This window comes from Paraburkholderia sejongensis (genome assembly GCF_020880815.1).
Lineage (GTDB): Bacteria > Pseudomonadota > Gammaproteobacteria > Burkholderiales > Burkholderiaceae > Paraburkholderia > Paraburkholderia sejongensis.
Genome location: NZ_JAJITD010000005.1, coordinates 285,085 through 342,306 on the forward strand (window position 1 = coordinate 285,085; position 57,222 = coordinate 342,306).

Annotated in this window: 48 protein-coding genes, 1 tRNA gene and 2 pseudogenes (2 of these 51 cut by a window edge); 26 read left to right on the plus strand and 25 right to left on the minus strand. The window is 63.9% G+C overall.

All coding sequences use genetic code 11. The features are described from left to right. On the minus strand, positions 1-335 hold the 5' portion of the coding sequence (locus tag LJ656_RS12130) for a LysR family transcriptional regulator (RefSeq protein ID WP_230509658.1). Its footprint begins 643 nt before the window's first position; 335 of the gene's 978 nt are visible here — the first part of the coding sequence; its start codon is at positions 333-335; the stop codon falls past the left edge of the window. Between the two features lie 205 nt (positions 336-540). On the opposite strand from LJ656_RS12130, the gene LJ656_RS12135 reads away from it, so the two are divergent. The 4 genes from LJ656_RS12135 to araH all read left to right on the plus strand — a co-directional run bounded on the left by LJ656_RS12135 (position 541) and on the right by araH (position 5,944). Continuing rightward, on the plus strand, positions 541-1,989 hold the full coding sequence (locus tag LJ656_RS12135) for an aldehyde dehydrogenase family protein (protein WP_230509659.1): 1,449 nt from the start codon (positions 541-543) through the stop codon (positions 1,987-1,989). A 204-nt stretch (positions 1,990-2,193) separates the two neighbouring features. Next, positions 2,194-3,198 carry an arabinose ABC transporter substrate-binding protein gene (locus LJ656_RS12140; protein WP_230509660.1) on the plus strand — a complete coding sequence of 335 codons (1,005 nt, stop codon included), beginning with the start codon at positions 2,194-2,196 and terminating at the stop codon, positions 3,196-3,198. A 129-nt stretch (positions 3,199-3,327) separates the two neighbouring features. After that, positions 3,328-4,875 (plus strand): L-arabinose ABC transporter ATP-binding protein AraG, encoded by a 1,548-nt coding sequence (araG, locus tag LJ656_RS12145; protein WP_230509661.1) that lies wholly within the window; start codon positions 3,328-3,330, stop codon positions 4,873-4,875. A gap of 64 nt (positions 4,876-4,939) precedes the next feature. Then, positions 4,940-5,944, plus strand: a complete 1,005-nt coding sequence (gene araH / locus LJ656_RS12150) for an L-arabinose ABC transporter permease AraH (RefSeq protein ID WP_230509662.1) — start codon at positions 4,940-4,942, stop codon at positions 5,942-5,944. Positions 5,945-6,195: 251 nt separating this feature from the next. Here araH and sap1 read toward each other — a convergent pair whose 3' ends face one another. Next, a complete protein-coding gene (gene sap1, locus LJ656_RS12155) occupies positions 6,196-6,534 on the minus strand; it encodes a surface attachment protein Sap1 (protein WP_230509663.1) in 339 nt (112 codons plus the stop codon). A gap of 503 nt (positions 6,535-7,037) precedes the next feature. Between sap1 and LJ656_RS12160 the strand changes: the two genes are divergently transcribed. Beyond that, positions 7,038-7,217 (plus strand): hypothetical protein, encoded by a 180-nt coding sequence (locus LJ656_RS12160; protein WP_075294691.1) that lies wholly within the window; start codon positions 7,038-7,040, stop codon positions 7,215-7,217. A gap of 234 nt (positions 7,218-7,451) precedes the next feature. Here LJ656_RS12160 and LJ656_RS12165 read toward each other — a convergent pair whose 3' ends face one another. Both LJ656_RS12165 and LJ656_RS12170 read right to left on the minus strand, forming a co-directional pair. Next, complete coding sequence (locus LJ656_RS12165) at positions 7,452-7,877, minus strand: HIT family protein (protein ID WP_230509664.1); 426 nt, start codon at positions 7,875-7,877, stop codon at positions 7,452-7,454. Between the two features lie 88 nt (positions 7,878-7,965). Beyond that, a complete protein-coding gene (locus LJ656_RS12170) occupies positions 7,966-8,901 on the minus strand; it encodes a GlxA family transcriptional regulator (RefSeq protein ID WP_230509665.1) in 936 nt (311 codons plus the stop codon). A 195-nt stretch (positions 8,902-9,096) separates the two neighbouring features. Here LJ656_RS12170 and LJ656_RS12175 point away from each other — a divergent pair, with 195 nt between their 5' ends. Beyond that, positions 9,097-9,951, plus strand: a complete 855-nt coding sequence (locus LJ656_RS12175; RefSeq protein ID WP_230509666.1) for an SDR family NAD(P)-dependent oxidoreductase — start codon at positions 9,097-9,099, stop codon at positions 9,949-9,951. A gap of 40 nt (positions 9,952-9,991) precedes the next feature. On the opposite strand, the gene LJ656_RS12180 is transcribed toward LJ656_RS12175, so the two are convergent. The 7 genes from LJ656_RS12180 to LJ656_RS12210 form a co-directional block, all read right to left on the minus strand. Continuing rightward, positions 9,992-11,107, minus strand: coding sequence for a diguanylate cyclase (locus tag LJ656_RS12180; RefSeq protein WP_329958871.1), 1,116 nt, complete (start codon positions 11,105-11,107; stop codon positions 9,992-9,994). A 39-nt stretch (positions 11,108-11,146) separates the two neighbouring features. Beyond that, positions 11,147-12,181: a chemotaxis response regulator protein-glutamate methylesterase gene (gene cheB, locus LJ656_RS12185; RefSeq protein WP_230509667.1), complete on the minus strand. Its 1,035-nt coding sequence runs from the start codon at positions 12,179-12,181 to the stop codon at positions 11,147-11,149. Positions 12,182-12,186: 5 nt separating this feature from the next. Then, positions 12,187-14,712, minus strand: a complete 2,526-nt coding sequence (locus tag LJ656_RS12190; RefSeq protein WP_230509668.1) for a hybrid sensor histidine kinase/response regulator — start codon at positions 14,710-14,712, stop codon at positions 12,187-12,189. Then, positions 14,709-15,413: a chemotaxis protein CheW gene (locus LJ656_RS12195; protein WP_230509669.1), complete on the minus strand. Its 705-nt coding sequence runs from the start codon at positions 15,411-15,413 to the stop codon at positions 14,709-14,711. Before LJ656_RS12195 ends, LJ656_RS12190 begins: the two co-directional genes overlap by 4 nt. Further along, positions 15,406-16,947 (minus strand): CheR family methyltransferase, encoded by a 1,542-nt coding sequence (locus tag LJ656_RS12200; protein WP_230509670.1) that lies wholly within the window; start codon positions 16,945-16,947, stop codon positions 15,406-15,408. The genes LJ656_RS12195 and LJ656_RS12200 overlap by 8 nt, the downstream gene beginning before the upstream one ends. After that, positions 16,944-17,408 carry a chemotaxis protein CheW gene (locus LJ656_RS12205; RefSeq protein WP_230509671.1) on the minus strand — a complete coding sequence of 155 codons (465 nt, stop codon included), beginning with the start codon at positions 17,406-17,408 and terminating at the stop codon, positions 16,944-16,946. The genes LJ656_RS12200 and LJ656_RS12205 overlap by 4 nt, the downstream gene beginning before the upstream one ends. 75 nt (positions 17,409-17,483) lie before the next feature. Next, entirely contained in the window at positions 17,484-19,190 is a 1,707-nt protein-coding gene (locus LJ656_RS12210; protein WP_268998598.1) for a methyl-accepting chemotaxis protein, read from the minus strand. Positions 19,191-19,417: 227 nt separating this feature from the next. On the opposite strand from LJ656_RS12210, the gene LJ656_RS12215 reads away from it, so the two are divergent. Further along, positions 19,418-19,753: an ecotin precursor gene (locus tag LJ656_RS12215; protein WP_230509673.1), complete on the plus strand. Its 336-nt coding sequence runs from the start codon at positions 19,418-19,420 to the stop codon at positions 19,751-19,753. A gap of 84 nt (positions 19,754-19,837) precedes the next feature. On the opposite strand, the gene LJ656_RS12220 is transcribed toward LJ656_RS12215, so the two are convergent. The 3 genes from LJ656_RS12220 to mnmE all read right to left on the minus strand — a co-directional run bounded on the left by LJ656_RS12220 (position 19,838) and on the right by mnmE (position 23,040). Beyond that, a complete protein-coding gene (locus LJ656_RS12220) occupies positions 19,838-19,999 on the minus strand; it encodes a hypothetical protein (protein ID WP_178392095.1) in 162 nt (53 codons plus the stop codon). Between the two features lie 245 nt (positions 20,000-20,244). Beyond that, a complete protein-coding gene (locus LJ656_RS12225) occupies positions 20,245-21,468 on the minus strand; it encodes a tyrosine-type recombinase/integrase (RefSeq protein ID WP_230509674.1) in 1,224 nt (407 codons plus the stop codon). A gap of 177 nt (positions 21,469-21,645) precedes the next feature. Further along, positions 21,646-23,040 carry a tRNA uridine-5-carboxymethylaminomethyl(34) synthesis GTPase MnmE gene (gene mnmE, locus LJ656_RS12230; RefSeq protein WP_230509675.1) on the minus strand — a complete coding sequence of 465 codons (1,395 nt, stop codon included), beginning with the start codon at positions 23,038-23,040 and terminating at the stop codon, positions 21,646-21,648. A 391-nt stretch (positions 23,041-23,431) separates the two neighbouring features. On the opposite strand from mnmE, the gene LJ656_RS12235 reads away from it, so the two are divergent. Continuing rightward, a complete protein-coding gene (locus LJ656_RS12235; RefSeq protein ID WP_230509676.1) occupies positions 23,432-23,839 on the plus strand; it encodes an XRE family transcriptional regulator in 408 nt (135 codons plus the stop codon). Between the two features lie 152 nt (positions 23,840-23,991). Here LJ656_RS12235 and yidC read toward each other — a convergent pair whose 3' ends face one another. The 4 genes from yidC to rpmH all read right to left on the minus strand — a co-directional run bounded on the left by yidC (position 23,992) and on the right by rpmH (position 26,659). Further along, positions 23,992-25,650, minus strand: coding sequence for a membrane protein insertase YidC (yidC, locus tag LJ656_RS12240; protein ID WP_230509677.1), 1,659 nt, complete (start codon positions 25,648-25,650; stop codon positions 23,992-23,994). 30 nt (positions 25,651-25,680) lie between these two features. Further along, complete coding sequence (gene yidD / locus LJ656_RS12245) at positions 25,681-25,911, minus strand: membrane protein insertion efficiency factor YidD (protein ID WP_075294709.1); 231 nt, start codon at positions 25,909-25,911, stop codon at positions 25,681-25,683. Between the two features lie 114 nt (positions 25,912-26,025). Continuing rightward, the gene (locus LJ656_RS12250) at positions 26,026-26,505 is read right to left on the minus strand and encodes a ribonuclease P protein component (RefSeq protein ID WP_425605924.1); all 480 of its coding nucleotides are present in this window, start codon (positions 26,503-26,505) and stop codon (positions 26,026-26,028) included. 19 nt (positions 26,506-26,524) lie between these two features. After that, positions 26,525-26,659 (minus strand): 50S ribosomal protein L34, encoded by a 135-nt coding sequence (gene rpmH / locus LJ656_RS12255; protein ID WP_004198824.1) that lies wholly within the window; start codon positions 26,657-26,659, stop codon positions 26,525-26,527. A 383-nt stretch (positions 26,660-27,042) separates the two neighbouring features. On the opposite strand from rpmH, the gene dnaA reads away from it, so the two are divergent. The 5 genes and pseudogenes from dnaA to LJ656_RS12280 all read left to right on the plus strand — a co-directional run. Further along, positions 27,043-28,638: a chromosomal replication initiator protein DnaA gene (dnaA, locus tag LJ656_RS12260; protein ID WP_230509679.1), complete on the plus strand. Its 1,596-nt coding sequence runs from the start codon at positions 27,043-27,045 to the stop codon at positions 28,636-28,638. Positions 28,639-29,085: 447 nt separating this feature from the next. Continuing rightward, on the plus strand, positions 29,086-30,189 hold the full coding sequence (gene dnaN / locus LJ656_RS12265; protein WP_230509680.1) for a DNA polymerase III subunit beta: 1,104 nt from the start codon (positions 29,086-29,088) through the stop codon (positions 30,187-30,189). 113 nt (positions 30,190-30,302) lie between these two features. Further along, the gene (gene gyrB, locus LJ656_RS12270; protein WP_230509681.1) at positions 30,303-32,774 is read left to right on the plus strand and encodes a DNA topoisomerase (ATP-hydrolyzing) subunit B; all 2,472 of its coding nucleotides are present in this window, start codon (positions 30,303-30,305) and stop codon (positions 32,772-32,774) included. Between the two features lie 258 nt (positions 32,775-33,032). Next, on the plus strand, positions 33,033-34,217 hold the full coding sequence (locus tag LJ656_RS12275) for a hypothetical protein (RefSeq protein ID WP_230509682.1): 1,185 nt from the start codon (positions 33,033-33,035) through the stop codon (positions 34,215-34,217). A gap of 47 nt (positions 34,218-34,264) precedes the next feature. Beyond that, positions 34,265-34,471 (plus strand): annotated as a pseudogene (locus LJ656_RS12280) (transposase); the annotation flags it as partial. On the opposite strand, the pseudogene LJ656_RS12285 reads toward LJ656_RS12280, so the two are convergent. From LJ656_RS12285 to LJ656_RS12295, 3 genes and pseudogenes are all read right to left on the minus strand, one after another. Beyond that, positions 34,471-34,914, minus strand: a pseudogene (locus LJ656_RS12285) (recombinase family protein); the annotation flags it as partial. The pseudogenes LJ656_RS12280 and LJ656_RS12285 overlap by 1 nt on opposite strands. Positions 34,915-35,082: 168 nt before the next feature. Next, on the minus strand, positions 35,083-35,526 hold the full coding sequence (locus tag LJ656_RS12290) for a hypothetical protein (protein WP_230509683.1): 444 nt from the start codon (positions 35,524-35,526) through the stop codon (positions 35,083-35,085). Between the two features lie 1,123 nt (positions 35,527-36,649). After that, entirely contained in the window at positions 36,650-37,306 is a 657-nt protein-coding gene (locus tag LJ656_RS12295) for an AraC family transcriptional regulator (protein ID WP_230509684.1), read from the minus strand. A gap of 467 nt (positions 37,307-37,773) precedes the next feature. Here LJ656_RS12295 and LJ656_RS12300 point away from each other — a divergent pair, with 467 nt between their 5' ends. After that, entirely contained in the window at positions 37,774-39,168 is a 1,395-nt protein-coding gene (locus LJ656_RS12300) for an ethanolamine ammonia-lyase subunit EutB (RefSeq protein WP_230509685.1), read from the plus strand. Further along, positions 39,165-39,983 carry an ethanolamine ammonia-lyase subunit EutC gene (eutC, locus tag LJ656_RS12305; RefSeq protein WP_230509686.1) on the plus strand — a complete coding sequence of 273 codons (819 nt, stop codon included), beginning with the start codon at positions 39,165-39,167 and terminating at the stop codon, positions 39,981-39,983. The genes LJ656_RS12300 and eutC overlap by 4 nt, the downstream gene beginning before the upstream one ends. Positions 39,984-39,996: 13 nt before the next feature. Here the strand turns inward: eutC and LJ656_RS12310 are convergent, their stop codons facing one another. Continuing rightward, the gene (locus tag LJ656_RS12310; RefSeq protein ID WP_230509687.1) at positions 39,997-42,390 is read right to left on the minus strand and encodes a heavy metal translocating P-type ATPase; all 2,394 of its coding nucleotides are present in this window, start codon (positions 42,388-42,390) and stop codon (positions 39,997-39,999) included. Between the two features lie 80 nt (positions 42,391-42,470). On the opposite strand from LJ656_RS12310, the gene cadR reads away from it, so the two are divergent. From cadR to LJ656_RS12340, 6 genes are all read left to right on the plus strand, one after another. Beyond that, positions 42,471-42,902, plus strand: coding sequence for a Cd(II)/Pb(II)-responsive transcriptional regulator (gene cadR / locus LJ656_RS12315; RefSeq protein WP_230509688.1), 432 nt, complete (start codon positions 42,471-42,473; stop codon positions 42,900-42,902). 180 nt (positions 42,903-43,082) lie between these two features. Then, entirely contained in the window at positions 43,083-43,283 is a 201-nt protein-coding gene (locus tag LJ656_RS12320; protein ID WP_075294746.1) for a hypothetical protein, read from the plus strand. 22 nt (positions 43,284-43,305) lie between these two features. Next, positions 43,306-44,721, plus strand: a complete 1,416-nt coding sequence (dbpA, locus tag LJ656_RS12325) for an ATP-dependent RNA helicase DbpA (protein ID WP_230509689.1) — start codon at positions 43,306-43,308, stop codon at positions 44,719-44,721. 347 nt (positions 44,722-45,068) lie between these two features. After that, complete coding sequence (locus LJ656_RS12330) at positions 45,069-46,223, plus strand: pyridoxal phosphate-dependent aminotransferase (RefSeq protein ID WP_230509690.1); 1,155 nt, start codon at positions 45,069-45,071, stop codon at positions 46,221-46,223. 160 nt (positions 46,224-46,383) lie between these two features. After that, the gene (locus tag LJ656_RS12335) at positions 46,384-47,178 is read left to right on the plus strand and encodes an ABC transporter substrate-binding protein (RefSeq protein WP_230509691.1); all 795 of its coding nucleotides are present in this window, start codon (positions 46,384-46,386) and stop codon (positions 47,176-47,178) included. 150 nt (positions 47,179-47,328) lie between these two features. Then, a complete protein-coding gene (locus tag LJ656_RS12340; protein ID WP_230509692.1) occupies positions 47,329-48,240 on the plus strand; it encodes an AraC family transcriptional regulator in 912 nt (303 codons plus the stop codon). On the opposite strand, the gene LJ656_RS12345 is transcribed toward LJ656_RS12340, so the two are convergent. After that, positions 48,237-48,824, minus strand: a complete 588-nt coding sequence (locus LJ656_RS12345; protein WP_230509693.1) for a LysE family translocator — start codon at positions 48,822-48,824, stop codon at positions 48,237-48,239. The two genes, LJ656_RS12340 and LJ656_RS12345, sit on opposite strands and share 4 nt — an antisense overlap. A 411-nt stretch (positions 48,825-49,235) precedes the next feature. On the opposite strand from LJ656_RS12345, the gene LJ656_RS12350 reads away from it, so the two are divergent. Beyond that, complete coding sequence (locus tag LJ656_RS12350; protein WP_230509803.1) at positions 49,236-50,687, plus strand: sensor domain-containing diguanylate cyclase; 1,452 nt, start codon at positions 49,236-49,238, stop codon at positions 50,685-50,687. Positions 50,688-50,951: 264 nt separating this feature from the next. On the opposite strand, the gene LJ656_RS12355 is transcribed toward LJ656_RS12350, so the two are convergent. Continuing rightward, a tRNA-Lys gene (locus tag LJ656_RS12355) sits at positions 50,952-51,027 on the minus strand. A gap of 204 nt (positions 51,028-51,231) precedes the next feature. Here LJ656_RS12355 and LJ656_RS12360 point away from each other — a divergent pair. Further along, the gene (locus LJ656_RS12360; RefSeq protein ID WP_075294753.1) at positions 51,232-51,636 is read left to right on the plus strand and encodes a PaaI family thioesterase; all 405 of its coding nucleotides are present in this window, start codon (positions 51,232-51,234) and stop codon (positions 51,634-51,636) included. A gap of 136 nt (positions 51,637-51,772) precedes the next feature. Beyond that, a complete protein-coding gene (locus tag LJ656_RS12365; protein WP_230509694.1) occupies positions 51,773-52,648 on the plus strand; it encodes a patatin-like phospholipase family protein in 876 nt (291 codons plus the stop codon). Between the two features lie 127 nt (positions 52,649-52,775). Here the strand turns inward: LJ656_RS12365 and LJ656_RS12370 are convergent, their stop codons facing one another. Further along, positions 52,776-53,789 carry a D-2-hydroxyacid dehydrogenase family protein gene (locus LJ656_RS12370; protein WP_230509695.1) on the minus strand — a complete coding sequence of 338 codons (1,014 nt, stop codon included), beginning with the start codon at positions 53,787-53,789 and terminating at the stop codon, positions 52,776-52,778. A gap of 395 nt (positions 53,790-54,184) precedes the next feature. Here LJ656_RS12370 and LJ656_RS12375 point away from each other — a divergent pair, with 395 nt between their 5' ends. Together LJ656_RS12375 and LJ656_RS12380 are read left to right on the plus strand one after the other, a co-directional pair. Beyond that, a complete protein-coding gene (locus LJ656_RS12375; protein WP_230509696.1) occupies positions 54,185-56,041 on the plus strand; it encodes a phosphoenolpyruvate carboxykinase (GTP) in 1,857 nt (618 codons plus the stop codon). A gap of 342 nt (positions 56,042-56,383) precedes the next feature. Next, positions 56,384-57,222 carry the 5' portion of a LysR family transcriptional regulator gene (locus tag LJ656_RS12380; protein ID WP_230509697.1) on the plus strand. 262 nt of this gene lie beyond the right edge of the window, so 839 of the gene's 1,101 nt are visible here — the first part of the coding sequence; the start codon lies at positions 56,384-56,386; its stop codon lies off the right edge, out of view.

Sequence of the window (57,222 nt, forward strand, 5' to 3'; positions counted from 1 at the left end):
GCGATCACGCCGATCCGCACCTGGCCGGCAAGCCCCGAGCGCAATGCGGAGATTTCGTCGTGCGCCTGGCTCAGGTTCGACAGCACCATCCGCGCGTGGCGGATCATCACCTCGCCGTACAGCGTCGCGTGCATGCCGTGCGGCGTGCGGTCGAACAGGCTCACCCCGAGCATGTCCTCCAGTTCCTTCAGCAGCCGCGACGCGGCCGGCTGCGTCATGCCGAGCACGTCGGCGGCGCGGCGCACGTTGCCCTCCTCCTCCATCGCTGCGAGCAGCAGCAACTGGCGCGTTTTCAGCCGGGCGCGCACGAACCAGTTCGAATAACTTCGCGTCATCGCGGGGTCTCCATGTTTTTTGGCGAGCGCTTTTCATGCGCTGCTTGGTGGCCCCCATGATGCCATACCGAAACTGATATCGGGGAGGCCGAAAAAGGGATTGGAAAGTTATTAGGACCGCCAATACCATTCGTTGACTTTGTGAGTTTCGATGAGATTTCTGCCGCGGCGCCGGTAAGGCGCTGTCCGTGCGCCCTTTCCGCCGATGAACCGCGATCCGCTCGTCCCTCTCGTTACCAGCCCGTTTCGCCATTACATCAATGGCGGATGGGAGACCGGCGCGACCGCGGGCGTGTCGCTCAATCCATCGGATCTCGACGAGCCGGTCGGCGAATACGTGCGTGCCGATGTGCGCCAGACCGATAGCGCGATCGAGGCCGCGCACGCGGCGTTTCGCGACTGGTCGCTGGCGTCGGCGCAGCGCCGCGCCGACGCGCTCGATGCGATCGGCAGCGAAATGCTCGCGCGCCGCGACGAGCTGGCTCGGCTGCTCGCACGCGAAGTCGGCAAGGTATTGCCCGAGGCGCTCGCGGAAGCGACCCGCGCGGGACAACTGTTCAAGCTGTTCGCGGCCGAAGCATTGCGCGCTTTCGCGGAGCCGCTCGCGTCGGCGCGGGCCGGCGTCGAAATCGACGTGACCCGCGATCCACTCGGCGTGGTCGGCATCATCGCGCCGTGGAGCGCGCCGCTCGCGAGCGCCGCCGCGAAGATCGGCGCCGCGCTCGCGCACGGCAACTGCGTGGTCTACAAGCCGGCGGAATCGGCGCCGGCCTGCGCGGCCGCGCTGGCGTCGATCATCAGCCGCGCGGGACTGCCGGCCGGCGTGTTCAACCTTGTGATGGGCAGCGGCCGCAAGGTCGGCGCGCGCATCGTCGCGCATCCGCTGGTGGCCGCGGTCAGCTTCAGCGGCTCGAGCGAGATCGGCACGCGTGTGCTGCAAACCGCCGCCGCGCGCCAGGCGCGCGTGCAGCTGGAGATGGGCGGCAAGAACCCGTTCGTCGTGCTGGCCGATGCCGATCTCGACCGCGCGGTCGATGCCGCGCTCACCGGCGCGTACAGCGCGGCCGGCCAGCGCTGCACGGCGGCCGCGCGATTGATCGTCGAGCGCGCGGTGTTCGCGCCGTTCGTCGACGCGTTGCGCTCGAAGCTCGCGAAACTCACCGTCGATCACGCGCTGAAGCACGGCGCCGATCTCGGTCCGGTCGCAAACGCCGCGCAGCTCGAACGCAATCTCGACTACGTGCGCATCGGCGAGCAGGAAGGCGCGCAATTGCTGTGCGGCGGGCGGCAGCTCGAGCGCGCGACGCGCGGCTACTTTTTCGAGCCGGCGCTGTTCGTCGGCGAGCCCGATCAGCGGATCGCGCGTGAAGAAACCTTCGGGCCGCTCGCGGTCGTGCTGCGCGCGCACGACTACGAGCACGCGCTGCATCTGGCGAACGACAGCACCTACGGACTGTGCGCCGGGATCTGCACGCGCTCGCTCGAACGCGCGCGGCATTTCCGCCGGCATGTGCAAAGCGGCCTCGTGACGATCAACCTGCCGACCACGGCCGTCGAGCACCACGGTCCCGGCGGCGGGCGCAAGGCGTCGGCCTACGGCGCCAGCGATGCCGCGTTCTGGACCGCCGTGAAAACGGCCTACGTGGCGGGCTGAGCGCAATGAGTCTGGCGGCCGTGCGCGGGCGCGGCCGCACGGTTTTACCCGGCTTTCACCGCATGTTGCGTGCGTGGCGTGGCGCGCGTTCGACATGGATGTGCGCAATTTCGCGCAAGCGGTCACATGCAGATGACCGCGCGCGCGGACCCCTGCTGCAACTACACGACACCAATGCAGCTTTTCAACCTTAGGAGACACCCGATGACCAGCAAGCTTCGCCGTTTGACCCTGACCGCGATCGCGGCCGCCGCCCTCGCCGCGCCGTTCGCCGCGCAACTGTCCGCGCACGCGGACGAGCCGCTGAAAATCGGCTTCCTCGTGAAGATGCCGGAGCAGGCATGGTTCATCAACGAACAGAAAGCCGCGACCGCGCTCGGCCAGAAGGGCGGCTTCTCGGTGGTGAACATCGGCACGCCGGACGGCGAAAAAGTGCTGGCCGCGATCGACAACCTCGGCGCGCAAGGCGCGCAGGGCTTCGTGATCTGCGCACCCGACGTGCGTCTCGGACCGGCGATTCAGGCGCGCGCGAAGCGCTACAACATGAAGTTCGTGACCGTCGACGATCAACTGGTCGATTCGAGCGGCAAGCCGCTCGCGAACGTGCCGCACCTGGGGATGTCCGCGTTCAAGATCGGCAATCAGGTTGGCACCGCGATCAGCGACGAAATGAAACGCCGCGGCTGGAAGCCTGAAGAAGTCGGCGCGCTCCGCATCACCGACTACGAACTGCCGACCGCCAAGCTGCGCACCGACGGCGCGACGCAATCGCTGCTGGCCGGCGGCTTCAAGAAAGAAAACATCTTCGACGCGCCGCAGAAGACCACCGACGACGAAGGCGGCTTCAACGCGGTATCGCCGGTGCTCGCGCAGCATCCGAACATCAAGAAGTGGGTGATCTTCGCGCTGAACGAGGAAAGCGTGCTGGGCGGCGTGCGCGCGACCGAGCAACTGCACATCCCGTCGGCCGACGTGATCGGCGTCGGCATCAACGGCGCGGGCGAAGCGTTCGCCGAGTTCCAGAAGAAGGAGCCGACCGGCTTCTACGGCACGATCGCGGTGAGCTCGACGAACCACGGCAAGGAAAGCACCGAGAACCTGGTCCAGTGGATCAAGGGCGGCAAGCAGCCGCCGGCCGACACGCAAACCACCGGCAAGCTGATGGTGCGCAGCAACTGGCAGGACGTGCGCAAGGAACTGGGCATTTAAGCGCGGTTCGCGCGGCGGCGCCCGATTGGCCGCCGCGCATGCAGCAAGCGGTAAAGCAGCAAGCGGCGGCCCGCCGCGCGCCTTCACGCGCGCGGGTCCGCCCACGTTCCACCCGTTCGAGGTTTTTCGATGACGTCCATATTCACCGGCGGCGACACGGCGCTTGCGCCCTCGCCCGCCATGCCCGCGTCCGACGCCCCCTATCTCCAGCTCGACGGCATCACCGTGCGCTTTCCGGGCGTGCTCGCGCTCGACCAGGTCTCGCTCGAAGTGCGGCGCGGCGAAGTGCACGGCCTGATGGGCGAAAACGGCGCCGGCAAATCGACGCTGCTCAAGGTGCTGTCCGGCGTCAATCATCCGGTCGCCGGCACGCTGTCGCTCGACGGCGTCGACCAGCAGTTCGCGACCACCAAGGCGGCGATCGCCGCCGGCATCGCGATCATCTATCAGGAACTGCATCTGGTGCCGGAATTGACGGTCGCAGAAAACCTGATGCTCGGCGCGCTGCCGAATCGTTTCGGGGTACTGGACGAAAAAGCGCTGGTCGCGCACGCGCTGCGCGAACTCGAACGGCTCGGCGAAAAAATCGATCCGTCGCAGCAGGTCAAGCACCTGTCGATCGGTCAGCGCCAGATGATCGAAATCGGCAAGGCGCTGATGCGCGACGCGCGCGTGATCGCGTTCGACGAGCCGACCAGCTCGCTATCGTCGCGCGAGACGACGCAACTGTTCCGGATCATCCGCGCACTGCGGGCCGAGGGCCGCGCGATCATCTACGTCACGCACCGGATGGAAGAAGTGTACGAACTGTGCGATCGCGTGACCGTGTTCCGCGACGGCCGCCGTATCGATACGTTCGAAGCCGGCGCGGAGCTCGACCGCGATCGGCTGATCAGCTGCATGGTCGGCCGCTCGATCAGCGACGTGTACGGCTATCGCACTCGCGAACTGGGCGACGTGCAGTTGCAGGTGAACGGTCTGCTCGGCCCGGGGCTGCGTGAACCGGCCTCGTTTGCCGCGCGCAAGGGCGAGATCGTCGGCTTCTTCGGGCTGGTCGGCGCGGGCCGCTCGGAACTGATGAAGCTGATCTACGGTGCGGTCAAGCCGGCCGCCGGCGAAGTCGTGCTCAAGGGCAAGCGCGTGCGCTTCGCGACTCCGCGCGACGCGGTGCGCGCCGGCGTCGCGCTGTGCCCGGAGGATCGCAAGCAGGAAGGCATCGTGTCGATCGCGTCGGTGTCGGACAACCTGAACATCAGCTGCCGGCGCCACTTCAGCCGCTTTCACGTGCTCGACGGCCGCAAGGAAGCGCAGACCACGCGCGAGTTCATCGCCAAGCTCGCGATCAAAACCCGCAACGGCGATACGCCGATCGGCACCCTGTCCGGCGGCAACCAGCAGAAGGTGATCCTGTCGCGCTGGCTCGCCGAAAACATCGACGTCTTTCTGATGGACGAGCCCACGCGCGGCATCGACGTCGGTGCGCGCAGTGAGATTTACGGCCTGCTGTACGGGCTCGCCGAAGCGGGCCGCACGGTCATCGTCGTGTCGAGCGATCTGGCCGAGGTGATCGGCGTTGCCGATCGCGTGATCGTGATGAAGGAAGGCGTGATCGTCGGCGATCTGCCGAAGGCGCAGGCCACCCCCGACGCACTGATCAAACTCGCCTTGCCGCGCTGAGCGTACTGAGCGCCACCGTTATAGCAACATCGCACTGCCAACGGCATTGAATGGAACCGACACCATGAATACACCTTCAACCGATTCGTCATCGCCCGCCGTCGTCTCGGCCGGCATTACCGCGCGCGCCGCGCGCACCTGGGAGCTGATCAACAAATCAGGCATCGTGATGGTGTTCCTGATCCTGTTCGCCGTGCTGTCCTTCACGGTCCCCGGCTTCCTTAGCTCACGCAACATCCAGGGCCTGTTGCTGTCGGTCACGCTGATCGGTTCGATCTCGGTGACGATGATGTTCGTACTCGCGCTCGGCGAAGTCGACCTGTCGGTCGCGTCGATCGTCGCGTTCTCCGGGGTGGTCGCCTCCGTGCTGATTACCGCGACCCATAGCGTGACGATTGGCGTCGTCGCCGGCGTGCTCGCCGGCGGCGCGGTCGGACTCGTGAACGGCACGCTGGTCGCGCGCTACAAGATCAACTCGCTGATCGTCACGCTCGCGATGATGGAAGTCGTGCGCGGCCTCGCGTTCATCACGTCGAACGGCGACGCGGTGATGATCTCCGAAGAGCGCTTTTTCGAGCTCGGCGGCGGCTCCTTCCTTGGCATCTCGTATCCGATCTGGAGCAACATCATCGGCTTCGTGCTGTTCGGCTTCCTGCTGAAGAAAACCGTGTTCGGCAAGAACGTGCTGGCGGTCGGCGGCAATAGCGAGGCGGCCGTGCTCGCGGGTCTGCCCGTGACGCGCATCAAGATCACCGTATTCGTACTGCAAGGTCTCGTGACCGGTTTCGCGGGCGTGATGCTCGCGTCGCGGATGAGCCTGGGCGACCCGAAAACTTCGGTCGGTCTCGAACTCGGTGTGATTTCGGCTTGCGTGCTCGGCGGCGTGTCGTTGACCGGCGGTGTCGCGACGATCTCCGGCGTGCTGGTCGGCGTGCTGATCATGGGTTCGGTGCAGGACGCGATGAGCCTCTTGAACGTGCCGACTTTCTACCAGTACCTGATTCGCGGCGGCATCCTGCTGCTCGCGGTGCTGTTCGACCAGTTCCGCCGCAGCAAACGCGTGCACTGACGCGCGCTTGTTTCGGCTTGTTCCGGGTAGTTTTTCCTGCGCTTTGCGAGAAGGCGACTGCCGATGCGGATCGGGCGATCCGTATCGGCTTTTTTACGGGCAAAGCGAATAAAAAAACGGCCGGGGCTTCATATGCCCAAGCCGCTTTTCAGCTCACGCGTTCACGCTTGCCGCTTTAAAGCCGCAAGTGACACGCATGCAACCGTATTCCGGCTTTTGCCGGAATAACGGCGTTGTTGCTTATCGGTTGCCTATTGCTTGATAAACCGGTCGTTCGCCCATAATCCTTCGGTGTCGCTATTACCGGCATTCACGAATTCGACGTCATGGCCGACTACCCGGACCACGCGGAAACTCGCATCGGACGGCGTCGACACGCACTGATATCCGGAGAAGAATTCCTGCATCTTTTGCTGTTCACCGGCCTGCGCATGCTGGTCGACGGCGTCGAGTTTGTCTTTCGACACGCAGCCATACGCGTTGGCCTTGAACTGAATGGTTTGCTGCGGCTTGATCACGACGTCCTGCGCCTGAACGCTAGCGGCAGCCAAACCCGCAATGGCGAAAACAACGGCAATTCGAGTTTTCATTTTTTCCTCCGGTGCAGGCCGGGATGTCCGGGTTAGCTATGCATTTAACTTTAACGGCGGACCTGCATCTTGCACTCTAGAAGAAGCGGGAAGAACGACAAGCACATCTTGTGTGCGGTCGCAACAGTGGCGAATTGTCGCACCGGCTCGCGCGGCGAATTAAAGCGCCGCCAGATGCCTGCTGGTACGCGAATGAAACAGATAACTAAAAATTAGCTGGAGCGCCCGGCTTTATCTAATAAGGCTGCGCGCTTCGGTTCGCGTAAACGAGTGGGAGCAATTAAGCGATTTAAGAAAATTAAACCAGCTGTTTGGTGCGGCGCACACAAAGTCATTCAATAGACTAATTGCGCCGCGGGAAATAACGGTGCGGATATAGAAAATAAACGATGCCAGCTGAATGAATGGGCGCCGCGGCCGGTTTCACAATGCGCGGCACCGTCCGATGCGGCACCAGGCGCTGCTCTACAATGAATGCAAATCTCCGGCACCTGGAGGCTATCGTGAACGAGCACGTGATACTCGGGATTTTTCTGGTCGTTCCGCTGCTGATCGTCCTGTTTCTTTTCTCGGACGAACTGTGGCAGGAACATCGCCATCTGCACGATGAACGCGGTCTGCATCCACGGCCGCGGCGGCACGACTGGCGTCATCCGCTGCGGCGCTCGCGCGATCGTCTGTGAACGGGTCTGGATCGGGAGCACCAAGAAAAACGCCTGCCGCAATGGGCAGGCGAAAAAAGAGATCCACACTCAATGCCTTGAGCACAAGGCAGTTCGCAGTCTAGCGACGTCGCGCCCGCTAGTGGTTTCAAGCCCTTTTACAGATGTTACGGCGCGTGACCGCTATGCGCGGCGCGTAGTGATGTCTCACGACATCACGTGCTCGACGCGCGGCCAGCGTCGCGCGTTGCTCGCTCAATCGGCGCGCCAGTGCGCGCGAATCCGCTTAGCCAGCGCTTCCAGCGTATCGGCGTCGGCGGTCTCGCGCGCGTGCATTTTCAGCGGCTGACCGTCCCAGCGCGGGATCACGTGGAAGTGCACGTGCGGCACCGTCTGTCCGGCCGCGGCGCCGTTGAACTGACCGATGAACACGCCGTCCGGGCGCAACGCCGCGCGCACCGCGATCGCGAGTTTCTGCGCCATCCGCATCGACGCGATCAGCGACGCGTCCGACAGATCAAAAATTTCCGCGACCGCCTCCTTCGGCACGACCAGCAGATGGCCGTCGGCCTGCGGCATCAGGTCCATGAACGCCAGTGCCTGGTTGTTTTCGGCCACCTTGATGCACGGGAGTTCGCCGCGCAGGATCTTCGCGAACGGGTTGCTGTCGTTGTAGCTCATTTGCGTTTCCTTTCGTCGTCAGGCGGGGTTCGAATTGCGAGTCGATGCCGCGGTAGCGCAGCGCTCCGGCTATTGTCCACCCGCTCGCTTACAACACGCGTGCGGCGCGCCGGATTGCCTGCGGCGGCTGGCCGAATGCGCGCAGAAACGCGCGCCGCATCCGCTCGGGGTCGACGAAGCCAGTGTCGGCCGCGACCGTTTCGATCGAATGACGGCCGGCTTCGAGCATCGCGCGCGCCGCTTCGACGCGCAGCGCCTCGATCGCCTTGGCCGGCGACTGCCGGGTCTCGTCGCGAAACGCGCGGCTGAACTGGCGCGGACTCAGATGCGCGACCTCGGCCAGTTGCTCGACCGTCAGCGGTTCATTCAGATGACTCTTCGCATATGACAGCGCGGTCTGAATCCGGTCGGACTTCGGTTCCAGTTCGAGCATCGCGGAGAACTGCGACTGCCCGCCGGTGCGGCGGTGATAAACGACGAGTTTCTTCGCGATCGCGCGCGAGGTGGCCACGCCGAGATCATTCTCCACGAGCGCGAGGCACAGGTCGATGCACGCGGTCATGCCGGCCGAAGTCCAGACCGTGCCGTCGACGATAAAAATGCGGTCCTCGTCGACCCGCGCGCGCGGAAAGCGCCGTTGCAGATCGCGGGCGTGCGCCCAGTGGGTGGTCGCATGGCGGCCATCGAGAATGCCGGCCTCGGCGAGCACGAACGCGCCGGTGCAAATGCTCGCGGTACGGCGCGACGCCGTCAGCGCATCGTTCAGAAACGCGAGCAGCCCCGGCGACGATGGCGCGACTTGCATCGCGCCGGTGACGATCACCGTGTCGTAGGCCGCGTCGCCGAACGGCTGACTCGCGACCTCGACGCCGGCCGAGCTGCGCACCATGCCGCCCTGCTCGGAGATCACCGTCACTTCGTACGCGGGCTCCGCGCTCTCGAGGTTCGCCAGTTCGAAGATCGACACCGCGAGCAGATCGAGGACCTGGAAACCCGGAAATACCACCACACCGATGCGTTTCATCGCGATGTCCTGAAACGAGGGAAATACGACATTTGAGACAAAAAGGTACGCGCCTACACTGGCTTCGTCAACCCGGTTTCGCCAGCGCAAGACTCCCTCAGCGTTGCGGCGGACGGCGACGGATCCAGCGGTTTTTCTCATTCATCGGCAAGGGCATTCGCGCACGCTGCGCGCGGCCCGCAAGGAGCGATTCAAATGGCAACGCAGACACAGCAGGGCGCGCACACAGGTAAAAACGCAGGCACGAACGCGGGCAAAGGCATCGCGGTGGTCACGGGCGCATCGTCGGGAATCGGCGCGGTCTACGCGGACCGTCTCGCGCGACGCGGCTACGACCTGCTGCTGATCGCGCGCGACGGCAACAAACTGGCGAGCCTCGCCGCGCGCCTGAACGAATCAACCGGCCGCCGCGTCGCGACGCTCAGCGCCGACCTGACCGTGAAGGCCGACGTGCGACGTGTCGAGGAACGGCTGCGCGCCGATCGCGAGATCACGCTGCTGGTCAACAACGCGGGCGTGGGCGCGACCGCGCCGCTGCTCGACTCGGACCTCGATCAGCTCGAAACAATGATCGAGCTGAACGTGACCGCGCTCACGCGGCTGAGCGCGGCGGTGTTGCCGGGGTTTATCGAGCGCGGCGCGGGCACGCTGATCAATATTTCGTCGATCGTTGCGCTGGCGCCGGAACTGTTGAACGGTACCTATAGCGGCACCAAGGCGTATGTGCTGAACCTGACGCAATCGCTGCATCACGAGGTGGGCGGCAAGGGCGTGCGCTTGCAGGCGGTGTTGCCGGGTGCGACCAGCACCGCGTTCTGGGATCGCGCGGGGCTCGCGGTCGAGCACTTGCCCGCCGGTATCGTGATGAGCGCCGACGACATGGTCGACGCGGCGCTCGCGGGGCTCGACCAGGGCGAGCTGGTGACGATTCCGTCCTTGCCCGATGCCGCCGACTGGCAGCGCTTTAACGACGCGCGCCTGCAGTTGCAGCCGAATCTGTCGCGCGACGTGCCGGCCGAGCGCTACACCCGCGCGCCGGCGACGGTCTGAAGAGGCGGCGGCCTGAAAGGACGGAGGCCTCCAGGGCGGCTCAACCGCTCATCGCCACCTGATTCTTGCCGTCCCGTTTCGCCCGGTATAAACCGACGTCGGCCGCTTCGATCAGCGTCGTGACCGGGTCGGCCGCCGACGGCACCAGCGTCGCAGCGCCGATGCTGATCGTCACGACGCCGGCCGCCGAGCCCGCATGGGTGATCGCGAGGTCTTCGATCGCGATGCGGATTTTCTCCGCGAGCAGCCGCAGGCCGCCGGCCGACGTGCCCGGCACGACCACCGCGAACTCCTCGCCGCCGAAGCGCGCGGCGAGATCGGGCGAGCGGCCAAGGCACGATTCGATCGTGTGCGCGACGCTCTTGAGCACTTCGTCGCCGGCGACGTGGCCGTAGGTGTCGTTGTAGGCCTTGAAGTTGTCGACGTCGATCATCAGGAAGCCGAGGCCGGTCCGGTCGCGCATCCCGCGACGCCATTCGGCGGCCAGATACTGGTCGAGATAGCGCCGGTTCGACAGCCCGGTCAGGCCGTCGGAATGGGTCAGCCGCTGCAATTCCAGATTGGTCGCGAGCAGTTGCTGCTGCGACTGCCGCAGCGCGCGATACGCCTCGTCGCGTTGCACGAGATTCAGGTACGAGCGCGAGTGATAGCGGATCCGCGCGATCAGCTCGATCCGGTCGGGCAGCTTCACCAGGTAATCGTTCGCGCCGGACGCGAACGCCGCGCTTTTGACGAGCGGCTCTTCCTTGGTCGACAGCACGATGATCGGAATGTCGCGGGTGGCCGGATTCTGCCGGTACTGCCGCACCAGCGTGAGGCCGTCGGTGCCGGGCATCACGAGGTCCTGCAGGATCACCGTCGCGCGGGTGTCCTCCGCGCAGCGCAGCGCTTCTTCCGGCGACGCGCAGTAGTGAAAATCGACCCCCGGCTCGCCGGCCAGCGCCTGGCGCACCGCCTCGGCGATGATCGCCTGGTCGTCGACCAGCAGCACCATGATCGGGCATTCGGCCGCCGGCGGATTGGCGAGGATGCGCGCGAGCGCGTCGTCGATCGCGAGACTGGGCGCATCCTCCGCGACGAGCGCGTGCGCCGGTGTGTTCGCTTCGTCTGCGACAGGCTGCGCAGCGGCGTTCTGGGGCGAGTCAGGAGTGTCCATGTGGGTCAGCCAGAATGAATAGCGGGAATCAATTCCACGTCAGGCCGCGCTCGGCGTCTGACCTTCGTTGACGGCGGCCGTCAGCGCCGCGGCGATGCGCGGCAGCGGCAGGATCGCGGCGGCGGCGCCGAGCGCGGCGGCCGCCTTGGGCATGCCGTACACCGCGCTCGTCGCTTCGTCCTGCGCGATCGTGTGAAAGCCCTTGGTGCGCATCGCCTTCAGGCCGATCGCGCCGTCCCGGCCCATGCCGGTCAGCAGCACGCCGATCGCGCGCGCGGGCCAGCGCGCGACCACGCTGTTGAAAAACACGTCGACCGAGGGCCGGTACGGCGTTTCCTTTGGCACGGGGGTGTAGCCGAGCACGTTCGGCAGTTTCAGATGCAGATGGTCGTCGGTCGCGGCGAGCAGCGCGACGCCCGCTTGCGGGCGATCGCCGTCGCGCGCGATCCGCACCGGCAGCGCGGCCTGCTGGTTGAGCCAGTCGGCCATGCCCGCGGCGAACGCGGCATCGACGTGCTGCACGATCACGATCGCCGCGCCGAAGTCTTTCGGCAGACCGCCGAGCAGCGTCGCGAGCGCGGCCGGGCCGCCCGCCGACGCGCCGATCGCGACCAGCGGCAGATCGCGGGCGGCCGCGGGCTCGGGGCGCTCGCTCGCGGCGGTGCGCGGCGCATAGCGTTCGCGGACCAAGGCGGCGACGTTATCGATCTTCGCGATCAGCGTCGCAATGCTCTTATGCGCGTCGGGTCCGGACAGCGACGGCGTATCGACCGCGTCGAGCGCACCCGCGCCCATCGCTTCGTAGACGCGCCACGCGTTCGCGCCGACATCGACCGTGACGATCAGGATCGCGCACGGCGCGCGCGCCATGATGCGGCGGGTCGCCTCGATGCCGTCGACGTTCGGCATCACGAGGTCCATCAGCACGATGTCGGGCCGCTGCGCGACGCAGAAGTCGAGCGCCTGCTGGCCGTCCGACGCGACCCACGCAAGCTCGTAGTCGCTGCGGCCGGCGAGCGCGCGGCGCAGGGCTTCGACCGCGAGCGGCATGTCGTTGACGATTCCAATTTTCATCCGTTTTACCCGTAGGCCTCGCCAATCAGGTCACGCACTGCGTCGAGCAGTGCCTCGTCGTGGAAACTGGCTTTGGCCAGATAATAGTCCGCGCCCGCATCGAGGCCGGCGCGGCGGTCTTCCTCACGATCCTTGTACGACACGATCATCACCGGCAGCGCCTGCAACTGCGGATCGCGCTTGATCAGCGTGACGAGTTCGATGCCGTCCATGCGCGGCATGTCGATGTCGGTGATCACGAGGTCGAAGCGCTCGCCGCGCACCGCGTTCCAGCCGTCCATCCCGTCGACCGCGATCGTCACGTCGTAGCCGCGCGTTGCGAGCAGCTTGCGTTCGAGCTCGCGCACCGTCAGCGAATCGTCGACCACCAGCACGCGGCGGGTCGCGCGCCGTGCGCTGTCGGCGCCGCGTTGCTGCGTGTGACTGAGCGTGCCGCCGGCGACCAGCCGTTCGACCGAACGCAGCCAGTCGTCGACGTCGGCGATCAGCACCGGGTCGCCGTTTTCCATCAGCGCGCCCGCGCTGATGTTGCGGATCTTGCCGAGTCGCGCGTCGAGCGGCTGCACCACCAGCATCCGTTCGCCGAGAAAGCGGTCGACCGCGACGCCATAGGTGCGCGGCCCGTCGCCGATCACGACGACGCACACGCTCGCGTCCTCGTGCACGCCCGGCGCCGTCTCCAGAATCTGCTGCGCGGTGACCACGCCGATCCGGCGTCCTGAAAATTCGATGTGCTGATGACCTTCGAGCAGCTCGATGTCCGCGCGGCTCACCCGCAGCGTGCGGTTCACGTGCGCGAGCGGCACCGCGTACGGCTCGCCGCCGACTTCGACCAGCAGGCTGCGGATCACCGACAGCGTCAGCGGCAACTGCATCTGCATGCGCGTGCCGATGCCGGCCTCCTGGGTGATGCGCACGGTGCCGCGCACCCGCTTGACGACGTCGTGTACCGCGTCGAGGCCGACGCCGCGGCCCGATACGTCGGTGACCTGGTCGCGCAGCGAGAAGCCGGGCAGGAACAGGAAGTCGAGCAACTCGGCTTCGGACAGGCGCGCGGCGGTGTCCTCGCTCGCGAGCTTCTTGCGCACGATCGACGCGCGCAGCGCGTCGAGGTCGATGCCGGCGCCGTCGTCCGAGACGGTGATCTGCAGTGCGCCGGCGCTGTGGCGCGCTTCGAGCGTCAGCGTGCCTTCCTCGGGCTTGCCGCGCGCGAGCCGCAGCGCGGGCGCTTCGATGCCGTGATCGAGCGCGTTACGCAGCATGTGGCCGAGCGGCGCTTCGAGCAGATCGAGAATGTCGCGGTCGACCTGGGTCGATTCGCCGATCAGCTGCCAGCGCACTTTCTTGCCGAGCGAACGGGCGACATCGCGCACCATCCGCGCGAGGCCGCCGGTGCCGTCGCCGAACGGGCGCATCCGGCATTGCAGCGCGGCGTCGTACAACTGCTGCGACAGGTGGGTCGAGCGGCGGTCGTAGCTTTCCAGTTCGGCGAGGCGCTCGCCGAGCAGTTGCTGCGCTTCGGCGCTCAGGCGACGCAGTTCTTCGAGCGCACTTTGCGCGAGCGGGTCGAGCCGCAGGTCGGCGAGCGTCGCGTGCAGATGGTCGAGCGCGCGGGCGCTGTCGCGCTGCACGCGTTTGACGCGCAGCATCGATTGCGCGAACGGCTTCAGCCAGCGCGACTCGACCAGCGATTCGCCGGACAGCGATAGCAGGCGGTCGAGGTTGTCGGCGCGCACGCGGAGCATGCGGCTGGTTTCGGTGGCGGCTGCGGTGGAGTTTGTACTGGAGCTGGAGCCTGGGCTGTTGCTTGAGGTCGTGCCGGGCGCTGTGCTCGGAGTCGTAGGGGCCGCATACACCGCAGGCGTAACCGACGTGCCGGCAGCCGTGCCGATGGGTGCCGACCCATCGGCAGGCGCGGCGTTTCGCGTCGTTGCCGCTTCAGCGCGCAGCGCATCGGCCAGCAGTTCGAACGCGGCGTCATCAGCGGAACGCGGCGTTAAGCGGTCCGCACCGCGCGGCGTCGATGGTTCCCGCGCCGGGCCGGCCTCGGGCGCAGGCGAGGGCGAGGGCGAGGGCGAGGGCGAGGGCGAGGGCGAGGGCGCCGCGCCCAGCACCAAACCGCCGGTTCCTCCACCATGCGGCGCCACACCTTCCATCCGCGCCTGCAACGCCGCCACGCATTCGCCCACCTCGACGCGCGCCGCGCCGTCCTCGTCGTTGCCGATCCGCGCGATGATATCGACGCCGCGCAGCAGCACATCGATCCACGCGCCGTCGAGCAGCGCGCGTCCCTCCTGCGCGGCGACAAAACAGTCCTCCATCGCATGCGCGAGTTCGACGCCGGCCTGCACGCCGACGATCCGCGCCGCGCCTTTCAGCGAATGCGCGGCGCGCATGCACGCTTCGAGCGCGGCCGCGTCGGCGGGCGCGCGGTCGAGCACCAGCAGGCCGTCGCTGAGCACGCGCGCCTGGTTGCGCGCTTCCTCGCGAAACAGATCGATCAGCGACGGGCGGCGCGGGTCGTCGATCATCCGAGGCTCCGGTTCAGGGTGTCGAAGAGCGCGTCGGCGTCGAGCAGGCCGACGCTGACGCCGCGCCACCCGACGACCGCGCGCGTGTGCGCGGCCGCGGTGTGCGACAGCGTCGCCGGCGGCGCGCAGAACGTCGATCGCGCGAAGCGCTGCACGCCGTCGACCTGATCGACCGGCAACACCGCGTGCTCGTCGCCGCGCGCGATCACCAGCAGACGCGGCAGATCGAGGCGGGTGCGATCGTCGCGCGCGCCGGCAGCCTCGGGCTCGAAGCCGAGCAGATGCGCGAGCGACAGGCACACCAGCAACTCGCCCTGCACGTTGACCACGCCGAGCACCGCGCGATGCTGCCGATGCGGCAAGGTATGCACGGTGCGCGTCTGCACGATGCGGGCGAAAATCGGCGTCGGCAGCGCGAGCCATTCGCCGCCGATGCGAAACACCAGAAACGATTCGCCATCCTGCTTATCGCGCGAATGCGAGGTGAGGGCGGCATGCGACGCCGCGCCGGCCGCGCGCGGGTCGTGCCAGGTCAGATCGACGAGCGGCATCGGCTGATCGAGCAGCTTCGCCGCGGCCACTTCGAACACCGGGCAGTTCAGGCAGCGCACGTATTCGCTCAGCCGCTCGCACGACATATCGCCGCGCACGCCGATGCGGTTCCAGCAATCGTCGAAGCCGCTCACGCGATCATCACGCACGGGTCGCTCCCTGTGCGCGCGACGCGCGTTGCATCAGCAAACGCGCGCCGTTGCGATCGCCTTCGAGTTCGAGCAGCGTGGCCAGATGCGCGAGCGCTTGCGCGTGCTGCGGATCGAGATACAGCGCCTTGCGATACTGGCCGCGCGCGACGTTGGTCTGGCCGTTCGCATCGGCGAGCACGCCGAGCAGATAGAACGCGTCCGCGTGCGGCGGGTGTTGTTCGAGGTACGCGTTGACCGCGGCGCAGGCTTCGGCAAGGCGGCCGGCGTCCGCCAGTTCGTGCGCGCTGCGCAGCGTGTCGCTCGCGGCGGCGGTGGGTGCGTTCGGCGCGTTCGCTGTGCTCGCGGCGTTCGCGGTGTGGTTCGACGTAGGGTTCCGCGCGGCGATACCGGTGAGATTGTGCGTGGTGTTTAATGCGTTGCCGCGGTGCGCATGATTTCGGGCTCCGAACGATGCGCCGGTCGCGGTGTCCGGTGCGCCGTTGAGCGCCGCGTTGCGATGCGTGCTGGCGAACGGTGCGGCCCCCGCAATCGCATCGACCGGCCCGCGCGCCACCGGATCGGGCCACGCAAACGGCTCGGCCGCGTACACCGGCGCCGGTGCGAGTGCCAGCGCGGGCGGCGGCGTCAGCGCAAGCGCGGCGGCGCTGGCGAGCGGGGCCGCGTGCCAGTAATTCGTCTGCGCGCTGCCCGGCGGCGCGCGATGAAACGCGAACGCAAGCGGAATCTTCGCCGACTGCATCCCATAGCGCATCAGCAAGCCCGTCTCGGCCGGTCCGACGAACAGCGTGCCGCTGTCGGCGAGCACGCTGTCGAGCGCCTGCAACGCGATCTGCTGGGTCTCGCGATCGAAGTAGATCAGCACGTTGCGGCAAAACACGAAGTCGTACACGCCGAGCGCGGCGGCATCGAGCTGCATCAGATTCGCGTGCGCGAAGCGCACCGTGTCGACGATGCGCGGCGCGAGCCGCCAGCCATCCTCGGTGCGGCTGAAGTGCGCGTCGCGAAACGCCAGCGCGTTGCCGCGAAACGAGTTGCGCCCGTAGTGCGCGCGCTGCGCGAGCGCGAGCGAGCGCTCGTTGATGTCCATCGCGTCGATGCGGAACTGCGCGGCGTCGAGCCCGGCATCGAGCAGCGTCATCGCGATCGTGTACGGCTCTTCGCCGGTCGAGCACGGCAGGCTCAGAATTCGCAGCGGCCTCGCGTGACCGGGCGTGCGCAGCCGATCGTTCAGACGCTCGTGCGCGAGCCGCGCGAGCGCGCGAAACGCGTCGGCGTCGCGAAAGAACCAGGTCTCCGGCACGGTCAGCGTTTCGACCAGCGCCTGCAGCAGCGCGGGCGAGGTCTGCACCGCGTTCCAGTAGTCGGCCAGCGTCGCGTCGGCATGACCGTCGGCGCGCCATGCGGCGGCGAGCTGATCGACCGCGCGTTCTATCGAACGATGGCCGAGCGAGCTGGCGTCGAGGCCCATCGTCCGGTGCAGCAGGCCGGTGAAATGGTGGTAGAGCGCGGCGTTGTCGTGATGCGCGTTCATGCGTGCGCCTCGGGAAACAGCAACGCTTTCACGTCGTCCGGCAACAGGTGTTCGACGCGGATCCACTGCACGAGTCCGCCCGCTTCGCTCGCGACCGGACCGAGATAACGCGCGTGCGGCGTGTCGATGCCGGTCGCCTGAAATGCTTCGGGTTCCAGACGAATCGTGCGGGTCGCGCCTTCGAGCAGCAAAGCGAGCAACCGCGCGCGGCCCGCGTGCGGATAACGCACCAGCACCATGCGGGTGGACATCAGCTGCGCGGCCGGGCGGCCGAGCGCGAGCGCGGGGACATCGATCAGCGGCAGCGGCGCGCCGTCGTGTTCGAGCACGCCGGCGACCCACGCCGGTGCGCCGGGGATCGTCTTCGGCGGCGTGCGCGGATCGAGCGGCATCATCCGCTCCACCTGCGTCGCGTCGATCACGTAGCGTTCGTTGTCGAGCGTGAAGAGAATGAAGAGCATCGGCTGGGGCGCGAAGCGTGACTCAGGCGGGCGGCGATGAACCGGACGACGAACCGGACGACCGGCGCGGCGCCGTCATGCCGCGACCTTGAAGCGCGACACGCCGGTGCGCAGACTATTGGCGACGTGAGTCAGATCGTCGATCGCCTGGGTCGACTGACGCAGCGATTCGGCGGTCTGCTGCGCGGCCTCCGACAACTGCGTCAGCGCCTGGGTGATCTGCTCGGCGCCGGTCGCCTGGGTCTGCATCCCTTCGTTGACCATCGAGAAACGCGGCGCGAGCTGCTGCACCTGCTCGATGATCTGGGTCAGATGGCCGCCGACGTTCTGCACGTCGTGCATGCCGCGGCGCACTTCCTCTGAGAACTTGTCCATCCCCATCACGCCGGCGGCGACCGCCGACTGGATTTCCTTGACCATCTGCTCGATGTCGTAGGTCGCGACCGCGGTTTGATCCGCGAGGCGGCGGATTTCGGTCGCGACGACCGCGAAGCCGCGGCCGTATTCGCCGGCCTTTTCCGCCTCGATCGCCGCGTTCAGCGACAGCAGATTGGTCTGATCCGCGACCTTGGTGATCGTCGCGACGACCTGGTTGATGTTGCTGGCCTTCTCGTTGAGGATCGCGAGTTTCGCGTTGACCGAGCCGGCCGCTTCCATCACGTGGCGCATGGTTTCCTCCATGCGCGCGAGCCCCGCGTGGCCGGTGCCGGCGAGCGCGGCCGACTGCCCCGCGACCTCCGATACCTCGTTCATCGTGCGCAGCAGGTCGCGCGAGGTCGCGAAGATTTCGCGCGAGGTCGCGCCGATTTCGGTGGTGGTGGCGGCGGTTTCGTTCGCGGTGGCCTGCTGTTCGCGCGAGGTCGCGGCGATTTCGGTCACCGACGTGGTCACCTGCACCGCCGACTTCTGCGCCTGGCCGACCAGCGCGGTCAGCTCGTCGGTCATCCGGTTGAAGCCCGACTCGAGCGCGCCGATTTCGTCGGAACGGTTCAGTTGCAGACGCTGGGTCAGATCGCCCGTGCGCATCACGTCGACCACCTGCAACACCTTCGCCATCGGCACGGTAACCGCGCGCAGCAGCCAGTAGCCGGCCAGCACCGCGACGATCGCGGCAAGCAGCAGCATCACCAGCAGCACGATGCGGGTGGCCTCGACCGAGTTGCGGATGCTTTCGGCCGACTGATCCGCATAGACCTTGTTGCCCTCGACCAGCTTGCGCACGGCCAGCCGGCCGTTTTCCCAAAGCGGCGTGAGCTGGTTGTTGAAGATGCGCGCGGCGTTCTCCCGCGAAGCCGGCAGGTTATCCAGCAGCGTGGCCTGAAGCGGCGTGTACTGCGCGTGGAACTGGCGGAATTCGTTGAACAGTTCGCGGTCGGACGCGCGAAACACCGTGGCGCCGTAGTCGTTGAAGAGCTTTTGCAGAGTCTGCTGGGTTTCCTGCAGACGCGCGATGTCGCGCTTGATCGAATCGGCGTCCGTGTCGACGAACAGCAGGCGCTGGGTGGTCGAGTAGTTCTCGAACCAGGCCGCGCGCATCGCGGTCGCGTAATACAGGCCGGGCATCGAGTCGTCCTGCTGGCTCTTCGCATCCCGATCGATCGCCCCCAGTTGCTCGAAGGTGACGACCGCCATGACCAGCATCACGATCAGCACGATCCCGAAGCTGCAAAGAATCCGTTGCCGGATGGTCCACTGTTTCACGCGCTGCCCCCTGCTTGACCGTGCCTCGCCCACGTATCGATCCCGTTGGACCGGATCGTCGGATCGGAGCTTTTTGTTCATCGTACAAATTCGATAGTTCTAGCGGCGAATTCTACATGGATAGCAACGGTGTCTTGCACGGAAGAGAAGGCAAAATCCCGCGCATTACGGGCAATCACCGGCCTCGGAAGCGATCGCAGTGTTGTTATTCGACTGTTACATAGTTAATCAGCGGTTACCATCTGCAGCATCTATTTCCGCGCGGGTGGCTCAAAATCCGTTCCATGCCTGAACGGCAGGAGCCAAAGATGAAAAAGATCGCAGTAGCGTTGGTAATGGCGGGTAGTTTGACGATGGCGGGCCAGGCGTCCGCGCACGGACATGGCGGCGGCGACGTGGTCGGCGCGCTGATCGGCGGCGCGGTGCTCGGCGCGGTGGTCAGTTCGGTGCTGAACCCGGCACCGGTGGTCGCTTATCAACAGCCGGTCTACGCGGAGCCGGTATATCAGCAGGCGCCGGCTTACACGGCCCCGCCGCCCGGATATTGCTACGACGATTACCGACGCGCGTATGTCGCCTGCGCGGCGCCGCCGCCGGGACAGTACGGTTGCGCGCAGCCGCCGCAACCGCAGCCGGGCTGGTGATCGATTGAGGCGCTGCGAACGAACCGCGCGCAAACAAAAAGGCCGTCGCTTCACGCGACGGCCTTTTTTCAATTTGGCTACTGGCTAATGCCTGTGATGCAGCCACTCCGCGTAATGCGTATCGAGCCAGCGCTCGAGCTTCGGTGGCTGGGACGGGTCGCGATGGCGCGACGTCATCCAGATGGCCAGGCCGATCACGATCATGACGGCTGGTCCCATCAAATAGGCGAGCAGCGATTCAGACATCGGAACCTCCGTATCGGCTTGCATCCATCTCTCAGTGTAGGCGATGGAAGCGGGGCTAGAACGACGATGTGAAGCGGTTGCTTGAAGCGGCTTCGGCGCGTTCACAGCCGGTTTCGAAACCTGTTTTTCCGGTAGTTTTTCCTTCTTCTGGTTGGTCTTAAGGCGACAGCGTTGTGTCCTGTGTACCCAACCGCCCGTCGCGCCCGCGCGCCCCGTGGATCCCGCCAAAACCCATCACGATGCCGTCAGGCGGCCCCGCGCGCGGCGTGCCGGGCGGCTTCTATCTGGCTATCGACTAAGTCCGCCCAACTCTGGAGCAGGTGATGCTGGCGTGCGGCTTCAGCCGTTGCTTCGGTTTCGGCTTCGGCTGCGGCTTCGCTGTGCGTCGTGTCGAGCGCTTGCGCTTGCTGCGCCGACTCGCGCAGATGCGTCGCCGCAGTGCGACGGAAGTCATGCAGCACGAAGTGCTCAACGTCGAGCCCGAGAGCCTTGACCGCCTGGTTCAGCGTGCTTTTCGCGATCGGCCGGTCGTCGCCGCGCACGCTCGGGAACAGGTAGTTGTCGCTGGCCCGGTCGCGCTGCAACTCGCGCAGCAGCGCGAGCGCCTGGCGCGACAGGTGGACGACGCGGTCCGCGCGCGCTTGCTCGCGCGCGTTCAGGCGCGCGGCGGGGATCGTCCAGCGCGCCCGCTCCAAATCGAATTCGGCCCACTTCGCGTCGACGAGGTCGGACTTGCGCGCCATCGTCAGCACGAGCAGGTGCAGTGCGAGCTTCAGCGGCCGGCGAATGTTCGAGGTGTCGATCGTATGCAGCGTGACGCCGATCTCGGCGCCGGACAGCACGCGGGTGCGGCTGTCGAACGTCGCGATCGAGCGTGCGGGCACGATCTGCGCGGGATTGCTCGTCGCGAGTTGGCGCGCGATCAGATATGCGTACAGGCGCTTGACGACGTTGCGCGTATGCAAGGCCATCTTCGGCGAGCCGCGCCGCTTGATGCGTTCGCAGATCGCGACGATGTCGTCGGCGCTGACCGCGGCGATCGGCTTGTTGCCGATTGCCGGCAGTACGTCTTTGTCGAGCGCGCGGCGGGTGGTGCGGCGGTATTCGTCGGATTTGCCGGCCAGCGCGGTCGCCAGATACAGCTCGGCGGCCTCGCGCAGCACGTCGGCCTTGCTCTCGGCGCCGCGGTCGCGGCGCGCGGTGGCGACCGGCGAGATGCCCTGCGCGACCAGCGCCGCGTATTTCTGCGCTTTTGCGCGCGCGACGCGCAGTGAAATCATCCGGTAGTCGCCGATCGTCGCGAGCGGCTGGCGTTTGCCGTTCAGCGTGTAGCGGAAGCGCCAGATTTTGCTGCCGGTCGTCATCACCTCGATCACGAGACCGTTGCCGTCGGCGACGCAGTAACGGGTCGCGCGCGGTTCGAGGGCGCGGACCTGGGATTCGGTGAGGGGAGTGGCGAGGCGGGGCATGCGGGAGACCTTGAGTACGGACTTCGCCAGCATTTTAAATGCTTATGCTGGCTGTGTACCAAAGTTTCCAGTAGTTTTTGGTAGGCAGAATGCGGTTTCGGGATTGTCGCGGCGACCGGTGATTTTGCCGATTGCCCTTATGAATCAGGCTTCCCGCGCAAACCTTCAGGTCCGGATTTACTTCCCAATACAAAAACGGCTGAAAATCACCCCGAGGAGATCATCCGAACTGAACTCCCCCGTAATCGAGTTCAGTTGATCCTGCGCGAGCCGCAATTCCTCCGCGAACAGATCGAGCGCCTGCGCGTTTTGCTCCGCATGTGCGGCGGCGGTCGCCAGATGTTCTTCGGCCGCGCGCAGCGCAATCAGATGCCGCTCGCGCGCGAGGTACACGCTCTCCGCGCCTGCCTGCCATCCAGCGATGCGCAGCAACTCGTCGCGCAGCAGCGACACGCCTGCGCCCTGTTTAGCCGACAACCGCACCTCGCTGAGTTCGAGATCCGCATCGAGCGCCTGGGTCGCCGGCGCGAGCCCAGTCAGATCGGTTTTGTTCAGCACCCGCACGACCGGCACTGCACGCGGGAAACGCGCGGCGATGGCTTCGTCGTCGGCGGTCATGCCGGTGCGCGCGTCCAGCAGATGCAGCACCACGTCCGCGCGCTCGATCTCGCCCCACGTACGTTCGATGCCGATCTTCTCGACCTCGTCCTCGGTCTCGCGCAACCCGGCCGTGTCGATCACGTGCAGCGGAATGCCTTCGATCTGGATCGTCTGCGCGACCTTGTCGCGCGTGGTGCCGGCGATCGGCGTGACGATCGCGAGCTCCGCGCCGGCCAGCGCATTGAGCAGCGACGACTTGCCGACGTTCGGCTGCCCCGCCAGCACGACCGACAAGCCCTCGCGCAGCAACGCGCCCTGGCGCGCCTCGCTCAGCACGAGCGCGAGACGCTCGCGAATCCGCGCGAGCTTGCCGCGCGCGTCGGCGGCTTCCAGGAAGTCGATCTCCTCCTCCGGAAAATCCAGCGTCGCTTCGACCAGCATCCGCAGCGTGATCACCTCTTCGACCAGCGCGTGAATGTCGCGTGAGAACGCACCGTCGAGCGAGCGGCCGGCCGAACGCGCGGCGGCCTCGGTACTCGCCTCGATCAGATCGGCGACTGCTTCGGCCTGCGCGAGATCGAGCTTGTCGTTCAGAAACGCGCGACGCGTGAACTCACCGGGCTCGGCAAGCCGCAGACCGAACGCGCGACCCGCATCGATACAGCGTTGCAGCACCAGTTGCAGCACGACGGGTCCGCCGTGCCCCTGGAGTTCCAGCACGTGCTCGCCTGTATACGAATGGGGCGCCGGAAAGTACAGCGCGATGCCGCGATCGAGCGGATTGCCGCTCGCGTCGAGAAATGGCACGTAGCTCGCATGGCGCGGCGCGAGCGTCTGACCGGTGAGCGCCTGCATCAGCGGTTGCGCGGCCGCCTCGCCAGCGCGGCCGAATGAAATCCGCACGACGCCGATGCCCCCTCGGCCGGGCGCGGTGGCAATGGCGACGATGGGATCGGAGTCGGTCGTAAGCATGGAAATCCGGCAAAAACACGAGGGGGAGGAGGGCGGTACCGGCCGCGAACATCCGCGACCCAGGCGCGACGCATTGTAACGCGCGTATCTCGAATGCAATCGCGTTCGAAACCGACGCAATCCAGCCGCCGCCGACGCCCAAACGCTTTCGGACTAAATAGGATTTATCCTATCCAAGCTAGGATTGCTACCACAATTTTCGCCATCGACTCACGCTCAAAACGCACTCCACTTTGAGCAAACGCAAGCCAGTCAATAAAAAGATGAAAAAAATCGATTTCTGGCAATGCGTTGCCCGGCGCGCTCTGCAAGCTAAAACTATCTCAAATAAGCAAAATGCTCGCTTGACTGGTTGTCAACTGTGTCGACGTTGAATTGCACAATCTGGCCCATGCCAACCGTCAAAGAAAAAGCTGCGTTCGCCAAGAGGCTGAACGACCTGCTCGAGCCGCTGAAGATTCGCGGCGGAACCGCACTTTCCGAGCAGTTCAATCTCCGTTACCACGGCGACCGTCCAGTGACACCGCAAACCGCGCATAAGTGGCTCAAGGGCACGACGATTCCGAAGCCCGACAAGCTGCGCACGCTCGCCGAGTGGTTGAACGTCAACGAACACTGGCTACATTACGGACCGTCGCCCGGCACCAATGCGCGGCCGATGGCACGCGGCGAGAAATATCCGCCGACGCCGGAAACCATCGAACTCGCGTCGAAGATTGCGTCGCTGACGCCGAAAGACCGGACCCTGGTCGAGGAAATGATCGTGCGCTTCTACGGCGAAGACGCCGACGAAGAGTAAGCAACTGAGAGCAACCGCGCGGCTGACGCGAGAGCCGTCGCGCTATTTCAGCCGCACCAAGTAAAAAAGCCGCCCGGTTCGCACCGGGCGGCTTTTTGTTTTCAGCGTGCGTCGCGGCGACCATCAAACGAGCCGCCGCGCGGGACCGGGTCTCAGGCCGGCTTGACCTTCGACTTGCCCATCATCCGCGTGATGTAGTACTGCTGCGCGATCGACAGCACGTTATTCACCACGTAGTACAGCACCAGACCGGCCGGGAAGAAGAAGAACATCACCGAGAACGCGATCGGCATGAACATCATCATCTTGGCTTGAACCGGGTCCGGCGGCGTCGGGTTCAGCTTGGTCTGCAGGAACATCGACACGGCCATCAGCACCGGCAGGATGAAGTACGGGTCCTGCTGCGACAGATCCTGAATCCACCAGATCCACGGTGCGCCGCGCATTTCCACCGACGACAGCAACACCCAGTACAGCGAGATGAACACCGGAATCTGGATCACCACCGGCAGACAGCCGCCGAACGGATTGACCTTCTCGGTCTTGTACAGCTCCATCAGCGCCGCGTTCATCTTCTGCGGATCGCCCTTGAAGCGCTCGCGCAGCGCCTGCATGCGCGGCGTGATCACCTTCATGCGCGCCATCGACTTGTAGCTCGCGGCCGACAGCGGGAAGAACACCGCCTTGATCAGCACCGTGAGCAGCACGATCGACCAGCCCCAGTTGCCGACATAGCTGTGGATCTTCGACAGCAGCCAGAACAGCGGCTTCGCGATGATCGTGACCATCCCGTAGTCCTTCACCAGATCGAGGCCCGGGGCGATCCCGGCGAGCATCTTCTCTTCTTCCGGACCGGCGAACAGGCGCGCGCTGACGCTAACCGTCTGACCCGGCTGGATGGTCGGCAGCGCCTGCTTCAAACCCACGCGATACAGCGACGGATCGATCTTCTCGGCGTAGTAGTCACGCTTCACGCCGTCCTGCGGAATCCACGCGGTTGCGAAGTAGTGCTGGACCATCGCGACCCAGCCGTCGTTGGCCGTCTTCGCGAAATCTTCCTTGTTCTTGTCGAGGTCGCTGAACGTCATCTTCTGGAAGTGATGCTCGTTCGTATACACAGCCGGGCCGATGAACGTGTGCGAGAAACGCGGCGTTTCGACCGGCTGGTCGTCGCGCACGAGTTCCATATAGACCTGCGGCGTCACCGCCGTGGTGCCGACGTTCTGCACCTTCGTCTCGACGCCGATCACATAGCTGCCGCGCGTGAACGTATACGTCTTGATGACTTTCAGACCGCCCTTTTCCGGCGACTCGAAGCTCATCTGGAACGAGTTCTGACCGTCCGCCAACTGGGTCGGCTGATTCGGCATCAGCGTGAAGACGTCGTTGTGATTCGGGAAATCGCCACCGAGCAGGCCCGTGCGGGCGAGATAGGTGTGATTGTTGGTGCGGTCGAACAGCGTGATCACGAGATCCGGCTGCTTGCCGTCGCCTTCCTTCAGCAGCGACAGGCGCGATACCGTGCCGCCGCGGGTGTCGATTTCGCCGCTATAGACGTCGGTGCTGAACTTGACCAGTTGCGATTGCGTGGCGGCCGGCGCGTTGCCGGGCGCTGCTGCGTTGGTGGCCGGCAGATCGGCCGGCTGGGTTCCCGGCGTCGTGGTTCCCGGTGCGGCGCTGCCCGTGGTCTGGGTCGGCGTCGTGCTCGGGAAGAACATCGACGGGCGTCCGTGGTCGCGTTGCCAGTTGTCGAACAGCATGACAGCTGACATGAAAAAGATGACCCATAGGACGGTGCGTTTGATATCCATGCGTTGTCTCAGTGTCGATGGAACGGCGCGTCAGCGCTTTTCAGAAGTGGGTGGCGGGACGAGATCGATGCCGCCCGCGGAAAACGGGTGACAGCGGCAAACACGCCTCACGGCGAGATAAGTCCCGCGCGCGGCGCCATGATACTGGATTGCCTCGCGCGCGTAATCAGAACAGGAAGGGTAAAAACGGCACCGGTCGCCAAGCATGGGGCTGATGGCGAGCTTGTAAAAACGCAATAAAGCGAAGAGTACCGTTTGCATGGCAGGTGCGGCCGGAGGGCGCCGCGCAACAACGTGGAGTACCGGGCGACGTCCACACCCTGGAAGCTGCCGGCGCAGGATGAATTGCGTCGGAAGGGTGCGGCGATCCCTGCGTCATTCCGTCCTCGGTGCCTCCGCGGGGGGCGCCTGACGACGGGTAATTTCGCGCGCTGCCTTGTCGAGCAACGCCTCGATTTCGCTGCGGCACAGCGCCTTCAACGGCGGCGACGACGCACTCGGCATAGCCTTTTTGTCGAACCGCGTATGCAGACGCAGCAGCACATCCCAACCGCCGAATTCGGCGCGCCGCAGCCGGAACGACTCGCGCGCGATCCGGCGCACCAGATTTCGCGTGGCCGCGCGCGGCGCATACTTCTTGCCGATCACGAGGCCGAGTCGCGCCTCATTGCCGGTGGGCCGCCCGTACACAACGAAGTGCGCGGTACGGCGCCAGGGCCGCAAACGAAAAACGGATGAAAATTCATCCGTTTTTAGCAGCCTTGCGGCTTTGGGGAAGGCGGCTTGCGCTGGCAACGGAACCGAGCCCGGTTGCTGCGCCCCGGCCGTTCCCGCTTCGCCGCGGGCTTCGGTCACAGCGCGCAATCCGCTCGCCTTAGATCGCGAGGCGCTTGCGGCCCTTCGCGCGACGTGCGTTGATGACCTTGCGGCCGCCAGCGGTCTTCATGCGAACGCGAAAGCCGTGGGTGCGCTTGCGACGGGTAACGGAAGGTTGGTAAGTACGTTTCATGTTGCTCTCACTTGATCGAAAAAAACCGCGCGATCATCGCTGAAAGCGCAATGGCCGGTGGTTTACTGAAATTGGTTTTCGCGGAACCCGCTATTTAAGCTGGTTTTTCGTTGGCCGTCAATAGTTTAGCCTGGATCGGGAAGCGCGCGCATCTGTCCGGGCAGGTGATCGGTCCCTGTGGATAACTCACTGGCGACTCCGTTTTGGCGTTAGAATCTCGCCTTACTTCCCAAAAATATTGCACGTCGCTCCGGCACGTTTGTCCCGCAAACCCTTGTGGCACAAGCGCCTGGGGCGTTTACGCCTGGCTGCTCAGGGCCTTGTTGCGCGCTCGCGACAGGGGCAGCGGCGAGCCCCGTGCACACCATAACGACAGCATCTTGATGAACGAATTCTGGCAACACTGTTCCGCATTGCTAGAGCGTGAGCTTACGCCCCAGCAGTACGTGACGTGGATCAAACCATTGGCCCCGGTCGCCTTCGACGCCGATGCGAACACGTTGAGCATCGCCGCGCCGAACCGCTTCAAGCTCGACTGGGTCAAGAGCCAGTTCTCCGGCCGCATCGCGGATATGGCCCGCGATTTCTGGCAAGCCCCGATCGACGTGCAATTCGTGCTGGATCCGAAAGCCGGCATGCGCGGCCCTGCAGCCGCGCCGGCTCCAGCGCCGGTGCGCGCGGCGTCGGCGGCTCCCCAGGGTCACCACGCGGGTGGCTCGGCTGCCGTCGATGCTGCGGTCGGCGCGGTGCAGGCTGCTCATTTTGCGCGCGCGAATCCGGCCGCAGCCGCGGCAGCCGCGGCCGCACAACACGCGAACGCACGCGCCGCGGCCGATGACGCCGCCGACCTCGACTTGCCGAGCCTCGACGCCAACGAAGCCGCCGCCGCGCGGCGCACGTGGCGGCCCGGCCAGGGCGCGGGCGCGCCAGCAGCCGGCGAGAGCGACTCGATGTACGAGCGCTCGAAGCTGAACCCGGTGCTGACCTTCGATAACTTCGTGACCGGTAAGGCGAACCAGCTCGCGCGCGCCGCGGCGATCCAGGTCGCCGATAACCCGGGCATTTCGTACAACCCGCTGTTCCTGTATGGCGGCGTGGGTCTCGGTAAGACCCACCTGATTCACGCGATCGGCAACCAGCTCTTGATGGACAAGCCCGGCGCCCGGATCCGCTATATCCACGCGGAACAGTACGTGTCGGACGTGGTGAAGGCGTACCAGCGCAAGGCGTTCGACGACTTCAAGCGCTACTACCACTCGCTCGATCTGCTGCTGATCGACGATATTCAGTTCTTCTCCGGCAAGTCGCGCACGCAGGAGGAATTCTTCTACGCGTTCGAGGCGCTGGTCGCGAACAAGGCGCAGGTGATCATCACCAGCGATACGTATCCGAAGGAAATTTCGGGTATCGACGACCGCCTGATCTCGCGCTTCGACTCCGGTCTGACCGTGGCGATCGAGCCGCCCGAGCTGGAAATGCGCGTCGCGATTCTGATGCGCAAGGCGCAATCGGAATTCGTGAGCCTGAACGAGGACGTCGCGTTCTTCGTCGCCAAGCATCTGCGCTCGAACGTGCGTGAACTCGAAGGCGCGCTGCGCAAGATCCTCGCGTACTCGAAGTTCCACGGCCGCGAAATCACGATCGAACTGACCAAGGAAGCGCTGAAAGACCTGCTGACGGTGCAGAACCGGCAGATTTCGGTGGAAAACATCCAGAAGACCGTTGCCGATTTCTACAGCATCAAGGTCGCGGATATGTATTCGAAGAAGCGTCCGGCGAACATCGCGCGGCCGCGGCAGATCGCGATGTATCTGGCCAAGGAACTGACGCAGAAGAGCCTGCCGGAAATCGGCGAGCTGTTCGGCGGCCGCGACCACACGACGGTGCTGCACGCGGTGCGCAAGATCGCCGACGAGCGCAGCAAGGACGCGCAGCTGAACCACGAGCTGCATGTGCTGGAGCAGACGCTGAAGGGGTAACGGGGAAGCCGCGGAATTAGCGGGAGTTGGCGAGAAAAAGGCCGGCGAAGCGAGAGAGCGAAGCAGGAAGGGCAGCGGGATCGGGCGGCGCGACGAGCGCCTGAACCGGATAGGAGTCCGGGCGAAAGTGGCGAAATGCGAGGGAAGGCTGATCGAAAGCGGCGCTTCAGATCCGCCGCCGATCGCGCCGGACTTCGCAGTGCCGGCAAGAACCGCCAGCCACCCCGATTCCGCACCGCAAAATCGACCTGTTTATTCCCGAACTCGCCCCCAATTTAGTGAGGCGGTCCCGTTTTCAGGCACAATACAGGTTTAACCGCCCGGCGGCCGCGGGCGGATTTTCACGCCGTGTCGGGCGCTAGCGTGGCGCCGGCGGGGAGCCGCGGCTGCACGCTGGAGCGCTTGTCCCGCAAGGCGTGCAGGCCGTTATATCAACGAAGGAACCTTATGCAACTGGTCAAGACCGAACGCGATAACCTCCTCAGGCCGCTGCAAACTGTGAGCGGCATCGTCGAACGCCGCCATACGCTGCCGATCCTCGCCAATTTGCTGATCACCAAGAACGGCCCCGATGTGTCGTTCCTGTCGACCGACCTCGAGTTGCAGATCACCACGCGCGCCGACTTCGGCGTCGGCAACGACTCGGTTGCAACCACGGTGGCGGCCCGCAAGCTCCTCGACATTCTGCGCGCGATGCCCGACGGGCAGGTCACGCTCACGTTGAACGACAAGCGCCTGACCGTGCAGTCCGGCAAGAGCCGCTTCGCGCTCCAAACGCTCGCCGCGGACGAGTTCCCGACCGTCGCACAGGCTAAAGACTACGGCGCGAGCCTCGTGGTTCCGCAAAAGACGTTCCGCCAGCTGCTCGGCATGGTCCATTTCTCGATGGCCCAGCAGGACATCCGCTACTACCTGAACGGCATGCTGCTGGTGGTGGACGGCGACCAGCTGATGGCGGTCGCGACCGACGGCCACCGTCTGGCGTTTTCGTCGATGAAGATCGAAGGCTCGTTCGCGCGCCAGGAAGTGATCATTCCGCGCAAGACGATTCTCGAACTGCAGCGCCTGCTCGAAGACATCGACGACACGCTGAAGATCGACATCGCGCAAACCCAGGTGAAGTTCACGTTCGGCCAGGTCGAACTGGTCTCGAAGCTCGTGGAAGGCAAGTTCCCCGACTTCCAGCGCGTGATTCCGAAGTCGCACAAGAACAAATTCCTGATTGGCCGCGAAGAACTGCAGCGCTCGCTGCAACGCGCGGCGATTCTGACCTCGGACAAATTCAAGGGCGTGCGCTGCATCGTCGAGCCGGGCCAGTTGAAGATCATGTCGACCAACGCCGATCAGGAAGAGGCGCAGGAAGAACTGGAAATCGCGTACGACGGCGACAGCGTCGATATCGGGTTCAACGTCACGTACCTGCTCGACGTGCTCGCGAACCTGAAGGTCGACATGCTGCAAGTGAGCCTTGGCGACGCCAGCTCCAGCGCACTGATCACGATTCCCGAGAACGATGAATTCAAATACGTGGTGATGCCGATGCGCATCTGACGCGTCTATCACCAAGAAAAACACCAAGGGGCGCAGCGCCCCTTTGGCGTTTTTATGGCGTTTTGAAAAGTCCAGAGCAGCAACTTCGCAGTAATGCAGAACCGGAAAAATCCATGACTGAAACGAACAATACGCAGCCCGATAACAGCTACGGCGCCTCGTCCATTCAGATCCTCGAAGGTCTGGAGGCGGTGCGCAAGCGTCCTGGGATGTACATCGGGGATACATCGGATGGCACCGGTTTGCACCACCTCGTGTTCGAAGTGCTCGACAACTCGATCGACGAAGCGCTCGCCGGGCATTGCAACGACATCCAGGTGATCATCCACGCGGACAACTCGATCTCGATCACCGACAACGGCCGCGGCGTGCCGACCGGCCTGAAGATGGACGACAAGCACGATCCGAAGCGCAGCGCCGCCGAAATCGTGATGACCGAGCTGCACGCCGGTGGCAAGTTCGACCAGAACAGCTACAAGGTATCGGGCGGCCTGCACGGCGTGGGCGTGTCGTGCGTGAACGCGCTGTCCGCGTGGTTGCGCCTGACTGTGCGCCGCGACGGCAAGAAGCACTTCATGGAATTTCACCGTGGCGTGCCGCAGAACCGCGTGCTCGAAGAGATCGACGGCGTGATGACCTCGCCGATGCTGGTGACCGGCGACACCGAAAACCGCGGCACCGAAGTGCATTTCATGGCCGACGAGACGATCTTCGGCAACGTCGAATACCACTACGACATTCTGGCGAAGCGGATTCGCGAACTGTCGTTCCTCAATAACGGCGTGCGGATCCGTTTGCTGGATCAGCGCTCGGGCAAGGAAGAGGATTTCGCGTTCGTCGGCGGCGTAAAGGGCTTTGTCGAGTACATCAACAAGAACAAGACCGTGCTGCACCCAACTATTTTCCACATCATCGGCGAGAAAGACGGCGTCGGCGTGGAAGTGGCGATGCAGTGGAACGACAGTTACAACGAAAACGTGCTGTGCTTCACCAACAACATTCCGCAGCGCGACGGCGGCACGCACCTCACCGGTCTGCGGGCGGCGATGACGCGGGTGCTGAACAAGTACATCGCCGATCACGAAGTCGCGAAGAAGGCGAAGGTCGAGACCTCGGGTGACGACATGCGTGAAGGGCTGTCGTGCGTGCTGTCGGTGAAGGTGCCGGAGCCGAAGTTCAGCTCACAGACGAAGGACAAGCTGGTGTCGTCGGAAGTGCGCGCGCCGGTGGAAGAGGTGGTCGCGAAGGCGCTCGAGGAATTCCTGCTCGAAACGCCGAACGACGCGAAAATCATCTGCAGCAAGATCGTCGACGCGGCGCGTGCGCGCGACGCAGCCCGCAAGGCGCGCGAGATGACGCGCCGCAAGGGCGTGCTCGACGGCGTCGGTCTGCCGGGCAAGCTCGCGGACTGCCAGGAGAAGGATCCGGCGAAGTCGGAGATCTATATCGTCGAGGGCGACTCGGCGGGTGGCTCGGCCAAGCAGGGGCGTGACCGGAAGTTTCAGGCGATCCTGCCGCTGCGCGGCAAGGTCCTGAACGTCGAGAAGGCGCGCTACGACAAGCTGCTGTCGTCCGAGCAGATCGTCACGCTGATCACCGCGCTCGGCTGCGGAATCGGCAAGGAAGACTACAACCTCGACAAGCTGCGCTATCACCGCATCATCATCATGACCGATGCTGACGTCGATGGCGCGCACATCCGGACCCTGTTGCTGACGTTCTTCTACCGGCAGATGCCGGAGATGATCGAGCGCGGCTACATCTATATCGCGCAGCCGCCGCTGTACAAGATCAAGGCGGGTAAGGACGAGCGGTATCTGAAGGATGAGTCGGAGGTGAACGCGCATATTCTGCGGCTGGCGCTGCAGGGCTCGGAGCTGGTGTCGGGTGAAGGCGCGACGCCGATTACCGGCGATGCGCTGGGTGAGCTCGCGCGGGCTTATCTGCTGGCGCAGGCGGTGGTGGACCGGTTGAGCCGGCTGTATGACGCGGGTGCGCTCGAGGCGGTGATGGACGGTGTCGCTGTCGACCTGTCCAGCGAGCAGGCGGCCGAGGCTTCGGCTCGCGCGCTCGAGGCGAAGCTGCGGGATGACGCGCTGAAGCCTGAGGTTTACGTTACGACAATGTATGACCCGGTGCGGGAGCTGCGCTCGCTGCGCGTCGCGCGTACGCATCATGGCAATCAGAAGATTTCTGTGATCGATGAAGATTTTCAGTTGACCGCGGATTATCAGCAGCTTGTTAATACGGCTAATACGTTTAAGGGCTTGATTGGGGCTGGGGCTGTTATCAAGCGCGGCGAGCGGAGTATGGCTGTTACCGACTTCAAGAGTGCCATGAAGTGGCTGCTTGCCGATGCTGAGCGGAATATGTCCAAGCAGCGCTATAAGGGTCTCGGTGAGATGAATCCTGAGCAGCTTTGGGAAACTACTATGGATCCGACTGTGCGGCGGCTGCTTCGGGTGCAGATTGAGGATGCTATTGCGGCTGATGGGATTTTCACCACCCTTATGGGGGATGATGTGGAGCCGCGGCGGGCTTTCATTGAGTCGAATGCGCTTAGGGCGGGGAATATTGATGTTTGAGGGTAGTTGTAGATAGCCGCATAACCTGAGAAAAAAAGACCCATAAGTTGAGAAACTTATGGGTCTTTTTTGTTAATAGCCCGGACCCATGAAAGAGTCGGCGAGGTGGTCGGTGTCTGATAGTCTTGGAGGATGGTGACCACGGGCCGATGACTGGCGGGTAATCAGCTTCATGACAAGAACGGGCGAATACAAGGCACGACCCCGAGCGCAGCGGCCGCACTGTTGACGAGTCGGTCAAGAACGGAGGTACTGGCGATGTTTGACTATCTGCGCGATTTCCCCATACCAGCCGAACTTCTACCACGTCGGCTTCACGACCTGCTGACGGCCGTGGGCACTGGCCACGGGGTGAGAGTCGACGTGTGCCAGACATACGACCATGACCCTCACGGACCGAACCGCGAATACCTTCATATGCTCATGGCGGCTGTCGACGACGATGGGCAAGCCTTGCCGTTCATCGATAACAGTGAAGGCGTGGTCGCACATTCGGTCCCAGTGCTCCGTGAAAAAGGGGCATCCAGGAATTATTCGCCAAGCCTCGATGGCCACGACTACATTATCGCCGCGTGGGGGAGTGGGTCGTTTTACTCCTACAACCTTGCGGAAAAAGTGTGGATGATGCTGGGTCTGACGCCGAGATGCATCGGAAACGACACCCAGCGGCTTGTCTACGATGACCTCGGCGTCCCGGAGATTGCCGTCGCGGAAGGGGAGGTGTCGGGACGCTATCACTGGGAGTCCTCTCGGGACATCAAGTGGAGCATGTCCAATGAGTATCTGCGCAAGTATTTGTGGATGCGCGGGAAACGGGGGGTGCGCGTGTTTTTTTACGAGGCGGTTGTAGAGGACCGTCGCGAACTACGCGACCTGATGGATGGCGAGCAATACGTTGACATCAACCAGGAGGGAGGTTGGTATAGCGCCGATCATACATGGACGACCGCCATTGATTTTCCAACGGGAAGAATTTGCTTGCAGGCTTACTCCCCATATCCAGACACCGATTGGATCAGAAATTGGAAGGAAGCCAAGGGTGAGAATCTGACGAAGTTGATTCCATCAATCGTTCGCGAACTGGCGCAAGGAGCTACCGAGATTGCTCGGCTTGTTGCGGAGGCAGAAGTCCGAGCAGAAGCACAAAGAAGAGAGTGGGAAGTCGAGCGGCAAAAGCGACTAAAGGAGGAGGCTGAACGCCGGGCGGCGACTGCCTTGAAAGAAAGCAAGGCAGATCTGTTGCAGTTCATTGCTCGGTGGGCTGAGGCACGCAACATTGAACAGTTTCTTGCCGACGTAGAGAAGGACTTGTCAAAATTCGATCCTGCGGTCCGAGAGACTTTGAGTGACCGTCTTCGGGCCGCTCGGGAATTGTTCGACGAGGGATCAGCTCTTGAGCATCTCAAGCGCTGGAAAACTCCCCAGGAGCGTTTGGAGGAGTGATGCCGCGCGCGTGCCCGGTCGAAACTTCCGCAAGCCTGACTCAGGCCAAAACAGGACCGAATCCCACAGACCGCGCGCGACCCGGTTCAAAGCACGATCTCATCACCGAAGCGCAGGGCACCCCGCTCGCGGTGACTCTGACAGGCGCCCACCGCAACGACGTTACTCACCTTCAAGCGCTGGTCGAGCTAATTCCGCCAATTCGCGGCAAGCCACTATCAAAGCCTCGGGTCGTTCAGGGCGACAGAGGCTACTCGCCAGCCATTGCCCGCTTCACCCCTTTCACGATAGTCGAGACAGGTGAGCCGTCGTTCTCGAACTGCTCGGCGCAGTACGCCACCTGGATGCCTGCGCGGCGGCAAATGTACTCGTAATACGCGCTCTCGTCGGCATCCTGGAATCGCCCCCAGCGACTCACGTCATAGACGAGGATTACGGAGAAATCGGCTTTGCCGTTGGCAACATCGGAGATGAGATTCTGGAGGGCGTGGCGACCGTCGATGCGAAGACCGCTTTTTCCCTCATCGGCATAGGTGCGGACGATTTCGAATCCGCGGCGAAATGCGTAGTCCCGAATCCGGTCGTGTTGGTTCTCGGTCGAATACTGCTGATGTTCGGTTGACATGCGGACGTACTCAGCTGCCCGTCCGGCCAGGGAGCTGGCTACGACTGCTGCACCCGCGTTGTTGAATGACATTCTCCGCTCCGCAACTCAGACCCAGACACGCGGCAGGCACCGGGCGCAAGGGGAGCCCCAAACGCGAACGCCGCGGTTTCACATCCGGCGGTAGCGTTCCAAAGCGAGCGGTGACAAGGCAAAGGTAGCAGGCCCGAAGCCAATGTCCATCACGTCATCTCTTTGCAATCATATGCGCGGCGCTGCCGGCGCAGACAGGACGGCGATGTGGACGGTCCACGCGTCCATTTTTGCAGCGCCGGCATCATCCGCGTGGCACATCACGTAGAAGCCAGAGCCCAGTGGGCGAGGGAGCCCGATGACATCCATCTTTGCAATCGGCTTGAACGTGCGTCGCGCGTTGCGCGTCCGCTGCAGGCTGCTGTTGCGCTCCCGATACGCTGGATGCGCGTCCCGATATTCGCGCCAGTAGCCAGAGTGTCCCGCGCGCCATCTCGCCTGAGCCCGGGCCTGGTTGTCGCGGTAGTCGCTGTCGATGCGGAGCCGGTGGTTCTGCCAGTCGCGCCGGCGAGCACGCTGGCAGGCGTCCATCGAGCAGTAGCGCTGATGTGGGACATGCGGCAGCGGCACGAACGCGTTGCCACATGAAAGACAAAGGCGGGTCGGTTTCATGGGTCCCTCCGCGCGGGGTGCATGAGCTGAGGGCGGATGCCACGACGAGTTAGCGAAATCATCGGCTGGAGACGGCCATGAAGGGAGACGACTCAGTAACTACTTCGCTAAACCGCGACGCCCGCGGTTTCCTGGGGCGCGACAGTCCTCTTACTCATCTTTGTATTCTCCCCGATGCGGGCTTCCCGCCCACGCCCTGATGGGCGATGGTGATGGGAGATTTCCGTCAGGACGGTCCCAGACGATTATCAGGTTCGACGGCGAGGAAAAAAATCTCACCCGTTGGTTCTAAAAGTCTCACCCGTTGCTTCTCAAGACGGGCGGAGCCTTGTCTGGCGGGACCAAAAATCTCGCATTATGAGTCTCGCTACAGTAGTTGGCGCCGAGGAATGCAGCTGAGACCTTGAGGAACTTGTGGATCACGTCACGCCAGACAGACGCAGTTGGTTGGCGTCCTCGCTCTTGCAAATCAGCGCGGCAAGCACATTGCGCACAACCATCCGCTGCTGCACCGGCATCCGCGCCACAGTTTGAAACCTTCGTCGCCACGGTTCATTACCAGATTGGCTGACACCGAATTCCTTTCGCAACAAAGCCCAACGTCTGCGAAATTGCACGTCAAAAACCAAGGGCGCGAATCAACAAGATACCACTGTAGGTATCGCAAAAAGCCCTATTTCAAGGGCTTAAATCAATGTTTTCACTCAAAACTTTGCCGACCACCACAGTGCGGCGTCACGACCCAACAGCAACTCAAATCACCCGCCGTCGCCCCCAAGTTATCCACACCCCCCTCTTAATAACTCCTGTAAAACAGCCCCAACAAATTGTGGGCGAAACCTGAACAAATCCGGCGCGTATACCAACCGCCCCAAAATTCTCCCAGGCTCCGCCTCTCTGTCCGCTCACGTTCCCAAGGGTTATCGATTCGGCAGCTTGTTGATCTGCAAACGAACTTCGAAGTTATCCACAGACAACAGGGCGCCTTGTTAACTATTACTACGTATACGTATACAAAGAATATAAAAACCAGAGGCAGCGTTAACGTCCCGCGCAACGTATACGCACGCATCGCCCCAAACAACAACCCAGGCAACCAAGAAAAAGCGAGCAAGCACCCGCGTCAACCCAACGGCAAACAAATCTCCGTAACCAGCTCCGCAGACGCCGTCTCCTTCGGATCATTCAAATACTCTTCAAACGCCGGCGCATCCGCCGCTTCCCGTCCGGACTGCACAAGCCACGTCCCATACAACCACTCATAAGCCGCCGGCAAATCGCTATACGGCCCGACGTGCCGCAACACCGCATACTCCCCACCGCGTATACGCGTCACCGAAACCCCATCGCGAGCGTTAACCGCCACGGCCGATCGAACCTCATCCATCACCCGCCCCGGCAACAACACCGCCGCCTTCGACCTCAACTTCTGCTCCTCGACCACCCCCGGATCATCGAAGAACAGCCCGATCATCCGCACCTCCCCAGCCAGCAGATTGTGTTTACCGAGCCACCCGAACAACGCATCGAAAGCCTTGCCGATCTGCATATAAGGCCCGACGTGATCGACCGACACCACCTCCATCGGCTCCACAGAGCGAATCGTCACTTCACGCATCATCGACATTTGATCGTCTCCTGAAAGCGCCGGCCGGAACCGGCTATGCGTGCCTTGTCGGCGATACTGCGCCGGCGGCACTCCGTACACCGCGCGAAACGTGCGCGAAAAGGACTGCAAACTGCTGTAGCCCGAGCGCTCGGCGATCTCGGCAATCGGCATCGAACCATTCGCGAGATGCCCGCCGCGCGATTCCGCCGTAAACGCCGCACCGATGAACCGATTCGATCATGACTGGACAGATAAAAATTGGCGCTTGAACATGCAAACAAAGTAGCACGCTCGAGCAAGGCCGCCGTTTACGAAATCGTGCGAACCTCCCGATCCGACCGACCGTCAGCAAACGAAACGAATTGAGCACGCGCTGATGCAGCGAGCACGCGCGGTCCTCACAACCCGAACTGACCGAATCCAGGCAGGCGCAGCGCCGGGGACACCGTAAACCGACACACCGGTAAACCGGCAAACCCTCAGCCCCATGACACCCCCGCCATTCGGCGTTATCGTGTGATCCACACCCAAGCACGGAAGCTCAGAAGCGCCCAAGCACAGAAAGAAGCCCACCCAGTCCCCAACCCACCCCCAGTCCCCATTCCCCCGCGTCCCCGCGAAGCAATGGAGCCGCAAACATGAGCTACACCGAGTCGATCGGCAGCCGCACCTACCGCTTCGCCGATCTGAAGACCCTGCTGGCGAAGGCCAGTCCGCCGCGTTCCGGCGATCAGCTCGCGGGCATCGCCTCGGCGACTGAAGAAGAACGCGTCGCCGCGAAGATGGCGCTTGCCGAGGTCCCGCTGCGCACCTTCCTGAACGAAGCGCTGATCCCCTACGAGAGCGATGAAGTCACCCGCCTGATCATCGACGATCACTCGCCCCAGGCGTTCGCCGAAATCGCGCATCTGACCGTCGGCGAGTTCCGCAACTGGCTGCTGAGCAGCTCGACCGACACCGACGCACTCACCCGCATCACCCAGGGCCTCACGCCGGAAATGGTCGCGGCGGTCTCGAAGCTGATGCGCAACCAGGACCTGATCGCGGCCGCGCGTAAACGTCCGGTGATCACACGCTTTCGCAACACGGTTGGCATGCCGGGGCGCATGTCGGTGCGTCTGCAGCCGAATCATCCGACCGACGACGTCAAAGGCATCGCCGCGTCGATGCTCGACGGCCTGATGTACGGCTGCGGCGACGCGCTGATCGGCATCAATCCCGCGAGCGACAATCTCGCCGCGATCACGAAGCTGCTGCTGATGATCGACGAATTCCGCCAGCGCTATCAGGTGCCGACGCAATCGTGCGTGCTCACCCACGTGACGAGCACGCTCGCCGCGATCGAAAAAGGCGCGCCGGTCGATCTGGTGTTTCAGTCGATCGCGGGCACCGAGAAAGCGAACGCGAGCTTCGGCATTTCGCTGGCACTCCTGAAGGAAGCGCACGAGGCGGGGTTGTCGCTCAAGCGCGGCAGCGTCGGCGACAACCTGATGTATTTCGAAACGGGGCAGGGCAGCGCGTTGTCGGCGGATGCGCATTTCGGCGTCGATCAGCAGACCTGCGAGGCGCGCGCGTATGCGGTCGCGCGCAAGTTCAAGCCGTTTCTGGTGAACACGGTGGTCGGTTTCATCGGCCCCGAGTATCTGTATGACGGCAAGCAGATCAGCCGCGCGGGTCTCGAGGATCACTTCTGCGGCAAGCTGCTCGGCGTGCCGATGGGCTGCGATATCTGCTACACCAACCACGCGGAAGCGGATCAGGACGATATGGACAATCTGCTGACGCTGCTCGGCGTCGCGGGCGTCAATTTCATCATGGGCGTGCCCGGTGCCGACGACGTGATGCTCAACTATCAAAGCACCTCGTTCCATGACGCGCTGTACGTGCGCGACGTGCTCGGCTTGCGGCGCGCGCCCGAGTTCGAGGAATGGCTGGAGTCGATGCGGATCATCGATGCCAACGGCGCGTTGCTCGGCGCATCCGCGCAGCAACCGCTGCTCGAAGGCGCGCAAGACTGGATGGGCATCGCATGAACGACTCGCTCGATAAAGATCCGTGGAACGCGCTGCGGCGGTTTACCAAGGCGCGGATCGCACTGGGCCGCGCGGGCAATAGTCTGCCGACCGCGCCGTTGCTCGCGTTCGATCTCGCGCATGCGCAGGCGCGCGACGCGGTGCATCATCCGCTCGATGCTCAGGCGCTGCACGAAGCGTTACGGGCGCAAGGGTTCGAATCGATCGACGTGCATAGCGCGGCGCCGGATCGTGAGCATTATTTGCGGCGGCCGGATCTGGGGCGGCGGCTGTCGGACGAGAGCCGCCAGGCGCTCGCACAAAGGCAAACGTCTGGGGACGCCAACGATGTGGTGTTCGTGATTGGCGATGGTCTGTCGGCGTTCGCTGCATCGAAGCAGGCGACTCCGTTGCTGCTGGCAGTGCGGCCGAAACTCAGCGATTGGAACATCGGCCCGGTGATAGTCGCGAGGCAGGCGCGCGTCGCGCTCGGCGATGAAATCGGCGAATTGCTGAACGCGAAGATCGTCGTGATGCTGATCGGCGAGCGGCCCGGTTTGAGTTCGCCGGATAGCCTGGGCATCTACATCACGTACGCGCCGAAAACGGGTTGTAGCGACGCGCAGCGCAACTGCATTTCGAACGTGCGTCCCGAAGGGCTCGACTATCCGTTGGCCGCGCACAAGCTGCACTATCTGCTTACGCAGGCGCGCAAGCTAGGGCTCACCGGTGTCGGCTTGAAAGACGATAGCGACGCGTTGCTGGAAAGCGTCTCGACAACACCGGCGTTGGACAGCGAGCCGCCGGCTCCAGACGCGAAGAAGGCGACGCCGTAAACGTCGCCCGCGTTTACTTCCGCAACAACCTCAACCCATTGCCCACTACCAGCAAACTCGCGCCGACATCCGCAAACACCGCCATCCACATCGTGCCGAGGCCCATCAGCGTCAGCACGAGAAACACGCTCTTGATTCCGAGCGCGAGGGCGATGTTCTGCACCAGCACCGCATGCGTCGCTTTCGAGAGCCGGATGAACGCTGGGACCTTGCGCAGGTCGTCGTCCATCAGCGCGACGTCGGCGGTTTCGATCGCGGTACCGGTGCCCATCGCGCCCATCGCGAAGCCGATGTCGGCGCGCGCGAGCGCGGGCGCATCGTTGATGCCGTCGCCGACCATCCCGACCGTCGCGCCATCGGCCGACCATCCAGCCACGACCTCGAGTTTGTCTTCCGGCAACTGATCGCCGCGCGCTTCATCGACACCGACCTGCCGCGCGATCGCGTCGGCGGTGTGGCGGTTGTCGCCGGTCAGCATCGCGGTGCCGACGCCGAGCCGGCGCAACTCGGCGACCGCGGCGCGGCTCGTATCCTTCACCGTGTCGGCGACCGCGAACAGCGCCAGAACGCGTTGCGCGTCGGCGAGCATCACGACGGTTTGGCCTTGCTGTTCGAGCGCATCGAGGCGCGTTTCGAGTTGCGGCGAGCAGCGGCCGAGTTCTTCGATTAGCCGATGATTGCCGAGCCAGTAGCCAGTGCCGTCGATGTCGCCGCGCACGCCGCGGCCCGCCAACGCTTCGAATGCATCGACGTGCAGGTGTTCGATGCCGTCGTTGTCGGCGGCTGTTGCGATCGCCATCGATACCGGATGATCGGAGCGGCCCGCGAGGCTGGCGGCGAGCGTGCGGTAGTTATCCGCCTCCGCACCTGCGCCAGCAGCAACCTCAACCACCTCGAATCCCACCAACACCGGCTTGCCATGCGTAATCGTCCCGGTCTTATCGAGCGCGAGCCGGCTCAGCTTGCGGCCCTGTTCGAGGTAAACGCCGCCCTTGATCAGAATCCCCTTGCGCGCGGCGGCCGCAAGCCCGCTGACGATCGTCACCGGCGTCGAAATCACCAGCGCGCACGGACACGCGATCACCAGCAGCACCAGCGCCTTGTAGACCCATTCATGCCACGCCCCGCCGAACAGCAGCGGCGGCAGCAACGCAACCGCGAGCGCGACCGCAAACACGATCGGCGTATAAACGCGCGCGAATTGATCGACGAAGCGCTGCGTCGGCGCCTTCGACCCCTGCGCTTCCTCGACCGCGTGAATGATCCGCGCGAGCGTCGTATTGCCCGCCGCGGCCGTCACCCGATAGTCGAACGAGCCGCTCTGGTTGATCGTGCCGGCGAACACGGCGTCGCCGACGGCTTTATCGATCGGCAGACTTTCGCCGGTGATCGGCGCCTGATCGACGCTCGACCGGCCCGCGACGATCTCGCCATCGAGCGCGATCCGCTCGCCCGGCTTCACACGAACCAGCGCGCCGGGCGGGACCGTATCGACCCGCACGGATGACCACGCGCCGTCGCGCTGCTGCACGCTCGCGTGTTCAGGCGTGAGCCGCATCAGCCCTTCGATCGCATTGCGCGCGCGGTCGAGCGATTTCGCCTCGATCAATTCGGCGATCGTGAACAGCACCATCACCATCGCCGCTTCGGGCCACTGGCCGAGCAGCGCCGCGCCGGTCACCGCGATGCTCATCAACGCGTTGATGTTCAAATTCAGGTTGCGCAGCGCGAGCCAACCTTTGCGATAGGTCGTGAGCCCGCAGGAGGCGATCGCGACGATCGCCAGACCCGCGACCACCCAGGCGGGCGCGCCGAGCCAGCCGGCAGCCTCTGAGCCCGCCGCGACGACGGCGGCGACGATCAGCGGCCACCACGGCTTCGACGGCGCACTGGAGACGGCGGAGGGCGCGCCGGACGCATCGGCGGTGCCGGTGCCCACTTCGGGTGTGAAGTCGAGCGAGCGTAGCGCGGCCAGCACCGAATCGAGCGCATCGGACGCGTGAACCACGGTCAGCACTCGCTGGATCAGGTTGAAATCCATGCTGCGCACAGCCGGCATGCGGCCGAGCTTCTTGCGGATCAGCGCTTCCTCGGTCGGGCAGTCCATCTGCATGATGCGGATCGCGGTGCGCAGATCGTCGCCGACCGCTTCGGAGCGGGGCAGCGCGAGCGCGATCGGCGCGGCGGAGGAGGCGCCGCAACAGTCGCCCGCGGCGTGGTCGTGGCCGGCGTGGCTGTGGTCGTGGCCGGAGCGGCGGGGTTCGTGGTCACATTGGCCGTGATCGTGGCCCGAATGGCTGTGATCGTGGCCGCAGCCGTGCTCGTGTCCATGCGCGTGACCATCCCCCAGCGCGCAACTTTCCCCCGTTTCCAGGCGTTCAACTTCGGGGCGGCGAACATCAGGCATAGTGGCTTCCTCGTGCAATTTGTGGTCTAGTAAACACCTTGAAGCCACTACAAGGTCAAGGCCGCGTGGAGGAAAGGTTTATGAAGATCGGCGAACTGGCGAAAATCGCCCATTGCACGACGGAAACCATCCGTTTCTACGAAAAAGAGCGCCTGCTGCCCGAGGCGGAGCGCACCGAAGCCAATTACCGCAGTTACACGGCCAGACACGTCGAGCGCCTGCGTTTCATCCGCAACTGCCGCGCGCTCGACATGACCCACGACGAAATCCGCGCATTGCTGCGTCTGACCGACGCGCCGGAGAACGGCTGCGGCGGCATCAACGCGCTGATCGACGAGCACATCGCTCACGTCGACACGCGCATCGAAGAACTGCAACAGCTGAAAGCGCAACTGACCACGCTGCGCGACCAATGTCACGGCGAGCATCAGGTCGAGGACTGCGGGATCGTCCACGGCCTGACCGACATGGATGTGGCCGTGCCGCGTCCCCGGCATACGCACCTGGGCTGAAGCTGGGCGGGCGTCACCGTGGGCATCGCGAGCCGTGGGCCGCTTTGTGTTCCACCGCGTTCAAGCGCCTGAAGAACTCGTCGGTCCGTGACCTGTAGCAGCAGTTACCCCAAACAAGGCAAGACCGCGCATGCGGCCTTGCCACCCGATTATCGAAAGCATTCCAGTTGGAGAATCAACGTGTTCACCTGTAGAAACCAGTCCTGCGGCGCGCAGTGGGAGCAATCCGACGTCGTCATCAAGAACGAAGGCCAGGGGCTGCTGTTCCGCTGCCCGCTGTGCGGCGCGCGCAATTACGTCGAGCGTTTCGACGGCGACGACGGCGCGGTGCTGTACGAACAGCTGCCCGGTCGCCCCGATCAGGGCCCGATGGCCGAGTAACCGCGCTTCCCGACTAATACCTATGAACAGCCCCTCCACCGGTCCCGCCTCCAGCGGCGCCGCATTCAGCGAACTGCCGCTGCCGCCCGCGACGATCGCGAACCTGACCCAGCTCGGCTACCTCGAGATGACGCCGATCCAGGCCGCGAGCCTGCCGATCGCGCTCGCCGGCCAGGACCTGATCGCCCAGGCGAAAACCGGCAGCGGCAAGACCGCGGCGTTTTCGCTGGCGCTGCTCGCGCGGCTCGATTCGCGCAACTTCGACACCCAGGCGATGGTGCTGTGCCCGACCCGCGAACTCGCCGATCAGGTCACCCAGGAAATCCGCCGACTCGCGCGCGCCGAAGAAAACATCAAGGTGCTGACGCTGTGCGGCGGCACGCCGATGCGTCCACAAACGGCCAGCCTCGAACACGGCGCGCACATCGTGGTCGGCACGCCGGGCCGCATCATGGATCACCTCGAACGCGGCACGCTGGTGCTGCGCTCGCTGAACACGCTGGTGCTCGACGAAGCCGACCGCATGCTCGACATGGGTTTCTTCGACGACATCGCGAAGGTCGCCCGGCAATGCCCGAAAGAGCGTCAGACGCTGCTGTTTTCGGCGACCTATCCCGAAGGCATCGCGAAGCTGAGCCAGCAATTCCTGCGCAATCCGAAGGAAATCAAACTGGCGGAGCGGCACGACAACAGCAAGATCCGTCAGCGCTTCTATGAAGTCAGCGAGGACGAACGTTTGCACGCGGTCGGTCTGCTGCTCGATCACTACCGTCCGGTCAGCACGATCGCGTTCTGCAATACCAAGCAGCAGTGCCGCGATCTGCTCGACGTGCTGCGCGCGCAGGGCTTTCATGCGCTCGCGCTGCATGGCGAGCTCGATCAGCGCGAGCGCGATCAGGTGCTGATCCAGTTCGCGAACCGCAGCTGCTCGGTGCTGGTCGCGACCGATGTCGCCGCGCGCGGCCTCGACATCGCGCAACTCGAAGCGGTGATCAACGTCGACGTGACGCCGGACCCGGAAGTGCACGTGCACCGTATCGGCCGCACCGGTCGCGCCGATCAGGACGGCTGGGCGCTGAGCCTCGCGAGCATGGACGAGATGGGGCGCGTCGGCGCTATCGAGCAGGCGCAGAAGCGCGACGTCGAATGGCACAAGCTCGCCGAGCTGAAAGCGGCCAGCAACGAACCGCTGCTGCCGCCGATGGAAACGCTGCAGATTCTCGGCGGCCGCAAGGACAAGATTCGTCCGGGCGACGTGCTCGGCGCGCTGACCGGCGACGCCGGCTTCGCGGGTTCGCAGATCGGCAAGATCAACGTGACCGATATGTCGACGTACGTCGCGGTGGAACGCAGCATCGCGCGCGAGGCGGTGCGTCGGCTCAGCGCGGGCAAGCTGAAGGGCCGCAAGGTCAAGGTGCGGTTGATGGACGACCTGTGATCGGCGACGGCAAGCCTTGGGTTCCAGCGCTTGCAGCACGATGAACCGTTAAACGGCCGCCCTGTGCGGCCGTTTTCCTTTCCGGTAAAAGCTGCGCATCACATTCCTTCATGCCTTGGCGGTTTGGCGGACTTTCCTGCAGCCCGTTATGTCCGTGCGAATGTTGACCCGGACGGCAAAGCGCGGGGCCAGGCGGCTTCCCGCCAGCCATGAACAAAACGCATGCCGCGCATGACAAAGTTTCGATTGCGACCGCGAATTGGCTGATGCTTAATCAACGCACTGGAAAGACCGCCTCGCAGCCGCCGCCGTCCGCGCGGCCGCTGCCGGTGAAACGGAGAAAGCTTATGCAGAGCGCCACGCAAGCCCGCTCGAAACTGCCGGACGTGGGCACCACCATTTTTACCGTGATCGGTCAGCTGGCCGCGCAACACGATGCGTTGAACCTGTCGCAAGGCGCGCCGAATTTCGCGCCGGACCCGAAGCTCGTCGACGGGGTCGCGCAGGCGATGCGCAGCGGCCACAACCAGTACTCGCCGATGGCCGGCATCGCCACGCTGCGCGAAGCGCTCGCCGAAAAAGTCGAGACGCTGTACGGCGTGCGTTACGACCCGGCCAGCGAAGTGACGGTGATCGCGAGCGCGAGCGAAGGGCTCTATTCGACGATCAGCGCGCTCGTGCATCCGGGCGACGAAGTGATCTACTTCGAGCCGTCGTTCGACAGCTACGCGCCGATCGTCCGCCTGCAAGGCGCGACGCCGGTGCCGATCAAGCTGTCGCTCGCCGACTTCCGCGTGAACTGGGACGAAGTGGCCGCGGCGATCACGCCGAAGACGCGCATGATCATCGTCAACACGCCGCACAATCCGACCGCGACGATTTTCAGCGACGCCGATATCGAGCGCCTGAAAGCGGTCACGCGCGGCACCGATATCGTGATCCTGTCCGACGAAGTCTACGAGCACGTCGTGTTCGACGGCGCGAAGCATCACAGCATGGCGTGTCACGCGGAGCTGGCCGAGCGCAGCGTGATCGTGTCGTCGTTCGGCAAGTCGTATCACGTGACCGGCTGGCGGGTCGGCTATTGCCTCGCGCCCGCCGCGCTGATGGACGAGATCCGCAAGGTCCACCAGTTCATGGTGTTTTCCGCCGATACGCCGATGCAGTACGCGTTCGCCGACGCGCTTGCCGATCGCGACAGCTATCTCGGCCTGTCCGCGTTCTATCAACAGAAACGCGATCTGCTCGCGCGCGCGTTGCGCGAATCGCGCTTCGAACTGTTGCCGAGCGAAGGCAGCTTCTTTATGCTCGCGCGCTTCCGTGGTTTCTCGGACGAAAGCGACAGCGATTTCGTGCTGCGCCTGATTCGCGATGCGCGCGTCGCGACGATTCCGCTGTCGGCGTTCTATACCGACGGTACGGATTCGGGACTGATCCGCCTGAGTTTCTCGAAGGACGACGCGACGCTGCTCGAAGGCGCGCGACGTTTGTGCGAGATCTGAGCGCACGCCGGCGGTCCGCTGAAGCTCATAACAAGGGCCGTAAAAAGCGGCATTTTTGAACGCAGTATGATCGTCGCAGCGTGAATCGTCCGGGTGGACGAATACGTGCGACGGCATATTCGAAGTCATTGAAGCAGTCGAAGAAGGTGGGAGACCCGTTATGAAGTTGCTGCATTCTGTGTTGGCGCTGGCCTGTGCATGCGCGTCGCTGAGCGCGTCGTTTTCCGCGAGCGCGGCCGACCCCGCAACGCTGCGTTTCGGTCTCGAAGCGCAATATCCGCCGTTCGAATCGAAAGGCCCGAACGGCGAGTTGCAAGGCCTTGATATCGACGTCGGCAATGCGGTCTGCAAGGCCGCGCATATGACCTGCAAGTGGGTCGAAACGTCGTTCGACGGTCTGATCCCGGCGCTCCAAGGCCGCAAGTTCGACGCGATCAATTCGGCGATGAACGCGACCGAACAGCGCCGCCAGGCGATCGATTTCACGACGGTCGTCTACCGGGTGCCGAGCCAGCTGATCGCGCGCCGCGACAGCGGTTTGCAGCCGACGCCCGAAGGGTTGAAGGGCAAGCGCGTCGGCGTGTTGCAGGGCTCGATCCAGGAAACCTTCGCGAAGGTCCATTGGGAGCCGGCCGGCGTGGTCGTGCTGCCGTATCAGGATCAAAACCAGGTCTATACCGATCTGACCGCGGGCCGTCTCGACGGCACGCTGGTGCTGGCACCCGCCGGGCAAACGGGTTTTCTGTCGAAACCCGAAGGCAAGGACTACGCGTTCGTCGGTCAGCCGGTGCGTGACGACAAGATTCTCGGCAGCGGTATCGCTTACGGGATTCGCAAGGGCGACACCGCGCTGCGCGATCAGCTCAATGCCGCGATCGCCAAGGTGCAGGCCGATGGCACCGTGAAGACGCTGGCCGCCAAATATCTGGGCAACATCGATGTGAGCGCGAAGTAACCGCGTAGCGTGATTGCACCGTGACGGGCGGCGTCGTTTGCGAACGACGCCGCCCGTTTGCTTGTTGTGCCCGCGTTTGACGACTACGATAGGTGGGCTTCGCGATGTTGCAAGTGACAGCGAAGTCGACGGATCGAGCGGAGAGCGTGGATGGGCGAGATGATGGAAGCGGTGACGACTGCAGCAAGCGAAGCGGAAACCGAAGCGGAAACCGAAGCCACAACGAATGCGGCCGGCGCCCGCGTGCAATCCGCATCCGCGCCGCGCTTCTGGCGCAGCGATGCGCTGCCGTTCATCGAAGCGCGCTCCATCGAAGACGGCCGCAAGGTCTGCTATGCGAAGCATTCGCACGAAACGTTTTCGATCGGCGCGGTGACCGGCGGCCGCAGCGTCTATCTGAACCGCTACGCGCGCGAATGGATCGGCGCGGGCGCGGTCGTGATGATGAATCCGGACGATGTGCACGCATGCAATCCGGTGGCCGGCGAGTGCTGGTCGTATCGGATGCTGCATGTGGACATTGCGTGGTTCACGAAACTGCAGCACGAACTCGGCTTCAACGAGAACCACGCGTTTCGCGCGTTCTCGCAGATCATGACGCTCGATGCCGCGTTGTTCGACGGCCTGAACCGGCTGGGCGCGCTTCTCGTCGACGATCGCGCCGAGACGCTGCGCAAGGAAAGCGCGGCGATCACGTTTTTCTCGGACGTGCAGCAAAAGCTGAATCCGGCGCGCGAGTTGCCGGAGCATGACGCGAGCGCACAGCTCGTACGCGCGGCCGAATTCATCGCTGACAACTGCACGCGCGCTTTGAGACTTGACGATGTGTGCAAAGCCGCCGACCTGTCGGCGTCGCATCTGATTCGCGCGTTCAAGCAGCGCTACGGGATGACGCCGCACGCGTATCTGATCAACCGACGCATCCAGTACAGCCGTGCGCAACTGCGGCGTGGCCGGCTGATCGCCGATGTCGCGCTCGATGCCGGCTTCGCCGATCAGGCGCATTTGCAGCGCACCTTCAAGCGGCTGGTGGCGGCGACGCCGGGGCAGTATCGTCGCTAGTCCACCACCAGATAAACTGCGCTGACCGCCAGCAGCGCCGCCATCACCCGATTGAACACCCTGATGCGCTTCGCTTCGCGCAGATACTTGCGCAAAAACGTGCCGGCATACGCCCAACTTGCGATCGACAGATAGCAGATCACGAAATACAGCGCGGCGAATTGCCAGACGATGCGGCCGTCGCCATTAGCCGCATACGCGCCCATCCCCGCCAGCGACGCAAGCCATGCCTTCGGATTGAGCCATTGCATCGCCGCGCCATGCGCGAACGACGGCCCGCGCGCCGGTTTATCGGCGCCGAGCCGACCGTTATCGATGGCGAGCTTGACGGCCATATAAAGCAGAAACCCGACCCCCGCCCATTTGACGACATCGATCAGATTTGGAAAATGCGCGAGCAATTGATGCAAGCCGAGGCCGATCAACAGCAGCAGTAACGTAAAGCCGACCGTTGCGCCGGTCACGTGCCGCAGACTCGCGACGAACCCATGCTGCGCGCCGGCGCTGAGCGCGACGACGTTCACCGGGCCGGGGGAAATGGAGCAGGCGAGCGCGAAGGCTGCCATCGAAAGTAATGCGGTCATCGGATGCCTCGAATCGTAAATGAGCGAATAGCTCGCGAGGCCCAACGTTAGCGAGGCGGCGACAGCGTGTATTGAAGGAAATTGCTCGGCGAAAAAGAGCGATCGAAATGGGCGGAGGGTTTTAGCTTTTGCGAATTACGCAAACGTTACCGGGAAGATTTGATTTTGAGATTATCCGGTAAATATCGCGATTTGAAAACTGTGAGATGCCCCTATAAAGCGGACGATTATTTTTACCGATAAACAGTTATCGCTCGTCGATGCGACGCCATTGTCGTTCAATCCTTTGCACGACAATCTGCGCGACGGCCTTCGGCCAACGCAGGGCGTGGAGCAATAAACGTAGGGCACATGATCGAGAAGAGAACGAGGCTGCTGCGCGGGGTCGTGGCGGTGGCGGGCAGATTGCGGATGCGCCGCTATGGCGTGATTTACGCGGGCTGCGGCGTGGTGCTGGCGATGCTCGCGCTGTGCGGCTATTCGCTGTACCAGAGCCGCGAGGATGCGATTGCGCGCGCGTACGATTCGTCGCGCGATGTCGCGACGATCACCGAGCGCGACATCGCCCGCAATTTCGAGCTGTATGCGCTGTCGTTGCAGGCGGTCGCCGATGGACTCGCGCGCCCCGGCGTGCTCGATTCGCCGCGCCTGCGGCGCGAGATCCTGTTCGACCGCGCGGCCACCGGACAATATGTCGGCGCGATGGTCGTGATCGATGCGCAGGGCAACGTCGTGATGGACTCGGAGAGCGACGTGCCGCACGGCGCCAATCTGGCCGATCGTCAGTACTTTCAGGTTCATCGCGACAACGCCGGCCTCGGGCTCGATGTCAGCGCACCCTACGACTCGCGACTGCGGCCCGGTTCGCGCAGCGTCGCGTTGAGCCGGCGGCTGTCGCGGCTCGACGGTTCGTTCGCGGGCATCATCGCGCTCGGCGTCGATCAGGAATACTTCGCAAGCCTGTTCGCCGATCTGCGCATCGGGCAGCATGGAGCGGTATCGATCATCAGGACCGACGGCACGATCATCGTGCGACGGCCCGACAATCGACACGCGAGCGGAGTGGACATCGGCGACACGGAGTTTTTCCGGCAACTGCGTGGCAAAGACGAAGGCAGCTTCGTCGCGATTTCGCCGCTCGATGGCGTCGAGCGGCTTTACTCGTTCAAGCGGATTCCGCAATTGCCGCTGCTGGTGCTGGTCGCGGAATCGACCGCCGATATCTACGCGAGCTGGTGGCGGCGCGCGCTGACGATCGGCTCGCTGATGCTGATCTTCGGGATCGGCGTGGTCGCGTTATCGGCGCGGCTCGGCGCCGAGTTGCGACGGCGACAGCGGGTGGAGCGCGAGCTTGAACGGCTCGCCGGCACCGATGGCCTCACTGGTCTGTACAACCGTCGCGCGCTGTGCGAAACGCTCGAGCGCGAATGGCTGCGCGCGCGGCGCACGGGCAACGTGCTGTCGCTGCTGTTCGTCGATATCGATCACTTCAAGGCGTACAACGATACCTATGGCCATCAGGCCGGCGATGCCGCGTTGATGGCGGTGGCCGCGTGTATCCGCCGGGTGATTCAGCGGCCGGGCGATCGCGTCGGCCGGTACGGCGGCGAGGAGTTCGTCGTGGTGCTGCCGGAAACCGATGCGGCGGGCGCGGCGGTGGTGGCCGAGAATGTGCGCGCGGCGATCGACGAGCTGGGGATCGTGCACGTGGGGTGCGAGTTCGGTCACGTGACGGTCAGCATCGGCGTGACCACGTGGCGGCCGGATCTGCAGACGGATGTCGGCGTGGTGATCCGGGCGGCCGACAAGGCGTTGTATTCGGCGAAGGCCGGTGGGCGGAATATGGTCGCGCGGGCGCTTTGATCGGTTTTAGTCTGGGGAGGTGGGGGTGAAGCGGGTTCTTTCTTTCGGATCGGCACGAAGCCCACTTGCTCCTTGTGCTTCATATATGTTGCACGGTGAGGCACTCAACGGGTGATGCGCTTCTTATAAGTGCTTTTTGCCGAATCAAGGCGCTGACTCAGGCGCCCCGCCGTGGACGATGTTCGCCGGAACGCACGTCGACAGTTTGTTGCGACCCAAAGCAAAAAGCCCGGTCAGCTTTCGCTAACCGGGCTTCGTAATGCTTGGTGGGGCGTGAGTGACTCGAACACTCGACCTACGGATTAAGAGTCCGCTGCTCTACCAACTGAGCTAACGCCCCCAACAGAAGCGAGATTATGCAGTAACTTTTCGAGATTGCCAAGCCCTTTTAGCAAATTTATTAAAAAATCTTCACCGCCGGGCTTGGAGCCTTCCCTCGACCACGCCGCCGTCCCGAAAACATCGACGCGTCCGGTCGTCCCGGTATGATGTCGCGAAAATCACGCCGCGCGAAGCGTCGCGCGGTTTTCGATCGGGGATTGCGATGGATGACAAAGAGGTTAACGAGCTGCTGGAACGCGTCCTCGCGCCATGGGTCCAGGCGCTGACGCTGAAGCCGGTCAAGGTCGACGACGAAGGCGTGACGCTGCGTCTGCCGTTTTCCGGCGACTGGCGACATTCGGGCGGGATGATCAGCGGCCAGGTGTTCATGGCCGCCGCGGATACCGCGATGGTGGTCGCGATCACCGCCGCGCTCGGCGGCTTCAAGCCGATGAGCACCGTGTCGCTGAACATCAACTTCATGCGCGCGGTCCGCAAGGGCGACGTGCTGATCAAGGCGCGCGTGCTGCGCATGGGCCGCCATCTGGTGTTCGGCGAAGTCGAATTGTTCGACGACGGCGGCAACATGGCCGTGCAGGCGACCACGACGTACGCGCTGCTCGAATAAGCGTCGGCCCGTCCGGCGCACCGGCACCCGCAGGCAGTGCGAAGCAAGGCCCCTGACGCACCGAGCGAGCCACCGAGCCAGCGAGCCACCAAAGCAACCACCCAACAGCCGCCAAAAAGGAAGCAAGGAAAGCAGCATGTTCGATCAGGTCGTATTCGCCGGCGGCGGCAACCGCTGCTGGTGGCAGGCGGGTTTCTGGGACGTCGTGCAGCCGCAGCTCGACATCCGTCCGCGCGTGATCACGGGCATCTCGGCCGGCGCGGCCACCGCGTGCATGCTCTACACGCGCGATTCCGACTGGGTCATGCGCTATTACGAAGAAGCGCTGCGCGACAACAAGCGCAACGCGTACTGGGGCAACCTGCTGCGCGGCGAATCGGTATTTCCGCATTACCGGATCTATCGAAAGGCGCTGCTCGACATCTACGGCGACAAGTTTTCGAAGCTCGAACACGCGCCCGAGATCCGCATCGGCGTGTCGCACTTTCCTCGCTGGCTCGGCGCGCGTAGCGCGGTCGCGGCGGGACTGATCGCGTACAACGTCGAAAAATACGTGCGCAAGACGCTGCATCCGACCTTGGGCCGCAAACTCGGCTTTCATCCGGAATTCGTGCGCGCGCAGGATTGCGCGAGCGTCGATGAACTCGCGGATCTGATCCTGCAATCGTCGAGTACGCCGCCGTTCACACCGGTTCTGCGGCGCAACGGCCGGCCGGTGCTGGACGGCGGGATGGTCGATAACGTGCCGGTCGACGCGCTCGACGCCGACACACCCGGCAACGTTCTGGTGATGGTCACGCGTCTCTATCCGCGGCCGCAGATGTTCGTCGTGCCGCACGGCGTGCAGCAACGGCTGTATGTGCAGCCGTCGCGCAAGGTACCGATTTCGAGTTGGGATTACACGAGCCCCTCGCAGATGGTCCACGCGTACAACCTGGGTCGCGCGGACGGCGCGGTTTTCGTCGAGCGCATCCCGGCGCTGCTGGAGGCCGGGGCGCACGAAACGCGTTGAAGCTTCGGATTGCAGCGATAGTCTGCAGGTTTTAGAAGACCGTCGAACCTGACGAACGCCAGAGGATCTCGCTGCAAGGTGCCGGCGAAGCACCCACGAAATGCTCGACCGCCGGCCCCCCTGCTACTTACCGCCGCCGTCCACCCTGCAGCGCCTCGGGATTCGCGACACTCGCGGTATCGCCCGCATCGAAGGCCAGGATGTTGTTGAACGCCGCGGCGAAGTACAACTCGTAGCTCTCGCGTTCCACATAGCCGATGTGCGGCGTGCAGATCACGTTTTCCATTCGCAGCAGGCTGTAGCCCTGCAGGATCGGCTCGCTTTCATACACATCGATCGCGACCATTCCCGGACGGTTGTGGGACAGCGCGTTCACCAGCGCATTTTCCTCGAGCAGTTCGGCCCGGCTCGTATTGACGAGCAGCGCGGTCGGCTTCATGCGCATCAGATCGTCCTGCTTGACGATACCGCGCGTGTCGTCGTGCAAACGCAGATGCAGGGACAGTACGTCGCTGGTCTCGAACAGTTGTTCACGGCTTTCCGCGACGCCGTAACCGTCGGCGCGCGCGGCTTCACGCGAATGCTCGCGGCCCCACACCAGCACGTTCATCCCGAACGCCTTGCCATAACCGGCGACGAGGCGGCCGATCTTGCCGTAACCCCAAATCCCCAGCGTCTGACCGCGCAGCACCTGGCCCAGACCGAAGTTCGGCGGCAGCGCGGAAGTCTTCAGCCCCGACTGCTGCCACGCACCTTGCTTAAGGTTTGCCACGTATTGCGGAATCCGCCGCTGAGCGGCCATGATGAGTGCCCACGTCAGTTCGGCGGGTGCGATCGGCGAGCCGGTACCTTCGAGTACGGCGATGCCGCGTTCCGTACAGGCGGACAGGTCGATGTGCGTGCCAGCCTTGCCGGTCTGGCTGATCATGCGCAGACGCGGCAGCTTGTCGAGCAGTTGCGAACTGATGCGGGTGCGTTCGCGGATCAGCACCAGGGCGTCGACTTCGGACAGACGGCTCGCAAGTTGACCGAGGCCGCGCACGGTATTGTTGAAAACTTTTACCTCGTGGTCGGCAAGCAACTGAAAGCAGTCGAGCTTGCGAACGGCGTCCTGGTAATCGTCGAGGATGGCAATCTTCATGGTATGTAATTTGCGCCGCACCGCCGTGGTGCGAACTGAATGTTATGCTCTCTGTCCCATCATGTGGCTTAGGTCACACGGTGGTTTCGCCGGATGCCTTAACGTTGAAGCTGTCGCACAAAAAGAACGGCAGCGCTACGTGAAGGCGAATTGAGGACGTTTTTAGCAGTTTGTTACGTGTTGAGGCAAGCCGCTTTACACAAGGTTGCAGAAGCCTTGCCCGGAGCGCGCCTCCGCCTGACGAGCTGTATGGCCCAGGACGATCTGCGCAATCGAGCGCCGGCAGTGAAATCGACATCGATCGACACGCCCGCGCGCTGAACTAAGTGCCTCTCGCATGCAGCGTCCCCGGGCTTGTACCGTTTTTTTATTGCTTTCAGAACGGAGACAAGTCGATGAATCATCCCTCGTTTGAAGGGCAGCCCGCTATTCAGGCGCCCGAATGGGTCAAACACCGCAAGTTGATCGACTGGGTCCAGCGCATCGCCGCGTTGACCAAGCCGGAACAAGTGGTCTGGTGTGACGGCTCGCAGGAAGAATACGACCGCCTGTGCGCGCAGATGGTCGAAGCGGGCACGATGAAAAAGCTCAATCCCGCCAAGCGTCCCAACTCCTATCTCGCCTGCTCGGATCCCTCCGACGTCGCGCGCGTCGAAGATCGTACCTTCATCTGCTCGCAACGCGCGGAAGACGCCGGCCCTACCAACAACTGGATCGCCCCGGCCGAAATGCGCTCGACGCTCGACGGTCTGTTCGACGGCGCGATGCGCGGCCGCACGATGTACGTGGTGCCGTTCTCGATGGGCCCGCTCGGTTCGCCGATCGCGCACATCGGCGTCGAGCTGAGCGATAGCCCGTACGTCGCGACCAACATGCGGATCATGACGCGCATGGGCCGCAACGTGTACGACGTGCTCGGCGAAGACGGCGAATTCGTGCCGTGCGTGCACTCGGTCGGCGCGCCGCTCGCGGCCGGCGAGAAAGACGTCGCGTGGCCCTGCAACAAGACCAAGTACATCGTCCATTTCCCCGAATCGCGCGAAATCTGGAGCTTCGGCTCGGGCTACGGCGGCAACGCGCTGCTCGGCAAGAAGTGCTTCGCGCTGCGCATCGCATCGACGATGGGCCGCGACGAAGGCTGGCTCGCCGAACACATGCTGATTCTCGGCGTGACCTCGCCGGAAGGGCGCAAGCACCATGTCGCGGCGGCGTTCCCGTCGGCCTGCGGCAAGACCAACTTCGCGATGCTGATTCCGCCGGCGGGTCTGAACGGCTGGAAGATCTCGACGATCGGCGACGACATCGCATGGATCAAGCCGGGCAAGGACGGCCGCCTGTACGCGATCAACCCCGAAGCGGGCTACTTCGGCGTCGCGCCGGGCACCAGCGAAAAGACCAACTACAACGCGCTCGCCACGCTGAAAGAAAACGTGATCTTCACGAACGTTGCGCTGACCGACGACGGCGACGTCTGGTGGGAAGGCATGACGGACGAGGCGCCCGCGCACCTGATCGACTGGCAGGGTCAGGACTGGACGCCGGCCATCGCGAAGGAAACCGGCCGTAAGGCTGCGCATCCGAACGCGCGCTTCACGGCGCCGGCTTCGCAGTGCCCGTCGATCGACGCGGACTGGGAAAACCCGGCGGGCGTCGCGATCGATGCGTTCATCTTCGGCGGCCGTCGCTCGACCACCGTGCCGCTCGTCACCGAAGCGCGCAACTGGGTCGAAGGCGTCTACATGGCGGCGACGATGGGCTCGGAGACGACCGCGGCCGCGGCCGGCCAGCAGGGTGTGGTGCGCCGCGATCCGTTCGCGATGCTGCCGTTCTGCGGCTACAACATGAGCGACTACTTCAACCACTGGCTGAAGACCGGCGAGCGTCTGGAGCAACTGAACGCGAAGCTGCCGAAGATCTTCTGCGTGAACTGGTTCCGCAAGGGCACAGACGGCAAGTTCGTGTGGCCCGGCTTCGGCGAGAACATGCGCGTGCTGAGCTGGATGGTCGGTCGTATCGAAGGCTCGGCCAAGGGCGAGGAACATGCGTTCGGCGTGTCGCCGCACTATGACGACATCGACTGGAGCGGGCTGAACTTCAGCCGCGAACAGTTCGAGCAGGTCATTTCGGTCGACGACGCCGCATGGCGCGACGAACTCGCACTGCACGCGGAGCTGTTCGACACGCTGCAACAAGGCCTGCCACCGGCGCTGACGCAGGCGAAGCGCGCGTTGGAGGAAAAGCTCACCGCTTGATCATGTGAGTGGTCACTTCGCATGCAAAGCCGCCCTCGGGCGGCTTTTTGTTTTGGGGCTCGATCCACTGGGATTTTTTCGGATTCGGCAATGCCGGGAATGCCGTTGCATCTGTTCGAACAAAAAAGACAGTGCAAGGTGCGGCGCAGCAGATTGTCTTGATATTTCGAATAATCGGAGTTCAGAGGCCGCTTAATTCATCGTAGTCGTACCAAAATTGACAATATTTCGGATTTCGCGGGCAACTTATGCACGAAGTTGCGAGTCGTAGGAGAATTCCAGGTTCCGCTTCACTGGTTTTCACTAATTGTCAGGAAGCAGTAACACGGCAGGAGTTGTCCTATGGATCATTTGCAGTCGATGCGAGTTTTCGTCAAAGTGGCGGATCTCGGCAGTTTTGCCCGCGCTGCGAGCGCGATGGATATTTCCAATGCGGTCGCTACCCGTCACGTTGCTGACCTCGAAGGTCGCCTTGGTACGCGACTGCTCAACCGCACCACCCGCAGCTTGTCGCTGACCGAATCCGGTCAGGTCTACCTCGAGCGCGCCCGGCAGATTCTCGATGAACTGGAAGACGTCGAGCAGATGGTCGTCGCACGCAATCACGAACCGGTCGGTACGCTGCGCATCGTCGCGCCCGTCGTGTTCGGGCTGCATAACCTGGCGCCCGTGCTGCAAACGTACGCGGAGCGCTATCCGAAAGTCATTCCGGACGTCACGCTGGTCGATCGCCAGGTGGATCTCGTCGAGGAAGGCTTCGACGTCGGCGTGGTCATTGCGCGGCAGATGCGCAGCGCCAGCATCGTCACGCGGCGTTTGACCACCGGCTGCATGACCGTGTGCGCTACGCCCGACTACCTGGAAAAGCACGGCATGCCGACGCGTCCCGAACATCTGCTCGAGCATTCGTGTCTGAGCCTGCCGTCCGAATACTGGGGCGACGAGCGCGTGTTCACGGGGCCGGACGGCGAGGTGCGGGTGCGACCGTCGAACGTGATCGTCGCGAACAACACGGAGATGCTGCGCCAGTTCGCGCTGCTCGGGATGGGCATCGCGATTCTGCCGAGCTACCTGATCGGTCGCGACATGACCCGTGGCCGGCTGGTGCGGCTGCTGGGCGATTACCGTTTGCCGCAGGTCGAGATCAACATCGCGTATCCCAGCCGCCGTCACCTGCCGGC

What these genes read in the sequence shown, in the direction of transcription:
- LJ656_RS12135 (WP_230509659.1), top strand. Translation starts at nt 541, where the DNA reads ATGAACCGCGATCCGCTCGTCCCTCTCGTTACCAGCCCGTTTCGCCAT.
- LJ656_RS12140 (WP_230509660.1), top strand. Translation starts at nt 2,194, where the DNA reads ATGACCAGCAAGCTTCGCCGTTTGACCCTGACCGCGATCGCGGCCGCC.
- araG (WP_230509661.1), top strand. Translation starts at nt 3,328, where the DNA reads ATGACGTCCATATTCACCGGCGGCGACACGGCGCTTGCGCCCTCGCCC.
- araH (WP_230509662.1), top strand. Translation starts at nt 4,940, where the DNA reads ATGAATACACCTTCAACCGATTCGTCATCGCCCGCCGTCGTCTCGGCC.
- sap1 (WP_230509663.1), bottom strand. Translation starts at nt 6,534, where the DNA reads ATGAAAACTCGAATTGCCGTTGTTTTCGCCATTGCGGGTTTGGCTGCC.
- LJ656_RS12165 (WP_230509664.1), bottom strand. Translation starts at nt 7,877, where the DNA reads ATGAGCTACAACGACAGCAACCCGTTCGCGAAGATCCTGCGCGGCGAA.
- LJ656_RS12170 (WP_230509665.1), bottom strand. Translation starts at nt 8,901, where the DNA reads ATGAAACGCATCGGTGTGGTGGTATTTCCGGGTTTCCAGGTCCTCGAT.
- LJ656_RS12175 (WP_230509666.1), top strand. Translation starts at nt 9,097, where the DNA reads ATGGCAACGCAGACACAGCAGGGCGCGCACACAGGTAAAAACGCAGGC.
- LJ656_RS12180 (WP_329958871.1), bottom strand. Translation starts at nt 11,107, where the DNA reads ATGGACACTCCTGACTCGCCCCAGAACGCCGCTGCGCAGCCTGTCGCA.
- cheB (WP_230509667.1), bottom strand. Translation starts at nt 12,181, where the DNA reads ATGAAAATTGGAATCGTCAACGACATGCCGCTCGCGGTCGAAGCCCTG.
- LJ656_RS12190 (WP_230509668.1), bottom strand. Translation starts at nt 14,712, where the DNA reads ATGATCGACGACCCGCGCCGCCCGTCGCTGATCGATCTGTTTCGCGAG.
- LJ656_RS12200 (WP_230509670.1), bottom strand. Translation starts at nt 16,947, where the DNA reads ATGAACGCGCATCACGACAACGCCGCGCTCTACCACCATTTCACCGGC.
- LJ656_RS12205 (WP_230509671.1), bottom strand. Translation starts at nt 17,408, where the DNA reads ATGCTCTTCATTCTCTTCACGCTCGACAACGAACGCTACGTGATCGAC.
- LJ656_RS12210 (WP_268998598.1), bottom strand. Translation starts at nt 19,190, where the DNA reads ATGAACAAAAAGCTCCGATCCGACGATCCGGTCCAACGGGATCGATAC.
- LJ656_RS12215 (WP_230509673.1), top strand. Translation starts at nt 19,418, where the DNA reads ATGAAAAAGATCGCAGTAGCGTTGGTAATGGCGGGTAGTTTGACGATG.
- LJ656_RS12220 (WP_178392095.1), bottom strand. Translation starts at nt 19,999, where the DNA reads ATGTCTGAATCGCTGCTCGCCTATTTGATGGGACCAGCCGTCATGATC.
- LJ656_RS12225 (WP_230509674.1), bottom strand. Translation starts at nt 21,468, where the DNA reads ATGCCCCGCCTCGCCACTCCCCTCACCGAATCCCAGGTCCGCGCCCTC.
- mnmE (WP_230509675.1), bottom strand. Translation starts at nt 23,040, where the DNA reads ATGCTTACGACCGACTCCGATCCCATCGTCGCCATTGCCACCGCGCCC.
- LJ656_RS12235 (WP_230509676.1), top strand. Translation starts at nt 23,432, where the DNA reads ATGCCAACCGTCAAAGAAAAAGCTGCGTTCGCCAAGAGGCTGAACGAC.
- yidC (WP_230509677.1), bottom strand. Translation starts at nt 25,650, where the DNA reads ATGGATATCAAACGCACCGTCCTATGGGTCATCTTTTTCATGTCAGCT.
- yidD (WP_075294709.1), bottom strand. Translation starts at nt 25,911, where the DNA reads ATGCAAACGGTACTCTTCGCTTTATTGCGTTTTTACAAGCTCGCCATC.
- rpmH (WP_004198824.1), bottom strand. Translation starts at nt 26,659, where the DNA reads ATGAAACGTACTTACCAACCTTCCGTTACCCGTCGCAAGCGCACCCAC.
- dnaA (WP_230509679.1), top strand. Translation starts at nt 27,043, where the DNA reads ATGAACGAATTCTGGCAACACTGTTCCGCATTGCTAGAGCGTGAGCTT.
- dnaN (WP_230509680.1), top strand. Translation starts at nt 29,086, where the DNA reads ATGCAACTGGTCAAGACCGAACGCGATAACCTCCTCAGGCCGCTGCAA.
- gyrB (WP_230509681.1), top strand. Translation starts at nt 30,303, where the DNA reads ATGACTGAAACGAACAATACGCAGCCCGATAACAGCTACGGCGCCTCG.
- LJ656_RS12275 (WP_230509682.1), top strand. Translation starts at nt 33,033, where the DNA reads ATGTTTGACTATCTGCGCGATTTCCCCATACCAGCCGAACTTCTACCA.
- LJ656_RS12290 (WP_230509683.1), bottom strand. Translation starts at nt 35,526, where the DNA reads ATGAAACCGACCCGCCTTTGTCTTTCATGTGGCAACGCGTTCGTGCCG.
- LJ656_RS12295 (WP_230509684.1), bottom strand. Translation starts at nt 37,306, where the DNA reads ATGCCGATTGCCGAGATCGCCGAGCGCTCGGGCTACAGCAGTTTGCAG.
- LJ656_RS12300 (WP_230509685.1), top strand. Translation starts at nt 37,774, where the DNA reads ATGAGCTACACCGAGTCGATCGGCAGCCGCACCTACCGCTTCGCCGAT.
- eutC (WP_230509686.1), top strand. Translation starts at nt 39,165, where the DNA reads ATGAACGACTCGCTCGATAAAGATCCGTGGAACGCGCTGCGGCGGTTT.
- LJ656_RS12310 (WP_230509687.1), bottom strand. Translation starts at nt 42,390, where the DNA reads ATGCCTGATGTTCGCCGCCCCGAAGTTGAACGCCTGGAAACGGGGGAA.
- cadR (WP_230509688.1), top strand. Translation starts at nt 42,471, where the DNA reads ATGAAGATCGGCGAACTGGCGAAAATCGCCCATTGCACGACGGAAACC.
- dbpA (WP_230509689.1), top strand. Translation starts at nt 43,306, where the DNA reads ATGAACAGCCCCTCCACCGGTCCCGCCTCCAGCGGCGCCGCATTCAGC.
- LJ656_RS12330 (WP_230509690.1), top strand. Translation starts at nt 45,069, where the DNA reads ATGCAGAGCGCCACGCAAGCCCGCTCGAAACTGCCGGACGTGGGCACC.
- LJ656_RS12335 (WP_230509691.1), top strand. Translation starts at nt 46,384, where the DNA reads ATGAAGTTGCTGCATTCTGTGTTGGCGCTGGCCTGTGCATGCGCGTCG.
- LJ656_RS12340 (WP_230509692.1), top strand. Translation starts at nt 47,329, where the DNA reads ATGGGCGAGATGATGGAAGCGGTGACGACTGCAGCAAGCGAAGCGGAA.
- LJ656_RS12345 (WP_230509693.1), bottom strand. Translation starts at nt 48,824, where the DNA reads ATGACCGCATTACTTTCGATGGCAGCCTTCGCGCTCGCCTGCTCCATT.
- LJ656_RS12350 (WP_230509803.1), top strand. Translation starts at nt 49,236, where the DNA reads ATGCGCCGCTATGGCGTGATTTACGCGGGCTGCGGCGTGGTGCTGGCG.
- LJ656_RS12360 (WP_075294753.1), top strand. Translation starts at nt 51,232, where the DNA reads ATGGATGACAAAGAGGTTAACGAGCTGCTGGAACGCGTCCTCGCGCCA.
- LJ656_RS12365 (WP_230509694.1), top strand. Translation starts at nt 51,773, where the DNA reads ATGTTCGATCAGGTCGTATTCGCCGGCGGCGGCAACCGCTGCTGGTGG.
- LJ656_RS12370 (WP_230509695.1), bottom strand. Translation starts at nt 53,789, where the DNA reads ATGAAGATTGCCATCCTCGACGATTACCAGGACGCCGTTCGCAAGCTC.
- LJ656_RS12375 (WP_230509696.1), top strand. Translation starts at nt 54,185, where the DNA reads ATGAATCATCCCTCGTTTGAAGGGCAGCCCGCTATTCAGGCGCCCGAA.